Source organism: Psychrobacter sp. 78a-MNA-CIBAN-0178 (genome assembly GCF_040309625.1).
Taxonomy (GTDB): Bacteria; Pseudomonadota; Gammaproteobacteria; order Pseudomonadales; family Moraxellaceae; genus Psychrobacter; species Psychrobacter okhotskensis.
Genome location: NZ_JBEOOZ010000020.1, coordinates 1 through 57671 on the forward strand (window position 1 = coordinate 1; position 57671 = coordinate 57671).

At 43.2% G+C, this 57671-nt stretch carries 48 protein-coding genes and 2 tRNA genes (1 of these 50 running past the window's edge); 19 read left to right on the plus strand and 31 right to left on the minus strand.

Translation table 11 applies throughout. The annotated features are described in order from the left end of the window. Window position 1: 1 nt before the first annotated feature. A tRNA-Gln gene (locus AAEY80_RS10800) sits at window positions 2–77 on the minus strand. A 165-nt stretch (window positions 78–242) separates the two neighbouring features. Next, window positions 243–318, minus strand: a tRNA-Gln gene (locus AAEY80_RS10805). 301 nt (window positions 319–619) lie between these two features. Between AAEY80_RS10805 and AAEY80_RS10810 the strand changes: the two genes are divergently transcribed. After that, on the plus strand, window positions 620–1525 hold the full coding sequence (locus AAEY80_RS10810; RefSeq protein ID WP_025651872.1) for a hypothetical protein: 906 nt from the start codon (window positions 620–622) through the stop codon (window positions 1523–1525). 11 nt (window positions 1526–1536) lie between these two features. Here AAEY80_RS10810 and ispE read toward each other — a convergent pair whose 3' ends face one another. The 3 genes from ispE to AAEY80_RS10825 form a co-directional block, all read right to left on the minus strand. Continuing rightward, the gene (gene ispE, locus AAEY80_RS10815; RefSeq protein ID WP_227689017.1) at window positions 1537–2481 is read right to left on the minus strand and encodes a 4-(cytidine 5'-diphospho)-2-C-methyl-D-erythritol kinase; all 945 of its coding nucleotides are present in this window, start codon (window positions 2479–2481) and stop codon (window positions 1537–1539) included. Between the two features lie 50 nt (window positions 2482–2531). Continuing rightward, window positions 2532–3176 (minus strand): lipoprotein insertase outer membrane protein LolB, encoded by a 645-nt coding sequence (gene lolB, locus AAEY80_RS10820; RefSeq protein ID WP_201634139.1) that lies wholly within the window; start codon window positions 3174–3176, stop codon window positions 2532–2534. Window positions 3177–3355: 179 nt separating this feature from the next. Further along, window positions 3356–5197 (minus strand): tetratricopeptide repeat protein, encoded by a 1842-nt coding sequence (locus tag AAEY80_RS10825; protein ID WP_227689019.1) that lies wholly within the window; start codon window positions 5195–5197, stop codon window positions 3356–3358. Window positions 5198–5730: 533 nt separating this feature from the next. On the opposite strand from AAEY80_RS10825, the gene hemA reads away from it, so the two are divergent. From hemA to AAEY80_RS10845, 4 genes are all read left to right on the plus strand, one after another. Continuing rightward, window positions 5731–7128 carry a glutamyl-tRNA reductase gene (gene hemA / locus AAEY80_RS10830; RefSeq protein ID WP_025651876.1) on the plus strand — a complete coding sequence of 466 codons (1398 nt, stop codon included), beginning with the start codon at window positions 5731–5733 and terminating at the stop codon, window positions 7126–7128. Window positions 7129–7458: 330 nt separating this feature from the next. Then, entirely contained in the window at window positions 7459–8595 is a 1137-nt protein-coding gene (locus AAEY80_RS10835) for an aminotransferase class V-fold PLP-dependent enzyme (RefSeq protein WP_201634145.1), read from the plus strand. Between the two features lie 242 nt (window positions 8596–8837). Continuing rightward, entirely contained in the window at window positions 8838–9275 is a 438-nt protein-coding gene (locus tag AAEY80_RS10840) for a YeeE/YedE family protein (RefSeq protein ID WP_201582473.1), read from the plus strand. A 99-nt stretch (window positions 9276–9374) separates the two neighbouring features. Continuing rightward, a complete protein-coding gene (locus AAEY80_RS10845; RefSeq protein ID WP_025651879.1) occupies window positions 9375–9794 on the plus strand; it encodes a DUF6691 family protein in 420 nt (139 codons plus the stop codon). Window positions 9795–10052: 258 nt separating this feature from the next. Here AAEY80_RS10845 and AAEY80_RS10850 read toward each other — a convergent pair whose 3' ends face one another. After that, window positions 10053–11717: an AMP-binding protein gene (locus tag AAEY80_RS10850; protein WP_201582472.1), complete on the minus strand. Its 1665-nt coding sequence runs from the start codon at window positions 11715–11717 to the stop codon at window positions 10053–10055. A 336-nt stretch (window positions 11718–12053) separates the two neighbouring features. Between AAEY80_RS10850 and AAEY80_RS10855 the strand changes: the two genes are divergently transcribed. From AAEY80_RS10855 to AAEY80_RS10870, 4 genes are all read left to right on the plus strand, one after another. Then, a complete protein-coding gene (locus AAEY80_RS10855; RefSeq protein WP_350588291.1) occupies window positions 12054–14189 on the plus strand; it encodes an FAD-dependent oxidoreductase in 2136 nt (711 codons plus the stop codon). Window positions 14190–14366: 177 nt separating this feature from the next. Beyond that, on the plus strand, window positions 14367–15944 hold the full coding sequence (locus tag AAEY80_RS10860) for an ATP-dependent nuclease (RefSeq protein ID WP_350588293.1): 1578 nt from the start codon (window positions 14367–14369) through the stop codon (window positions 15942–15944). Beyond that, the gene (locus tag AAEY80_RS10865; RefSeq protein ID WP_350588295.1) at window positions 15929–16981 is read left to right on the plus strand and encodes a DEAD/DEAH box helicase; all 1053 of its coding nucleotides are present in this window, start codon (window positions 15929–15931) and stop codon (window positions 16979–16981) included. The genes AAEY80_RS10860 and AAEY80_RS10865 overlap by 16 nt, the downstream gene beginning before the upstream one ends. A 305-nt stretch (window positions 16982–17286) precedes the next feature. Then, window positions 17287–18489 carry a serine hydrolase domain-containing protein gene (locus AAEY80_RS10870; RefSeq protein ID WP_101211663.1) on the plus strand — a complete coding sequence of 401 codons (1203 nt, stop codon included), beginning with the start codon at window positions 17287–17289 and terminating at the stop codon, window positions 18487–18489. Window positions 18490–18561: 72 nt separating this feature from the next. On the opposite strand, the gene AAEY80_RS10875 is transcribed toward AAEY80_RS10870, so the two are convergent. The 7 genes from AAEY80_RS10875 to lplA form a co-directional block, all read right to left on the minus strand. Continuing rightward, the gene (locus AAEY80_RS10875) at window positions 18562–19230 is read right to left on the minus strand and encodes a tetratricopeptide repeat protein (protein WP_350588313.1); all 669 of its coding nucleotides are present in this window, start codon (window positions 19228–19230) and stop codon (window positions 18562–18564) included. 160 nt (window positions 19231–19390) lie between these two features. Continuing rightward, the gene (locus AAEY80_RS10880) at window positions 19391–19960 is read right to left on the minus strand and encodes a peptidase associated/transthyretin-like domain-containing protein (protein ID WP_201567566.1); all 570 of its coding nucleotides are present in this window, start codon (window positions 19958–19960) and stop codon (window positions 19391–19393) included. Then, entirely contained in the window at window positions 19947–20477 is a 531-nt protein-coding gene (locus tag AAEY80_RS10885; RefSeq protein ID WP_101211660.1) for a peptidase associated/transthyretin-like domain-containing protein, read from the minus strand. Before AAEY80_RS10885 ends, AAEY80_RS10880 begins: the two co-directional genes overlap by 14 nt. Window positions 20478–20648: 171 nt before the next feature. After that, on the minus strand, window positions 20649–21194 hold the full coding sequence (locus tag AAEY80_RS10890; protein WP_025651888.1) for a peptidase associated/transthyretin-like domain-containing protein: 546 nt from the start codon (window positions 21192–21194) through the stop codon (window positions 20649–20651). 11 nt (window positions 21195–21205) lie between these two features. Beyond that, window positions 21206–21676: a hypothetical protein gene (locus AAEY80_RS10895; protein WP_025651889.1), complete on the minus strand. Its 471-nt coding sequence runs from the start codon at window positions 21674–21676 to the stop codon at window positions 21206–21208. Further along, window positions 21657–22805, minus strand: a complete 1149-nt coding sequence (locus AAEY80_RS10900) for a PAAR domain-containing protein (protein WP_101211659.1) — start codon at window positions 22803–22805, stop codon at window positions 21657–21659. The genes AAEY80_RS10895 and AAEY80_RS10900 overlap by 20 nt, the downstream gene beginning before the upstream one ends. Window positions 22806–23033: 228 nt before the next feature. Continuing rightward, window positions 23034–24053 carry a lipoate--protein ligase gene (gene lplA / locus AAEY80_RS10905; protein WP_350588296.1) on the minus strand — a complete coding sequence of 340 codons (1020 nt, stop codon included), beginning with the start codon at window positions 24051–24053 and terminating at the stop codon, window positions 23034–23036. 249 nt (window positions 24054–24302) lie between these two features. On the opposite strand from lplA, the gene AAEY80_RS10910 reads away from it, so the two are divergent. After that, window positions 24303–25109, plus strand: a complete 807-nt coding sequence (locus AAEY80_RS10910) for a DUF3592 domain-containing protein (protein WP_350588297.1) — start codon at window positions 24303–24305, stop codon at window positions 25107–25109. Window positions 25110–25249: 140 nt separating this feature from the next. Here AAEY80_RS10910 and AAEY80_RS10915 read toward each other — a convergent pair whose 3' ends face one another. Beyond that, the gene (locus AAEY80_RS10915) at window positions 25250–26293 is read right to left on the minus strand and encodes a hypothetical protein (RefSeq protein WP_350588298.1); all 1044 of its coding nucleotides are present in this window, start codon (window positions 26291–26293) and stop codon (window positions 25250–25252) included. Between the two features lie 508 nt (window positions 26294–26801). Here AAEY80_RS10915 and AAEY80_RS10920 point away from each other — a divergent pair. Next, window positions 26802–27905, plus strand: coding sequence for an alkene reductase (locus tag AAEY80_RS10920; protein ID WP_025651894.1), 1104 nt, complete (start codon window positions 26802–26804; stop codon window positions 27903–27905). Window positions 27906–28030: 125 nt separating this feature from the next. Here AAEY80_RS10920 and AAEY80_RS10925 read toward each other — a convergent pair whose 3' ends face one another. Together AAEY80_RS10925 and AAEY80_RS10930 are read right to left on the minus strand one after the other, a co-directional pair. Beyond that, entirely contained in the window at window positions 28031–29092 is a 1062-nt protein-coding gene (locus AAEY80_RS10925) for a pirin family protein (RefSeq protein ID WP_350588299.1), read from the minus strand. Between the two features lie 176 nt (window positions 29093–29268). Beyond that, window positions 29269–30585: a BaiN/RdsA family NAD(P)/FAD-dependent oxidoreductase gene (locus AAEY80_RS10930; protein WP_350588300.1), complete on the minus strand. Its 1317-nt coding sequence runs from the start codon at window positions 30583–30585 to the stop codon at window positions 29269–29271. A gap of 438 nt (window positions 30586–31023) precedes the next feature. On the opposite strand from AAEY80_RS10930, the gene acs reads away from it, so the two are divergent. The 5 genes from acs to AAEY80_RS10955 all read left to right on the plus strand — a co-directional run bounded on the left by acs (window position 31024) and on the right by AAEY80_RS10955 (window position 37522). Further along, a complete protein-coding gene (gene acs, locus AAEY80_RS10935; protein WP_101211653.1) occupies window positions 31024–32985 on the plus strand; it encodes an acetate--CoA ligase in 1962 nt (653 codons plus the stop codon). 232 nt (window positions 32986–33217) lie between these two features. Next, window positions 33218–34378, plus strand: a complete 1161-nt coding sequence (locus tag AAEY80_RS10940) for an NAD(P)/FAD-dependent oxidoreductase (protein ID WP_201567562.1) — start codon at window positions 33218–33220, stop codon at window positions 34376–34378. Between the two features lie 293 nt (window positions 34379–34671). After that, complete coding sequence (locus AAEY80_RS10945) at window positions 34672–35097, plus strand: MgtC/SapB family protein (protein ID WP_201567560.1); 426 nt, start codon at window positions 34672–34674, stop codon at window positions 35095–35097. 665 nt (window positions 35098–35762) lie between these two features. Next, window positions 35763–36443 carry a CDP-diacylglycerol--glycerol-3-phosphate 3-phosphatidyltransferase gene (pgsA, locus tag AAEY80_RS10950; RefSeq protein WP_025651901.1) on the plus strand — a complete coding sequence of 227 codons (681 nt, stop codon included), beginning with the start codon at window positions 35763–35765 and terminating at the stop codon, window positions 36441–36443. Between the two features lie 284 nt (window positions 36444–36727). After that, window positions 36728–37522, plus strand: coding sequence for a hypothetical protein (locus AAEY80_RS10955; RefSeq protein WP_227675075.1), 795 nt, complete (start codon window positions 36728–36730; stop codon window positions 37520–37522). Window positions 37523–37621: 99 nt separating this feature from the next. Here AAEY80_RS10955 and AAEY80_RS10960 read toward each other — a convergent pair whose 3' ends face one another. Both AAEY80_RS10960 and AAEY80_RS10965 read right to left on the minus strand, forming a co-directional pair. Beyond that, on the minus strand, window positions 37622–38116 hold the full coding sequence (locus tag AAEY80_RS10960; RefSeq protein WP_101211649.1) for a pyridoxamine 5'-phosphate oxidase family protein: 495 nt from the start codon (window positions 38114–38116) through the stop codon (window positions 37622–37624). Window positions 38117–38502: 386 nt separating this feature from the next. Continuing rightward, window positions 38503–38997, minus strand: coding sequence for a pyridoxamine 5'-phosphate oxidase family protein (locus AAEY80_RS10965; RefSeq protein ID WP_350588301.1), 495 nt, complete (start codon window positions 38995–38997; stop codon window positions 38503–38505). Between the two features lie 377 nt (window positions 38998–39374). Here AAEY80_RS10965 and purL point away from each other — a divergent pair, with 377 nt between their 5' ends. After that, entirely contained in the window at window positions 39375–43418 is a 4044-nt protein-coding gene (gene purL, locus AAEY80_RS10970) for a phosphoribosylformylglycinamidine synthase (RefSeq protein ID WP_350588302.1), read from the plus strand. 362 nt (window positions 43419–43780) lie between these two features. On the opposite strand, the gene AAEY80_RS10975 is transcribed toward purL, so the two are convergent. From AAEY80_RS10975 to AAEY80_RS11035, 13 genes are all read right to left on the minus strand, one after another. After that, window positions 43781–44182, minus strand: coding sequence for a hypothetical protein (locus AAEY80_RS10975; RefSeq protein WP_350588303.1), 402 nt, complete (start codon window positions 44180–44182; stop codon window positions 43781–43783). 184 nt (window positions 44183–44366) lie between these two features. Then, window positions 44367–44771, minus strand: coding sequence for a hypothetical protein (locus tag AAEY80_RS10980; RefSeq protein ID WP_350588304.1), 405 nt, complete (start codon window positions 44769–44771; stop codon window positions 44367–44369). Between the two features lie 293 nt (window positions 44772–45064). Beyond that, a complete protein-coding gene (locus tag AAEY80_RS10985; RefSeq protein ID WP_350588314.1) occupies window positions 45065–45226 on the minus strand; it encodes a hypothetical protein in 162 nt (53 codons plus the stop codon). Between the two features lie 357 nt (window positions 45227–45583). Further along, complete coding sequence (locus tag AAEY80_RS10990) at window positions 45584–46138, minus strand: DinB family protein (protein WP_350588305.1); 555 nt, start codon at window positions 46136–46138, stop codon at window positions 45584–45586. An 89-nt stretch (window positions 46139–46227) separates the two neighbouring features. Next, window positions 46228–46413: a hypothetical protein gene (locus AAEY80_RS10995; RefSeq protein WP_350588306.1), complete on the minus strand. Its 186-nt coding sequence runs from the start codon at window positions 46411–46413 to the stop codon at window positions 46228–46230. 21 nt (window positions 46414–46434) lie between these two features. After that, window positions 46435–47181: a pyridoxine 5'-phosphate synthase gene (locus AAEY80_RS11000; protein WP_350588307.1), complete on the minus strand. Its 747-nt coding sequence runs from the start codon at window positions 47179–47181 to the stop codon at window positions 46435–46437. A 199-nt stretch (window positions 47182–47380) separates the two neighbouring features. Further along, window positions 47381–48262: an N-acetylmuramoyl-L-alanine amidase gene (locus AAEY80_RS11005; protein WP_201577452.1), complete on the minus strand. Its 882-nt coding sequence runs from the start codon at window positions 48260–48262 to the stop codon at window positions 47381–47383. A gap of 54 nt (window positions 48263–48316) precedes the next feature. Continuing rightward, window positions 48317–49678, minus strand: a complete 1362-nt coding sequence (locus AAEY80_RS11010) for an APC family permease (RefSeq protein ID WP_350588308.1) — start codon at window positions 49676–49678, stop codon at window positions 48317–48319. Between the two features lie 156 nt (window positions 49679–49834). After that, window positions 49835–50596, minus strand: a complete 762-nt coding sequence (locus tag AAEY80_RS11015) for an MOSC domain-containing protein (RefSeq protein ID WP_101211642.1) — start codon at window positions 50594–50596, stop codon at window positions 49835–49837. A gap of 231 nt (window positions 50597–50827) precedes the next feature. Further along, window positions 50828–51241: a ribosome silencing factor gene (gene rsfS / locus AAEY80_RS11020; protein WP_037025541.1), complete on the minus strand. Its 414-nt coding sequence runs from the start codon at window positions 51239–51241 to the stop codon at window positions 50828–50830. Window positions 51242–51372: 131 nt separating this feature from the next. Next, window positions 51373–52254 (minus strand): nicotinate (nicotinamide) nucleotide adenylyltransferase, encoded by an 882-nt coding sequence (nadD, locus tag AAEY80_RS11025; RefSeq protein WP_350588309.1) that lies wholly within the window; start codon window positions 52252–52254, stop codon window positions 51373–51375. 260 nt (window positions 52255–52514) lie between these two features. Continuing rightward, window positions 52515–54662: a phosphate acetyltransferase gene (gene pta / locus AAEY80_RS11030; protein WP_025651914.1), complete on the minus strand. Its 2148-nt coding sequence runs from the start codon at window positions 54660–54662 to the stop codon at window positions 52515–52517. A gap of 90 nt (window positions 54663–54752) precedes the next feature. Then, window positions 54753–55985 carry an acetate/propionate family kinase gene (locus tag AAEY80_RS11035; RefSeq protein ID WP_025651915.1) on the minus strand — a complete coding sequence of 411 codons (1233 nt, stop codon included), beginning with the start codon at window positions 55983–55985 and terminating at the stop codon, window positions 54753–54755. 812 nt (window positions 55986–56797) lie between these two features. On the opposite strand from AAEY80_RS11035, the gene lptM reads away from it, so the two are divergent. Together lptM and lysA are read left to right on the plus strand one after the other, a co-directional pair. Next, the gene (gene lptM, locus AAEY80_RS11040) at window positions 56798–57112 is read left to right on the plus strand and encodes an LPS translocon maturation chaperone LptM (protein ID WP_025651916.1); all 315 of its coding nucleotides are present in this window, start codon (window positions 56798–56800) and stop codon (window positions 57110–57112) included. 65 nt (window positions 57113–57177) lie between these two features. Beyond that, window positions 57178–57671, plus strand: partial view of a diaminopimelate decarboxylase gene (gene lysA, locus AAEY80_RS11045; protein ID WP_350588310.1) — the 5' portion only. The gene runs 883 nt beyond the window's last position; the window shows 494 of its 1377 coding nt (coding positions 1–494); it begins with the start codon at window positions 57178–57180; the stop codon falls past the right edge of the window.

Here is a 57671-nt window from a genome sequence, read left to right on the forward strand (position 1 = left end):
ATGGCAGGGGTAGCTGGACTCGAACCAACGGATGTCAGGATCAAAACCTGATGCCTTACCAACTTGGCTATACCCCTGTAATGTACTAGGCAGTACGAGCGCTGAATACTAATAAAAAATTAGACTAGCGTCGTTACCTATTAACCGTCTAAGACGGCGTTCCCTAACGGTGTTCATTGCGAACTATACCGAAATAGGAAAGGTGTTGTCAATTGCTATAAAACAGCAATCCGAACTAAAAATGGCAGGGGTAGCTGGACTCGAACCAACGGATGTCAGGATCAAAACCTGATGCCTTACCAACTTGGCTATACCCCTATTGAGGCGACCTATTATAAGTAGATTTTCAGATTTTGCAAGTCATTTGCGGCTTTTTATGGCTTTTATTCGTAATGGGATGGTTTTGATAGGTGAATGGCAGAAATCGACCATAAGAATTGACGAGTTAATGACATTTTATTGTAGGATTGCATAGGTGAGCTTAGATAGGGTTTGTCTAGAGCAACATTTTTTAAAATATAAAAAAATTCTTTATACTTAATGTCTACAGTTCTTTAAATTACATACAATAGAAGTCAAATAATTATATTTATATAAATAGCCAATAAGGGATAGTTTCTTGGGTATAAAACAGTGGTTCGTTAAACCAACGCCTAAGCAGTTTTTTTATACAAGTTTAGTTTACGCGATAGTATTTCCAGTGATAGGTGTTTTTATCGCTGACTCTATGGTTTCAGCCTATATGCTTTTCTTTTTAATTTTATCTGCTCTAGTAACGCGAACCTACCTTAAGCCTGTTATTTCGAGTAATGGGTATAATGTTATTACCGGTATCATACCATTTATTATAATTATTACATTTCTCTTTAACTCAAGTATATCTTTTACAAAAATTGCTGAAGATAAAACTAAGCTAGAACAAGTGAGTGGGGTTATTCCAGATGAGCCATTTAACCGTCGAGTAGGTAAGAACACGTCATCATCATTACTAATTAGGGATACAAGGCTACATTGTAAATATTATGACCGTGATAGTTGTAGTCAAGCCTATGGTTATTCTGGACAAACCGCGAATATTCTCTATCAGCCAGGTACCTGGATTGGTAATGTCGTATATGAAATCAGTGTTGATGGCAAGAAGCTATACAGATACGAAGATCAGCTTGCTTATTTTAGGGCAGAGCAGCGTACAGATCGTCGTCAATGGTTTTTAACGTTCCTACTATTTGGTTTTCCTAGTTACTGGTTCTACAAACATGATAAGCGGCTTAGAAAAGCCACGCCTAAAAGGTCTATTGAAGAAGAGCAAACGCTAAAGAAATCTCAAGAATTAGCCGCTAATGAAGCGGGTTGCGCTGGTGCAATTGGAATTATTCTATTTTTGACGGTAGCCATTTGTGCTGCTTTGGCTGGCATAATTCACTTTGCCATTCATAAATTTGGTCTATCAGTGCTATATCTTGGTTTAGCTGGAATATGTTGGTATGTACTGGTTATATTATCGAAACCAAGCTCTGAATTGTAAAAAATGACTAGCTACAAACTCCTAACTACATACCCTTCACAAGGCGCACATTTAATCCACTTTGCCAAGAGTGCCTTATCACTAGCAACATTCACATCTAACGGCAAAAATACCGCACTACCAGAGCCAGTCATTCGTGCTGTTCCTAGTGCTTGCTCTTCTAAACGTTGCAAATACTGAAGCGCTTCATCGACAGCAGGGGCAAGGCTGATAACCACGGGCGTAAAGACATTTTGGTAAGGCGCATTTAAATGTTGATCATAGTCATTAGACTGATTTTTAATCGTCTCAATTGACAGTGGCGTAATATCGCGCTGTAATTCAGGATGGGCGAACAGTTTGGCGGTATTCACATGCGCGTTTGGTGTTAGCACTAAATACTGCTGCTCAGGCAAATCAATCGCTGTCAGCTCCTCGCCAATACCCATCGCAATCGCATCTTGCCCAAAGATAAATATGGGTACGTCCGCACCCACTTTTGCACCGATTTCTATAAGCTCCTCACACGTTAAATTCAGCTGCCAAATCTCATTTAATGTTAGTAGAGTTGTCGCGGCATTGGACGAACCACCACCCAAGCCTGCACCCATCGGCAAATGCTTATCTAGAGTAATTTGCACTGACGCTAGTTGCTTAGGTAGTTTGGTTGATTCTATGGCAAACGCTAGCAATGCGCGTGCGGCTTTAAAAATGAGATTGTCTTCAATGCTGACCGTTATTGCGTCTGCGCCAGTCAATATCAGTAGCTGATGACAAAGCTTATCCGCATCTAGCGTATTGTCTACCGTAAAAATCGTCGTCTTATTCATGACTGAGAAATGGAGATAATCGCCCCAATCGAGCAAGCGAAAAACGGTTTGTAAATTATGATAGCCATCAGTACGCTTACCAGTAATGTGCAAAAACAGATTGATTTTTGCTGGGGATAAGCGAGTGATGGTCGTTTTAGCGCTCATATTATTTTGCATCGCCATTTGATTTATGAATGTCTCAATATTTCAATGCTTTAACGATTCTGATGGTCAATCGTCATGACGACTTTATTGCCTTGTGATTGTACGGCGCTGATTTTGTTTGGCAGTTTATCATTGCCTTTATACGTAAAGCTGGCTTGCCATTCACCGTTCACTGAACTGATTAAACGATTTTGATTGTCAAGAGTGGGTGCGCTGTCTGAAGGCGCTGGGCGACCAGATATCCAGTAGGGCATTTGGGATATCGGCGCTTGCCAGCCCGTGGCTTTTTTGAGCAAGGTTTCAGGATCAGCAGCAGTTAAGGTTCCGGTCTTTTCACTGACTAAGGTCGCTGATTGACCATTATATTCGATGTTGGTTTTGCCAATGCCTAGCGCGCCAATCAACTCAATCGCAAAGCGGTCGCTTTGTTGTCCCCACGCGTAAAAAGCACTGCCGCCTTGGGCACCGTTAGCATCATTAGCAGGTGTCGTAACGCCAATTTTACCAGTGATATTGAAGCTCTCAAGTTTTTGTGGCTGCTGGACGCTTTGTCCCTGTACGGTACTACTAGGCTGGTTTGTGCCACTGTTAGCTTTTAACGATTGACAGCCAGTCGTCACCAAAATGGCTGCTGTCAAAGCCGTCAATAGACCCAGTTTATTGGCTTGAAAAGGGATTGTTTGTAATACTGACATGATACTTCCTCAAAATTAACAAAGATAATAGCTTAAGCTGAATTTGTTACCCATTTATACGCCGCTGTTAGCTTCTTATAAGTGCCTTGTAGCTTTGATAACTTGTGCTTGAATGACTGGCGTAATGGTATAACTGATTATTTATACAAAATATTGATTGAAGATAATCCAAACCGCTGTTAATACAGCTGTATGCGGTCATTAACATTGTGTTGCCCAAACGAGAAGCGCTGCTGTAGGTCGGTGAGTAAGGCGTCGACTTTGTCATTATCGCCCAGACCTTGATAAGCACGCAGCAACAGCGTTCCTGAGCGTAGAGTCGGTAAGACGTCGTAAGGGGTTTGTAGATAGTCAATCACTTGGCGATAGTCTTCATTGGCCAAGGCATTACTTGCTAGTACGTTGAGCGCTTGCAGATGCAGCTCGTTATCGTAACGCGGATCATCGTAGCGGATTTGGATAATCGCTGTCGCTAGCGCCAAGCCTTGCGCAGAGCTACGCTCGTTGGCCAGCAATAGCTGAGCGTAACTGAGCTGATAAGAGAGGTTGTTAGGATCGAGCGCTTGCAAGTGATTGAGCAAGGTGCGTTTGACCACGTAGTCGTCTTTATCATCTAACAGCTGAGCACGGGCAAACAGTAGCATCTCACTATTAGGATATTTGCGCGCCGCTCGCGTCAACAAACGCAGCGCTTCATCTGGCTCATTCTGCTGCCACAAAATATCGGCTTGCAGCACATAAGTATCAGGGGCAAAGACGCTGAATTCTTTGCGTAGTTTTTCTAAGGTGGCGATGGCGGCGTCTACGTCATCGTTAAGCAATTCAAAACCCACGACTTTTTTACGCGCCTCTAGCACCAAGTCTTCTTGCATGACGCCATTCAGATAGTACTTGGCTTGCTCAAAGCGTTGTTGGCGCTCGGCACTGATACCAAGGTAATAATAAGCTTGGTCAAGGTAAGCGGGGCTTTTTGCTAACATATTGAGTAGCCGATCGGCACTAGAATATTCTTCGATGTCTAAGCTGACCAATGCGGCCAATAAGGTAATCTCAGCATCATCACTAAAGCGATTGTGCGCCGCTAGTAATAGCTGCCACGCTTGCTCGCTTTGTTTCAGATCCAATAAGTAGCGAATCTCATATAGGTATAAGTTTTTGCTGTCGGGGTTACGCAGGCGCGCTTGGCTGACATAGTTAATCACCGTCTCTGGCGCTTCTATTTTGCGCAATATATCGGCTTTTAGGGTAATAAAAGGCACATAGTCAGGCTGACGCTCCAGCGCGCGATTGATATGGACGATGGCGATCTCAGGTTCGTTGAATTGGTAAAGCAAGCCTGCTTTTAACACCGACAACGAGGCATTTTGTTCACTATCCAGTGGCTGTAGGGCGGCGAGTAATTCACGCTTGTCATCATCAGTGTTGGGATAAATGCCGATAAGAATTTCGCTTAAGTCTGCCCTAGGGTCATAACGCAAGATACGATTTAAGGTCTCACCCGCCAACAGATAGTCGTGCGCACGCAAGGCCAAATGCGCCACGTAAAACCATGCTGGTACATGATCGGGGTTTTGGTCTTGCCACGTTTTGGCAAACTGCAAGGAGTCCTCGATACCTTCATTACGCAAAGATAAGCTAAGCGCGCGCTCAAACACTGCGGTCGCATCTTCTTTAAAGGATTGCTGCTTATAAATCGTCACAGCACGGCGTGTATCGTTGCGATCAGCAGCAAATTCTGCGTCCAAAAGCGCATATAAGCTTGGTTCTGTCAGCGTCGGTTGTGCGGCAATCGTCGGTGCTAAGCTATTTACATTTGCTACGCTGGTTACGGTCGTTGTTGACTCATTCTGTGTTGGCTCATTGGCAAATGTATTATCGACATCATAATCCTTGATAGACCATTCGCGATTAGCCGCATCTGTATTCATCATTGCGGCTGAAGGCTGGTTTACTGAGGATTGACTGTTATGAATATCAGATGGGTCGAGCGGATTGGCCTGAGTGGGTGAGGCTAGGCACAAACAAATGGCCAACGATAATGTTAGCTTATAACGTTGGCATAGACGTTCAATAATGACGTGTAATAAAGCGCGAAGGCTAGATTGATCGTTATGCACAAGTTGTGATCGAAATGATGACTCAAAAAAAATCATAAATAGCCGTATACACCTATTGTTTACCCATTCATAAGGCAATTTTATCGTGTTGATTTTAAAACAGACATCGGTAGCCAGTACCCATGACCAACATTATAAGATTAGATTGAGGGGATAAACAATAGCGCCCGTGTTACTCAAATAATCGTCTTAAAAGTTTATGAGGTAGTTGATTTGTTACTCATGCGCCCAGATACAGTCAACCAGATACAAGCAAATAGTCATCACAGGTGGGCGAGTATTAAATAAAGCTGGCAATAATGATATAATAAGCGATTTTAGGTTTTCCTTTAAGCGCTGTCTGCTAAAAACTGCCTTTTAACTTACAAAAACTGCTTCTGGCAAACGATACGCATGCTTGACTGGCAGGTGAACGTTATATTTATGGTCTATCAATAATGAGATTAGTGGTCATTGGGGTCAATCACAAAACCGCACCAGTCGCTCTACGAGAGCGCTTGGCGCTCGTGGGCGAAGACGTGACTATTGCCCTTGAGCAATTAGAGGCCTTTACTGATGGCAGCGTGATCGTCTCCACCTGCAACCGCACTGAGATTTATGCCATCGTGCCGCAGACCTTGTTTGTGCCAGCACAGCCAAATGTCGATGATGCCAAGTTATCCTCTTCTGGCAGTGACTCTAGTGGTAAGCCTAACAATATGGCGCTCAACAATACTGTCTCCTCAGCGGCCGTCAGCGCCCATATCATGAAGATTAAAACTTGGCTGGCTAACTTTAAGCAATTGTCGCTTGCAGAGATTGACCCTTATCTTTATGTGCACCGTGATACTCATGCGCTGACTCATTGGCTGCGCGTCGCTGCCGGGCTGGACTCTATGATATTGGGCGAACCGCAGATACTCGGTCAAATTAAGCGCTCTGTACATCTGGCGCAAGATCAAAAAGCCTTGAGCAATCAGCTAGGCTGGATTGTCGATCAGGTGTTTGCTGCTGCCAAACGGGTACGTAATGAGACCAAGGTTGGCGCTCAAGCAGTATCGCTTAGCTTCGCTGCTGCCAAGCTGGTCACGCAGATTTTTGATGACTTGCCCAATCGTACTCTGTTGGTGGTCGCCGCTGGTGAAATGAATCGTCTAGTCGCCACTCATATTGCCGGACTTGGGGTAGGGCGGGTGATTATTTGTAACCGCAATCCTGAGCGTGCTGAGGCTCTAGCGGCTGAACTGCGCAAGCCTGGACGACGTGTGGAAGTCAGAGCTTTACAAGAGTTGCCGCAAGTGTTGGCGGAAGCCGATATTGTGAGTAGTTGTAGTGGTAGTATGGATTTATTGATTGATAAAACCATGACGTTGCAAGCGCTGAAACGTCGCCGTTATCAGCCAATGCTGATGATAGACTTGGCGGTGCCACGTGATATCGATTCGACCGTGAGCCGTATCGATGATGTGTATCTGTATTCTGTCGATGACTTGCAACATGTCATCGCGGGCAATATTGAACAGCGTCGGCAAGCAGCAGTAGATGCGGAGCTGCTCGTTAGTCAATTGGTCGTTGAAATGGATCGACGCTTTCAAGTGCGCCAAGTCGGCAAAGACATTCAGCAGTATCGCGAGCGTACCCACGACCAAGTGGATAAATTGCTCAATGAATCCATTGCTAAGCTGAACGCTGAAGGTGCTAGCCCTGAAGATATCATCACCGAGCTGTCGAGACGCTTAACTCAAACCTTGACCCATGCGCCATCCAAGCTGATGCGCAAAGCGGCGCGCGAAGGGGACAGTGAATTGTTAGATTTCGTTGTCTCAGGGCTAAAAGATACCAATCGTCGACGTTGATGAGCGCCGCATTTACCAATAAACAGTCAACAGTGCAAGTCATATCATTGCCTAGACGTATCGTTGTCAACCCTCGGTATCAGTGCTAATATCAAGCTCTCATTAATTAAATGGTTTGGATTAAGATACCGTACTGGTGTTCGCTAAGCGTGTGGCTATGAATATATTGGCTTAGTGTTTATAGGCTTTATCAATATTCATTTTTAGCCTATTTAGTCGCTTTCTGGTTTCTTATCCGGTATTAATACCTAGGCTTTATCCATATTTGGATATGGCTGTACTGAGACTTAAGCGCCATCAAATTATCTAACCATAAACTAGGAGCGTTCCATGACTGCATTACGTCAAGATATTGATCCAAATGGCCTATTAGAATATTCAGTGGTTTACACTGACCGCGCCCTTAACCATATGTCCAAGGTCTTTCAACAAGTAATGAACGACTTATCTAGTGAGCTAAAGTCAGTCTATAACGCCGATGCCGTTGCTATCGTGCCGGGTTCTGGCACTTATGGGATGGAAGCTGTCGCGCGTCAATTGGCAAAGGATGAAGATTGTCTGATTATCCGTAATGGCTGGTTTAGCTATCGTTGGACGCAAATCTTAGAAAAAGGCAACATTGCTAAGTCATCGAAGGTATTAACCGCTGATCGTACGGAAGATACGGAAGCGCCAAAGCCATTTGCACCAGTCGATATCGACGTCGCTGTAGCAAAAATCAAAGAACAAAAACCCGCCATCGTCTTTGCTCCGCACGTCGAAACCTCAGCTGGCATCATTTTACCAGATGACTATATCAAAGCATTGGGCGAAGCCGTCCATAGCGTTGGTGGCTTATTGGTCATCGATTGCATCGCATCAGGTTGTGTATGGCTCGATATGAAAGCCTTGGGCATTGACGTGCTTATCAGCGCGCCACAAAAAGGCTGGAGCAGCACCCCTTGTGCCGGTCTTGTCATGCTTAGCGACGCTGCCGTCAAAAAAGTCGAGAGCACAGAATCTGATAGCTTTAGTCTCGATCTTAAGCAATGGTTAAACATCATGCGCGCCTATGAAAATGGTGGTCATGCTTACCATGCAACGATGCCAACCGATGGCCTGCGTCAGTTCCGCGATACTATTAATGAGGCCAAAGAAGTTGGCTTCGACAAACTGTCTGAGGCGCAGTGGGAGCTTGGCAACCGTATTCGTAAAGTACTAGAAGACAAAGGCGTCGAAAGCGTTGCGGCAAAAGGTTTTGAAGCGCCAGGCGTTGTGGTAGCTTACACTGAGCGTGATGACATGCATAAAGGTAGTGCCTTTGCTGAGGCGGGCTTGCAAATCGCTGCTGGCGTACCGCTAAAAGTTGGCGAGCCAGAAAATTTTAAAACCTTCCGTTTGGGTCTATTCGGTTTAGATAAATTGACAGACGTTGATGGTGCGGTACAACGCTTTGAAAGCGCGCTTGATAAAGTATTGGCGAAATAGTACCTATCCAAAAAATATGATTAGCTGCGTAAAACTTACTTAGCCTACTTGGTGTAGTGCTTACGCTTGTTTTACTTACTACTCAAATTTTTGCAAAAGGTATGTTCAACTTAAAAATACTGAGCCTTTATAACAATAGGTTCAGTATTTTTTTTACCTTTTTATTATATTTTATAATATAATGTTTTTTTATAAAATGATTTTAAAGTTATTTTGGATGAAAATAAGCTTAGGTAAATATTATGAGCATACAAGTAGACTGGCAAGCATTTACACCGATATCTTCAGTAGGTGGCTTAATGTTGGGAGTGGCGACTGTCATCCTGCTGTTAGGCATTGGCCGTATTGCCGGCATCAGTGGTATTTTTTCAAGCCTCTTAAAGCCCAAGCGCGTCGAGATGTGGCAAGTGCTTTTTATATTTGGTCTCATCGTCTCACCATTGCTATATCAGCTGGCAAGACCACTACCTGATGTCGAAATCAGCACCTCTTTACCCTTATTAATCGGCGCAGGATTGCTGGTCGGCTTCGGTACGCGTTTGGGCTCAGGCTGTACCAGCGGTCATGGAATCTGCGGTAATGCACGCCTGTCACCACGCTCGATGGTAGCAACAGTAACCTTTATGCTCTTTGGTGTTATGACGGTTTATCTTGGTCGTCATATTTTGGGCATGATTTAAGTAGCGATATAGGCGGCACGTTGCTCAGGCGGCGTTAATACTATTTATAAAAGCTGCTTATAACAGCTTGGATTAACATATTAAGTGCGAGACACAATAATGCTAAAAAATATAATTGGATTACTGGCTGGGCTATTATTTGGCTTGGGGCTGCTGATATCAGGCATGACTGATCCTGTGAAAGTCCAAGGATTCTTGGACGTTTTTGGTGCATGGGATATTTCTCTAGCACTGGTGATGGGTGGCGGATTGATAGTGGCAATGGTCGGCGTGCAATTGGCTAAGCGCCAAAAGAATAGCTGGATTGGCACCTTAATCGAGATGCCAACTAAAACTGATATTAATAAGAAGTTGCTAGTCGGGGCGATGCTCTTTGGTATCGGCTGGGGCTTGGTGGGTATTTGCCCAGGACCGGGTATCGTGCTACTTGGGACAGGACAATGGCAGGCCTATGTCTTTATCCCAGCGATGATCGTCGGCATGCTAGTTTATCAATGGCTTGAACCTAAGCTTGATTAGTCGTTTGGTTATAGTCAGTCCTAAATAAAATCAGTACCAGTATTATAACGCGCTACTGATATTAATTTTCCTTGCTTGCTGTGCCTATGCAGACAGAGGCTGCGCAAAATTAATACCAGTAGCTCTGTGTTCATGTTATGGCGGACCGCCTATAATAATAAGTTTTATGTTTTTAATTAAAGAAAAGAGGGTCAGCCTAATGATTAGACTGACCCTTTTTTATGCACGTTGCTCAAAGCGCAAGTTTCTCAAAAGCTATTATTTAGTACTGGCCGTGACTTTAGGCGTTTCATGTGCCAATGATTTGGCGGCTTGACGCAGCTCAAACTTCTGTACTTTACCCGTGCTGGTTTTTGGAATTTCTGCAAACACGATATATTTAGGGACTTTAAAACCCGCCAAATGCTGTTTGCAATGCTCCATGACGGTATCGCGCTGTAAGGTGCTGCCTTCATGAATTTCGATAAAGGCGACGGGTACTTCGCCCCATTTATCATGCGGCGCGGCGACGACGGCACAGCTTTGGATTTCAGGCATTTTATATAAAACGTTTTCGACTTCGATGCTAGAGATGTTCTCACCGCCTGAGATAATGATATCTTTAAGCCTGTCCATGATTTTGATGTAGCCATCAGGATATTTGATGCCCAAATCACCGGTGCGGAACCAACCGTCGGCAAGGGCTTCTTCGGTGGCTTTACGACTTTTTAGATAACCTTTCATCACCATATTACCGCGCAGTGCCAGCTCGCCCATCTCTTCGCCATCAGCAGCAACGGATTCAGTGGTGCCTTGTTTAAAGACCTCAAATCCAGTCATCAAATGTGACGTGACCCCTTGACGTGATTTCTTTTGCGCACGGGCCGCGACATCAAGCGTATCCCATTCTTCTTGTTCTGCACAGACGGTGACCGGCCCATAAACCTCAGTAAGACCATAAACATGGGAGATATGAAAGCCCATTGCTTCCATAGCGGCAAGCATAGTTTCAGACGGCGGCGCACCAGCGACCCAGCCATGCACTTCATGGTTAATCGCTTCTTTATATTCAGGTTTGCCGCCAGCAATCATATTATGTACCACAGGCGCTGAACAATAATGGCTGACTTTATGCTTAGCAATTAGCTGCAAAATTAAATCAGCTTCAATCTTACGCAAGCAGACATTGACCCCAGCACGCTCAGCGATCGTCCATGGGAAACACCAGCCATTACAATGAAATAACGGCAACGTCCATAAATAAATAGGATGCTTGGGCATATCCCAATCTAAGATATTGGAGAGGGCATTCAGTGTCGCACCACGATGATGGTAAACCACACCTTTGGGTTTGCCAGTTGTGCCAGAGGTATAATTGAGGGCAATGGCATCCCATTCGTCTAATGGTTTTTCCCAATTGTCTAAACTGTCGGAGCTGGCAAGTAGCTCGTCATAAGTCATTTGCCCAAAATGCTCGGTATCGACAGCAGCATCGGTTGCATGAATGATGATGAGGTTGGGAAACGCTTCATCAATAATTTCAGCGTGCTCAGCAAATTCGCTGTCCAAAATCAGCACTTTGGCTTCTGAGTGTTGCAGACAAAAGGTAAGCGCATTGATATCGAGACGGGTGTTTAAGGTACAAAGTACGCCGCCTGACATGGGTACACCAAATGCACATTCGACCATCGCTGGGGTGTTCGGCATCATGACTGCGACGGTATCGTTTTTATCAATACCGAGTTTACGCAGGCCGTCAGCCAGTTGCCGACAACGATCGTAAGTCTGTTGCCATGTCTGCGTGAGGTCATTGTGCTCTAGGTCATCATAGATAATCGCAGTTTTGTCAGGATAAACCTGCGCGCTGCGAATAATAAAATCTATAGGAGTAAGCGGTTGGTAGTTGGCAGCATTTTTGCCCAGACCCGTATGAAAGTCAGTCATGTTGATAATCCTTTATCGTCGTTCTAGTATGCAGTGAGGCAATATGTATTGAAACTACTGTAGCAGTAACTGTTAAGTATAGACAGTCACAAGCAAAAATTTAGCGGGTTTTGTGGCGTTTTTTTAACCATTTACCAGCAAGATCCTTTCTAAAAGAAGTCACTTATTTCTAAAAGATGTCACTTAGCGCTGTTATTAGCTTAGTGTTCACTGATCAGTCGTTTGTCTGCATAGCTGATAATAATGGCGGTGTGTTACGATAGCGGTAACGCTAAATCCCATAGCATCACTATTCTCACGAAACACTCCCAGCAAATTATTCATAAGGAAAATGATATGACCGCCAGCCGCACTGCCAATACGATTGACACCGCCAGCACCAACGAACACTATCCGCATTTATTTGAGCCGTTAGATTTGGGCTTTACCACGCTTAAAAACCGCATGGTTATGGGCTCGATGCACACAGGGCTTGAAGACCGTTTTTATAATTACGGTAAGCTGGCAGCATACTTCGCAGAGCGTGCCAAAGGCGGCGTGGCGATGATGATTACGGGTGGTATTGCGCCCAATCGCGAAGGCTGGTTGTCGCCTGTTGGTGGCACGATGAACAGTAAAGCTGACGTGATTAATCATCAGCGTGTCACTCGTGCAGCGCATAAACATGACAGCAAAATCATTATGCAAATCTTGCACAGTGGTCGTTATGGCTATCAGCCATTTGTGGTGTCATCAAGCCCGATTAAGTCACCAATCTCGCCATTTAAACCCCGTAAGATGAGCATCAAAAACATCGAGCAAACGGTCGAAGACTATGCTCGCTCTGCAAAATTGGCTAAGCAGGCGGGTTATGATGGTGTTGAAATCATGGGCTCAGAAGGATATTTGCTGAATCAGTTTTTATCGCGTCATGTCAATAAACGAACGGACGAGTATGGCGGTGACATTCAAAATCGTATGAAATTCGCTGTTGATATCGTCAAAGCAGTACGCGCGGCGACTGGTGAAGATTTTATTATCCTGTTTCGTTTGTCAGTCATTGATTTGGTCAAAGACGGCAACGTCATGGATGAAGTTATCATCGTTGCCAAGGCGCTAGAAGAAGCGGGTGTAACCATCATGAATACGGGTATCGGCTGGCATGAAGCCCGTGTACCGACTATCGTAACCAGCGTACCGCGTGCCGCTTTTGTGGACTTTACCGCTGAAATTAAAAAGCATATCACTATTCCGATGATGGCGGCCAACCGTATTAACATGCCCGATACGGCTGAAGAGATTGTCGCCAGTGGTCAGGCGGACATGATTCAAATGGCGCGTCCATTTTTAGCCGATGCCCATTGGGTCAACAAAGCCAAAAATGGTCAATCCGATCGCATTAATACTTGTATCGCTTGTAACCAAGCTTGCCTCGACCATACTTTTGCCAATAAACGCTCGACGTGTCTGGTCAACCCCCAAGCCTGCTACGAGACTGAATTGGTCTATAAGAAAACTAAAAAACCTAAAAAGGTCGCCGTCATCGGTGGCGGTGTCGCGGGCATGTCAGCGGCGCACGTTGCCGCTTTGCGCGGTCATGATGTGACTTTGTTTGAAGCAAAAGACATCTTAGGCGGGCAATTTAACTACGCCAAAGTCATCCCTGGTAAAGAAGAGTTCTTTGAAACCATTCGCTACTATATCAATGAGCTTGAGCACTTAGGCGTGGAGATTAAGCTCAATACCAAAGTCGATAAAGCCATGTTAGAAAAAGCCAAGTTTCATCATGTCATCGTTGCCACTGGTGTTGTTCCTAGAAGCTTAGCAGGTAAACTCGAAGGAGCAGACCTACCGCAAGTGATGAGCTATGCTGAATTGCTCTCTGGCGAGAAATCAGTTGGTGATACCGTTGCCGTCATCGGTGCGGGTGGTATTGGTTTTGATGTTAGTGAATATCTGACCGCTAAGCATGGTCAGCCGCTTGATGAGCTAGGTCCTGAGCTGCTAAAAGACCCAAGCTATCGTCCAAAAGCACAATCGATTAGCGAATGGCGTGAAGAATGGGGCGTAACTTCTGATACCGATTACCAAACTGAGGGTGGTCTGATTAAGCCTGAAGCCATCAAGCCTATTCGCCAAGTCTATCTGATGCAGCGCACCAAAGGCCGCTTAGGCGCAGGTCTCAATAAAACCTCAGGCTGGGTACATCGCGCACACGTTAAATCACACGGTGTCATCCAAGTATCAGGTGCGCAGTATGACAAAATCACCAATGAAGGTGTTTGGATTACCAATAACCAAGGTCAAACTCAGTTGCTCCGTGTCGATAGCGTCGTGGTCTGTGCCGGTCAAGAGTCTGTCGTTGAGTTAATGCCAAATGTCGGTGATGCACCGGACGCACAATATCATCTTATCGGTGGTGCCAAGCTTGCTGCTGAACTGGATGCCAAACGCGCGATTCGTGATGGTGCTGAGGTTGCGGCAGCGATTTAAGGTTTTAACAGTTTAGGTTAGATATAAAAGCGGTAAGGTGGATTATCTTGCCGTTTTTTTTGGCTTGGAATTTTACTATTAGTATGTAAAGTAATTTTGAGGTAGCGTAACCAATCAAATGTCTGTAAAGTTAATAGTTTTATTAGATTAATATGAATAACTATAAGGGGGTTAAATTTGCAGTATATTAAGAAAATAAAGCTTGAAAATTTTAAAAGATTCAAATCGTTAGAAGTAAACTTTGATCAAGGTATCAATACTATTATTGGTGATAATGAATCAGGGAAAAGCTCAATAATCCAAGCAATTGATTTAGTTGCAAAAGGAAGTCGTAGTAGAGTTGAGACAATTGGTATTGAGTCTTTATTTACAAAAGAAGTCTGTACTGACTTTATACAGCTTGCTCAAAAATCTATCAGTGATTTACCTGAAATACATGTTGAAATTTTTCTCAATGAAGACTCGAAGTCTGAATTAACAGGCAAACATAACTCTGATAATATAAATACAGCAGGGCTTCACTTAGTTATAAAACCCAGTGATGATTTGTCTAAAGAGATAACACAGTTATTAGTACAAAATCCTTCTTGTTTTCCTTTCGAATTCTATATAGTTAGTTTTTTTACTTTCAGTGGTGAGTCTTATTCAGGTTACAGCCGTTTTCTCTCAACACTAACGATTGATAATTCACAGATTAGCAGTGAATATGCCAACAAAGAGTACACAAAGACTGTTTATTATTCAACTGTCAACGATGTTCAGCGTGTTCAATTAAAAAATGAGTATAGACAGCATAAAGAAAGTTTTTCAGCAAATCATTTAACAAGTATAAATAGCACTATGGTTGGCAGCTACGACTTTGCTATACGTTCAAGTTCCAAATCAAACTTAGAGACGGATATAGGTTTAATGGAAGATAGCATCCCAATTGATGAAAGAGGTAAGGGTCAGCAATGCTTTATCAAAACTGAGTTCGTTTTATCACAAAGTTCGAATAGGAATATAGATGTACTACTGCTTGAAGAACCTGAAAATCATTTAAGCCATACTAATATGAAGCGATTAGTATCAAGAATTTCGGATTCTGAACAAAATCAGATTATCATCGCTACTCATAATAGTCTAATTAGTAGTAGGTTGAATTTAAGAAACTCAATTCTATTAAATAGTACAGGTATAAGTATTGCTACACTTAAAAACCTTTCGATTGATACCGCTAAGTTTTTCATGAAAGCACCTGACAATAATATTTTAGAGTTCATTTTGTCTACTAAAGTTATTTTAGTAGAAGGTGATGCAGAGTATATGCTATTTGATAATTTATATCATAATCAAAGTCGCAACCTTGAAGATGATGCTATTCATATTATCTCAGTAGACGGATTGAGTTTTAAAAGGTACTTGGATTTAGCAAAAATATTAAATATAAGGGTTGCTGTTATTCGTGATAATGATGGAGATGCTCAAAAAAATTGTATCGATAATTATTCGGAATATCCTCAAAGTAATATAAAAGTGTTTTACGATTCAGACGATACATCACGTACGACTTTTGAAATATGTGTTTATAAGGATAATAAAATTTTTTGTGACAATCTATTTAATAACGGCAGTATTCAGAAACTACCGTTGGATTACATGTTAGATAATAAAGCTGAAGCTGCCTATAGAATTTCTGAAAAATGTGATTCTGATCAAGTCTTTTTAAAAGTGCCTGACTATATAGAGAGGGCAATAGTATGGATAAACGAGTAATTCTAGCCGTTGCAGGTTCAGGAAAGTCCAGTACCATTATAGATAAGCTCGACGAAAATATAAGAGCTTTAATTGTCACGTATACAGATCTGAATACTAAACAGCTTAAACAGCGAATTATAAATAAGTTTGGCTATATACCAAATGGTATTAAAGTTTACTCATACTTCTCATTTATATATGTTTTTTGTTTTAGACCTATTTGTGGTTACGAGCTAAAAACCAAAGGTTTAGTATTCCTGAATTCTCTTCCACAACACATACAGCGTAGTCAAAAAAAAAGTCGTTTACATTGGATGAATGGTCATAATCGCCTCTATTCGAATAGAGTAGCTAAGCTTTTAATTGAGGCTGGTGCAATCGATGAAGTTATTGCAAGAATAGATAAATATTTTGACCTAATCTGCTTTGATGAAGTACAAGACTTTGCTTCAAACGATTTCAATTTTATTTGTAAGCTAGTCAATTCAACAAAGGAAATACTATTAGTCGGTGATTTTTATCAACATACCTTCGATACAAGTCGAGATGGACAAACTAGAAAAAGCTTACACGATGACTATCAAAAATATTGCAAGGAACTAATCAAAGCAGGTTTTGAGATTGATGAAAGTGCGCTTTCTAAAAGTTATAGATGTAGCCCAACTATTTGTAACTTTATATACCAAAAATTAGGAATTTCATTTGATTCACATAGAACTGATGAAGTTGATGTAGAGTTTATAGATGATAGGGTTGACATTGATAAAATTGCTACTGATAACTCAATAGTTAAACTATTTTATCAAAGTAGTAATAAGTACATTGGAAATACTGCTAATTGGGGTGCAGTAAAAGGTGCAGATCAGTACAACGACGTATGTGTTATCTTAAATACTAAGACATGTAAAGCATATCATAATAATGAATTACATAAGTTAAATGCCCAAACGCTAAATAAATTATATGTTGCATGCTCAAGACCGAGAGGGAATTTATACTTTATTGATGAGAAGCAACTAAAAGCATTTAAGTATTTAAGTATTTATAAATATTAACTTTTGTCCAACTCTTTATGGTTTTTATCTAATAGTAGTCGCCTTACGATGCGGTTTAGCCCTGACTGTAGTGGTTATCCTGCTCGTTTGGGCGAGTTGCGATGGCTAGGTTTTGATGTGGTGTCGAGGCAACAGTAACGACTCAAACCGTGCCAACGCCTCGCCCAGATGAGTAGATATGAGCGGAGGGCAGGGAGTAGCTCCAAACTCAAAAAACCACCTCCCAAAACTCCCTATTCATGCTAAATTAAACCCTATCAACGATAGTCGTACCTATCAACCACGCCATAAAAAAGGATTTTATAATGGTAGTGTTAAAGACCCTGTTTAAATGGATCGTTTTGCCTATTGTAGCGCTACTCATTATTATCAGCTTGGGCTTAGTAGTGACCGGTAATGCTTATATCTTCCGTGGCTTACAGCTCACTTATCTGAAAGGTGAAAATACCGCCAATATCGATGATTATATCGATTTTGATAACCGTACTATCCGCGCAAAAGATACTATTGAATGGGACAAAGATGCTAACTTTGGGCAAGTCAAACTTACGCCTACCTTGAAAAATGCTTTGGATACTGACGAAACCGTTGCCTTTGCCATTATCAAAGATGGCAAGCTGCTGTACGAAAATTATTGGCAAGGTTACAGTGCCGACTCGCATACCAACAGCTTCTCGATGGCAAAAACCGTCACCACCATGCTGTATCTCAAAGCCGTGGAAGATGGCTATATATCAAGCGTTGATGAGCCAATTACCAAGTGGCTACCTGAATATGCGGATAACAAGTATGCGCAAAATTGTACCCTCGCAGATTTCTCAGCGATGACTTCGGGCTATGATTGGACGGAAGATTATTACTTTCCTATCAATCCTACAGCCGAATCGTATTATGGTCATGATTTAGTTAAGCAAATGGTCAATCGTGACTTTGTTGAGCCTTGTGTTGACCAGTTTGAATACTCGTCCGGCGATACGCAAATGCTTGGCATAGCTTTGTCGCGTGCTTTAGAGCCGCATGGCTATACCATCTCTAGTTATCTAGAAGAGAAGTTTTGGCAACCACTCGGTATGCAAGGCGACGCTTATTGGTCGCTTGATGGCTCAGAGAGCATCGAAAAAGTATATTGCTGTCTCAATGCCAGCGCTTTAGATTTTGCCAAATTTGGGCAGCTATTATTAAACGGTGGCGAGTGGCAAGGCGAGCAGCTACTCAGTAAAGAACATGTTAAGTTTATGATTACGCCCAATGCCGCAGCATTTGCAGACGGGCAAGCGCAAGTTTACGGTCATTCGGTGTGGACGGATATGGACAGTCCGATTCCGTTTTATGCCATGCTGGGTCATTTAGGTCAGAGAGTATTAGTGCTGCCCGAAGAGAACGTGATTATCGTCAGACTTGGCAAGCAGAAAGGTTTGCCCACACCAATAGAGGGATTTCATTTGGAGCCAGATTTGGGTCAATATGTTACTGAGGTTAAAGTGATTTTAGATGGTTTGGCGGAGTGATGGGGTTGTTGGATGTTTCATCAATTAGTGGTTGTATGAGCTAACAACAACTGGCTCATACAGCCGTCATTATCATTGGCTCATTTTTTCAATATCACCTAATGTGAGACCAGTTTCTTGGGTGCTATAAATAACGATACTTTCATCGTCGATTTTACCATTCATAACCAACCTACCGATACGATTACTGGCTTCTTGATTGCCTTGATCCGCGGCTTTTTTGTACCATTCAAATGCTTCATCATAGTCTTGTGGAACGCCGTAACCATTCTCGTAGAGACCACCAACATTAAGCTGTGCCATATCTGAATCTTGAGCGGCAGCTTTTCTGTACCAACCCAATGCTTTGGTGTAGCTTTGCGGCACGCCTCTACCAAAATAGTACATCGTACCAATATTTCCTTGAGCATCGACAGAAGCACTACTAGGATCTATATTATTAGCTGATAACAAATACCACTTCATGGCCTTTTTATAGTTTTGATCAATACCTTTTCCACTTTCGTACATAATAGCTAGGTCGGTTTGAGCGTGAGAATATCCTTGTATAGCAGCTCGCTGAACCCACTCAAATGCTTTGTGATAATCTTGATCTACACCAATACCTTCGTGATACATAATGCCTATATGATGTTGAGCAGGTGCATAGCCTTGAGTAGCAGCTTCTTGAAACAGTTTAAAAGCTTTGTCATCATCTTCAGGAACTGAGTCGCCCTCGTAGTAGGCTAGCCAAGTTTGTATATCTCGGTAGGGGTGCTTTGATTAGATAATACAGATATGCTTGATGATTCCGCTGAGCAAGCAGAAGCTAACAAACCACTGAATAGTATTGTAGCCAGTAATAAAGGCTGAATTAAAGGCGTGATTTTCCTTTGATACATTAAAACCTCGTTAGAAAATGCTATTGAACAGGCTGATTTGGACTCACCTGCTCATACTTTTTACCTTCTGTTACAGGTATGCAGTCGACCTCTCTTTGAGATTGAGTCGGCTTGCAGTATGGCATGCTATCTATATATTCAAATACGGTTCCGTAGCGATGTATACCAGCAGGTAAGGGTTTTAAATAAATGTCTCCCAGATCAATTGTCACGGGAGTCTTTGAGTCATTACCCTTAAATTGTGCCATACCATCAATTGCAAACAGACGTCGTTGATAGCCTTGCGTATCAATCATGACACTGGCATCTTTAGCTATAGCTTTAAAATAATCTGCGCCCATCTCATCTGTATCTATCTTTTGCATAGTAGGCAGCTCAAAGCGACCTGTGTCATCAGAGGTGCTTTGAATGTTGTCTGTTAAGTAAACCTTAACATTACTAATGGGCTGGTCAGTTTGCCTGTCAATGAGCTTACCCTTTATAGAAGGCGTCACATAAAGCACTTCAGGCTCTTGTGCAGTACAAGAAGTAGTTACCAAAGCTGTCAGACAAACGATACTAAATAAGCTGACTTTATTAAGCATCTTCATGGTTTACTCCATCTGGTATTGGAATGCAATTTACCTCTTTTTGCGACTCATTAGATTGGCAGTAAGGCATGTCTTCTATGTACTGTTCATATTTATAACTGCTTTCTATTCCTACATTGTTCGGTAACGGTTCTAGATACAATTCACCCATATGAATATATTCAGGCACTTCAGAAATGCTTACTATCTTTACTCTTTGAATACCGAAGTTCGAGTAGGTTTTGCCCTCATAGTTTTTCTTGTTAATCGAAATATCCATCTCACTCAATTCTGCGCTATCAGAGACATCATCACTAGTTGTAATTGCAGGAAGCCTGAAATAACCGTTTTCATCGGTTTGCGTGTAAGTGTTACCTGTATATAAAACATTAGCTTTAGTAATAGGTTGATTAGTATATTTATCTAGTACTTGGCCAGTAATAATAGGCGTTAGATAGTGCGTAGTAGTAGGTTCTGCCTGACAAGAAGTTAATGAAGCTGATAATAAACATAGTCCAGATAATAATTGTATTTTCATACCTAACCTCTACTTACTAATGGGACAACTTTAATCATTGATAACCATAAATCAATGATTCCGCTGAACAAGCAGAAGCTAACAAACCACTGAATAGTATTTTAGCCAGTAATAAAGGCTGAATTAAAGGCGTGATTTTCCTTTGATACATTAAAACCTCGTTAGAAAATGCTATTGAACAGGCTGATTTGGACTCACCTGCTCATACGTTTTACCTTCTGTTACAGGTATGCAGTCGACTTCTCTTTGAGATTGAGTAGGCTTACAATAACCTACAGTCAAGTATTCAGTTTTATACTCAGCTTCTTTACCAGCTGGTACTGGCATCAGGTAAATTTTTCCCATATTGACATATCTTTTTTGACCATCGGCGCTAGTCGTGAAAGCTAATCCTCCATTCGTATATGACTTATATTCATAGCCTTCTTTAAATATTGCAAGACTCGCACCTCGCCTAGACCTACTCTCCTGATAACTTGGTTCGTTGAAAGTATATTCAACTGTAGTAAATGGAACAGTAAATCGACCTTGTTTATCAGTGTAGTCAAGAGCTTGACGATTGATCACAGTTTTGACACCTTCAATAGGCTGATTGGTTTGCTTATCAATGACCTGACCCGTGATCTGCGGAGCAACGTAGACTAGTTTTTTCTGACAACCCAACGTACTGATTGTTAAAAAAAGTAATATTGAGAGATATGAGGTTTTAATATACAAGTGAAGCCTGCTTATCTTATAGGATATTCAAATCTTTCAATAAATCTTAATCTATATCTTTCCTTATCATCCATTCCACCTATTACTACTGTGTATTTGTCGTTAGTCAAATTTGCATATTCGCTTTTTTTCAATCCTAGTAAATCATCATTCATACAGATACTTTCGCCCTCTTCTAATTTATAGTATTTTTGAGAGTTTGGCGATGCTTGCCAAATTTTTTTATTAGATAATGGGTCGTTTCCAAGTACTACATCCACATAAGATAAGTTTATAAACTTTAAATCATCATATTTCTTGGTTGATGTTAAGTATGCGGTTTCAAATTTTGGTAAAAAACACAGGCCTTTTTCATCGGTATTTACTAAACCAATAGCTCCACCAATCGGTGGTCTATGAGAAGGGTTACTTTCGCAGGCAACTAAAGAAAATAGCGCCGCTATAAGGGTTAATGACTGAATTTTACGGTAGTAAATTTGCATTTGAAGAGTCCTTTATGAAATTTGAGAGTATGCTTTTATAAATATCTTGATTTGTTCTATAAAGCATACCTGATTGACTCACAATTCTATCGATATCAGTATCATGAAAGTAAGAATAATAATCCGCAATAATATCGCCTTGCTGTTCCATATTATAATCGCTCAATGTCTTAGAATTTTCTAACACGTAGTTATAAGGATCACACCCATTCAATTTACACCACGGGTGTAATAGAGCGCCTTTTATCATCACAGAATAGCCCAACTGATGCTGCCAGACATGTACCATCTCATGTATGAATAGATGTCTTAAGCCTGCATCTTGAGGTACTAAATTTGAAAAATCATCTCTATACAAGCCTTTAGGAAAATAAATCTCGCCATTTGGCGTCATTACCGTATCGTCGTTCTGTAATCCAAAAGGTAAGAATTCATCGTTATGAATATAGACATCAGTATAATCAATTGAATTAGCAAAAACTAAACTTGCCATACTGATTTCGCCTGATGTTAAAGCTCGCTTAGTTTGTATTCCAAACTGCTTAGCCGTGTTATCAGGTATAGGCGTTAGAGTATGTGCAAAAATTTTAAAGTCCGACGTACTATTACCTATACTGGGTATTTTTATTTTTATTTGTTCAGCTTGTGACAACTCAATTTTTTCAGTATTTCCATTTTCATCTGTTTTGCCACTTATTGATCCTTGAGCATGCTCAATAATATATTCTAGTGATTTTAGTGGCTGTTTCGTTAATTCATCAATAAGCTGAATAACATCATTATATGTGTCATTACCCATTATCTTATCGAAATACTCTTTAGCCTCTCGCCTTATTACCTCAGCCTGCTCAACTCCCATCACATCAAATCCTGACTCTGCAAATGACTGCTGACTAGCAATCAGTTTAGCGCCGCAGCTGGTGACATCGCCGCCACGTGCGATGGGTGCGCCATCGACGATAAAAGAAGCATCGCCACTAAGAATAGTGGTCACCTTTTTGCATTTCTTGCAGATGACTTTATCGCCTTTACGCGAGACTGGGATACCGTTATGAGTAGTATGCGGTGAGCCGGAGATGACCGTCCCACCATGAGAGGTCTTTGCGCCAACGGTGATATAGGCTGCCATAGTGCTACCTTGCTTAAATGCCCAAAGTTTAGATTCTCATTGAATCTATTATTTGCCTGACATTATAGAGGGCTACAGCGTTAAATATCAAACTTAAGTTTAACTAAAGGTAGGATTTATATAGTGAGATTAGCCTGCGCAAATTATAAAAGCGTTAGAATGATTGACGGTAGCAACAAATTGAGAGTCTTTATTTGTTAATCTAAGGTATTAATAACAAGCAAAAATCTAACCTTCTATCTCATTAGTTAGCCACTTAGAAACATCCTCAATCTGCGCAGCTAACTCAGTATGCGCTCTACCTAATTCACCAAGCTTTGTTTTGATATCGACTTTATTGTATTTAGCGTCAGTCAGCGTGTTTTTTAATAGATCAATCAATTCCACGTTTAGCGCGTCAGAGAAGATAACCACCTCGCGTATCACTGCTTGCTTGACATCAAGGTGCAAGTCAATAATGCCCCAATCAAAGCGCGTCTCAATGTGATGGGTAAATTCAGGCGTTTTACCAAAACGCCAATCCCAATCTGCCATTTGCTGATAGTATTTGTTCAGGTTAGGTTGCTTGGCGAGACTGGCTTCATCCAATTCTTCTACTGGCGCAGTGTCGCCATAATCAGTGTCACGATAGTATTCGCAAAACGCCTCGATAATCGCCTCGGATAAAGTCTCGTGATTGATGTCTTCATTAAACTCAACCAAGTTAGCGACGCGCGCACGCACGGACTTGATGCCTTTGGCTTTGAGCTTAAGGGGATGCGGATTGAGATAATCGCCCAGCTTTTGCATATTGGCATTGACCAGTAATGTGCCATGATGAAAGCTGCGATCGGCGGCGTGTTTGAAGGCGCTGCCTGATATTTTTCGATCGCCCACTTGCATGTCGTTACGACCAGATAAATCCGCGTCTATGCCCAGTTTCTTTAACGCATTGATAATGATGGTAAAGTTCGCTTCTTGGTCGTAGTCGGCTTTGGGCGATAAAAAGGTAAAGTTGGTATTGCCCAAATCATGAAATACCGCGCCGCCGCCACTTTGACGCCGCGCCAGAAACACATCGTCGGCTTCCATCTTATCGATTTTGCATTCTACCCATGGGTTTTGCGAGCGCCCAATGACCACGGTCTCGCTATTGCGCCATAAAAATAGCGTGTGTGAGTCGGGATTGAGGGTATTAAATATCCAATCCTCGGTGGCAAGGTTAAACCAAGGGTTGGTGACGGCAGACTTTAAGATGCGCAGTTTCATTTATCTGTCCTTTTTTAAGGTATGAGTTTAAGAGTTTTAAAATTAACAACTATTTTATACGGGTTAAAATAAAAAAAAGTTGGCAAAAAAATCTATAACTTTTACTGACTTTATGGAGTGACTAGGTATAATGCTACCTAACATAAGTTTGAGCGATTTTATATTGGATTAATGCCTACTAAAATGGTTTTTTATAACGTAGTAGAATCGCCCATAAAACACTCATTATTAAAATAGTGACACTCAAAAATGAATAGTACACCAAGGAAAGTCAAGTTCTCTACTATCATGAGCCTTCTAAAAAAGAAGCCAATTGCACTGTTTTTTGGATTACTATTTTCTTTTTTTGCCTTGCTGATGTTCGTTATTTTTACCCTGATATTCTCTTTTACGGGTAATGACAGTCCAAAAATAGACTATGAGTTAATCGACTCTCAAGGTATAGAAACGAGCGCTGAAGTCACTGATATTCAGGTCGAAAGCAACGTAACCATAAACGATGTTCATCCGACAATCATCTCATACCAGTACCTCAAAAATAATGAGGCAGTTAGGTCTAAATACAAAGTTCTGGAAGGTGAAAGAATCGAAGCGCTCCAAGTTGGCGATAATCTCGCTATTAAAGAACTAAATGGTCAATCAATCATACAGAATTTAAAGCCTTACCGCTTTCCAGTGGCGTTACTTTTTCTGATACCTATACCGTTCCTGCTATTTGGCCTGCCATTTTTAATTTATTTATTTATTAGCACCAGAAAAGAGCTAAAGCTCTACAAGTACGGGCAAGTTGCTACGGCACGTATCGTTTCTATGATGCCAAAATACGCCATTCCTATTATCAATTTAGGACAAGGCGTCATCGTGCATTATGAATATGAAACGAGAAGTGGCAATAAAGTGATAGGGGAATCGTTAACCACAGATTTCTCAATTATAAGTGATAAAAGAACAGGGGACGATATTCCGATCTTTGTAGCGGCGAACAATGAATATCAATCATGCGTCATTCCCAAGCTAGAATCGCTTCGCAATAACTGGGGTATTCATTTTGAATAAGAGTGTTCTTCATAAACCTCTCCTTTATTATGCAAAATATTCCTGAAGAATAGCCGCCATATTACGCTCAGCAAGTCCCGTGATAAAAACATACGGATTGACGGATTGACGCCAGCGCTACTAGGGATTAATGTGCCATCTCACTCAACCTTATAATCGACACAAATCACGCCAGTTAAACAGTCTCTATTATCATCCATTTTCCATGGCGAAGGTTTTTGCAATACTTCTGTTAATTGATAGCGGGGAATTTCCCAATCGTCTATCTTATTGCCATTATCATCCTTGTTTGGCACGGGATACTTTTTCTTACGCTTACTATCGGACAACGCCATAAAATCAAGAAAAGTGTGCGCGTCTTGAGCCAAGATACTACTCGGACGCTTGGCTAACTGCTGTATGGCTTGCTTGTACTTGGGATTAATAAACTCATGTATAGAGTCATCTGTCCATTGGGTATTGTTGGATCCGTAAAACAGTATATAACGGTACGTCGCAAATAAATTTTTGGCATCTTCAATAAAGTAGCTGTCTGGGTATGTTTTAACATAGTTCTCCCAAAACACAGCGCGGGCCATCACCTCGTCAAAAGACACCGCCACCGCACCATCATTCCAAAAAATATCCTGATTGTCTTTTGCCATACGCTGAATAAACATGGCTTGATCTGCAGGTAGATAAGGAGCAAATAGGTCTGCTATCGCCTTTAGATTATGATGAAATTTGAAGATGCCTTCGCCTAAATACAGCACGCTAACGTCAGCGTTACTCTGCACCAATTCACTAAGATATCGTTTACGTGGGCTCAGTGCTTTTAGTTGTTCAACGGATAATTGTTTGCCTTGATTTATAGTCTCTGCTACATCGTGAAAGCTTGCATAGTCCATAGAATCATTAGAACCCAAAAAACGTCCGTACAGTGCTTGATATTCTGTTAGCCATTGCAGGATTTCGACGTTCGCAGTCATTGGCAAGCAAGCATTTAATTGTCGTTGGATACCACGAATATCTTCAATTTTACTTTTGTCATCAATGTCCTTCATAGAAGCACTGAGCTTAGTGCACACCAGCTTATTTGTTAACTGTTTTTCAGACAATGCGACCAATGCATTAGTGAGTGCTCTTGGCGTTTTTGCTTCTATTAATGGCTGCGTGCTTGGCTGTTTTGCCGTTTGCGTGGACATTGATGACTTATTTAATGTATCTGAGTTATCTGAGTTGTCTGAGTTTTTTTCATATCAGATGGAGGTTGGCAAGCGCTCATAGCAAATAATAGGCTTACTCCCATCATGAGTGACAATGTGGTCTTTTGCATATGCGGTATCCTTTGAGTACGTCCTAAAAATGGTAGCCATCATAACCATTGTCGACTAAATAGTGTCAGTATACAGCGGCTATGTCAGCTGATGACATAATCAGCCAATATTATTAAAGTCATTTGCTTAATATCATCATAAGAGGACTTGAATAATGAGTATTATCAATACCGATATCATGCCATATCGGTGTTTTTGTTTGTAAAGTTGCCTTGGAATAGCCGAATGTGCCCCCTATAAAGAACACGGATTATCAATACACTGCTTAGTCATTAAGTGAGTAATCTGAATTAGGTTAGCGCTAAGAACTGAGCACTATTGCTCCATTATAAATCAAACTACTATTCTATTTTTATAACGAAAAACGAGGCATACCATGGCACACGATATTTTATTTGAGCCTGTAAAAATGGGCACACAAACGCTAAAAAACCGCATTATGATGGCCCCACTGACACGTCTGCGTGCCGTTGAGCCAGGCGATGTCCCTATCACATGGGCAGCAGAGTACTACTCGCAGCGTGCAGGGGCGGGCCTTGTCATCACTGAAGCGACGCAAGTATCGTTTCAAGCAAAAGGCTATGCAGGCGCACCAGGGCTACATACTCAAGATCAAGTCACTGCATGGAAAGCCATCGTTGACAATGTCCACGCTAAAGGTGGCAAGATCGTCGTCCAGCTATGGCACACAGGACTTGTCTCACATGAAAGCGTACAACCTGAACGCCGTGCACCAATTTCAGCCTCAGATGTCGATGTAGGTATCCGTACCTCATTGCGTGATAGTGACAACCAAGCCATTCGCGCGGATGCCACGCCGCCGCGCCCAGCCAGTCTTGATGAGATTCAGCAAGTGGTTACTGACTTTGCACATGCAACCAAGTGCGCGCAGGAAGCGGGGTTTGATGGTATTGAGATTCATGGCGCGCATGGTTATTTGCTGCATCAGTTTTGGGCCGAGCATACCAATCAGCGTGACGATGAGTACGGTGGCAGCCGCGAAAACCGCGCGCGTCTAACCTTGGACGTGATTGATGCTTGCGTAGAGGCATGGGATGCTGATCACGTGGGTATTCGTATTTCACCACTTGGCACGTTCAACAATGTTGAGGGAGGCTACGAAGAAGACGATAACATTTGGCTGATTGAGCAAATCAACAAGCGTGGTCTAATGTATTTGCATCTGTCAGAGCCAGACTGGGCAGGGGGTACGCCTTATAACGATGAGTTCCGCCAAAACGTACGTAATGCTTTTGGTCAACTGATTATTGCCGCTGGTGGCTATGATGCGGACAAAGCTGAGAAGAACATCAAAGCAGGCTATATCGATGCGGTAGCATTCGGTCGTGATTATATTGCCAACCCTGATCTCGCTGAACGTATTCAAGAGGGCGCACCGCTCAACGAGCAGCATCCAGAGAGCTTCTATGGTGGCAGCACGGTTGGCTACACTGATTATCCGTTCCTGAACCAAGCGTAAAGTCGCATCGATCAGCCTTAATGCTGAAAAGATGAGTAATAGCGTTATAGACAATAAAAAGCCACCTTACTATCATTAGTAGGGTGGCTTTTTTATGCTTATTTTTTGAGTATTTAGTGTTTTAACTATTTACCAAAATTACCGGTTTGATAATCGCGAAACGTTTGTTTTAATTCTGCTTGAGTATTCATGACAAAGGGGCCATAACCGGCGATAGGTTCGCCGATAGGTTCCCCGCTCAGCAGCAATAATTTAACGGGTGCTACTGCTTTTTCCGCATCAGCCGTTGCTGGATAAGCCAATTCAATAGTGTCCGTAGTATCCGTATTGACTGCCGCATCGGTCGTGATTATAGAGGTATTTTCATTTTGTAAGTCTGTGCGGGTTTTGCTAGGCGCTACAAACTGAATCAGTTGACCAGCTACGACGTGCGTACCATTGACCAACAGCTCGCCTTCTTGCACCAATAACAAAACATTATGAAGGTTCGGTATCTGTAGCGTCGTCGATCCTGCTGCCTGTAACTCGATATCCCATAAGTTAATAGGGCTAAAGGTGCTGGCAGCGCCGGTTGTCCCTTGCCAATCACCTGCGATAATAGCCGCTTTGCCAATCACGCTTTGGTTGATAGAATCTCTTTGATTGGTAGCATCTTTTTGACTGGTCACTTCTTTTTGGACGCCAGCATTGCTATCAGCCAGCAACTCGACAACCGGCATATCTGCACGCCTGATGGTTTGATACTTCGGGTTAGTCAGTTTGTGAGCACTGGGGAGGTTCACCCACATTTGCACCATACTAAAGACGCCACCGCGCTGACCAAAATCCTGCGAATGAAACTCTTCATGCAAGATGCCGCGCCCTGCGGTCATCCATTGCACATCACCTTCGAAGATAACACCATTGCCACCCGTTGAGTCCACATGACTGATTTCACCAGAGTAAGCAATGGTGACAGTCTCAAAGCCTTTGTGCGGATGCTGTCCGATACCATGAGGCTGTACGTGATAATCGGGGTTGGGCGCAAATTTCGTCGGCTCGCCATAATCAAACAATAAAAAAGGGTCGGTATGGCTATAATTAAAATTGGGATCATTCTCAAGATGGTTGATCAAGGTTTTTACATAAAAACCATCACCTACCCAATGCGGCGCTTTATCTCCATGAATATGTTTAATTGCACGCATTGTTCACCTCGCAAGCCCAAGCTTATTTTTAAAGTTGTTTAAATGGCTAATATATTTTTTATTATGAACATATAGTTTATTATGAATATATAGTGATTGTTCTTTTATTTTCAAAGTTATCAAGCTTCTTATGCTAAAAAAGGTCACTTAACGACAGTATTAAGTATCCTGTTTTATCAAACCATTTCACCGCACACAAAGCCACTGGCCCACGCCCATTGGAAGTTGTAGCCACCGAGCCAACCTGTGACATCCAATACTTCACCGATGAAATATAGCCCGTCCTGAAAGTTGCTTTGCATGGTTTTTGACGAGACTTCATCTGTATTGACGCCGCCACGGGTGACTTCAGCCGTCCGATAGCCTTCAGTGCCGGATGGTTTTAACTGCCAGCCGTTGAGCGTCACCCCCAGTTCGGTCAGACGTTCGTCTTTAATATTGGCAAGCTCGGTATCTTTTATATCGTCCCACAGGTGCGTCTGTAGGGCCGCCAGTAGCTTTTTGGGTAAGGCACTATCGGTATAGTCGGCCAAAACGGTACGGATGAGCTGCCTTGGATGCGACTTTTTATGAGCGAGGAAAAGCGCCGTCACATCGATATCTGGCAGCAAATTAATACGGATGCTTTCGCCAGTCTGCCAATAATTTGACAACTGCAACATGGCAGGGCCAGAGAGCCCGCGATGGGTAAACAGTATTGGCAACTTAAAGGAGATACGCTCATTACTGGCAATCACCGGCAGACTGATACCCGCCAAAGCACGGATAAGATCGCCGGTTTTATCCGTAAAAGTAAAGGGTACGAGGCTGGCATCAGTGGAGATGAGCTGATGGCCAAACTGCTGCGCCAATTCATAGCCCAAGCCGCTAGCACCCATGGTTGGGATAGACAGTCCGCCTGTCGCCACTACTAACGATTCGCAGCGGTAGCCTGTTTGCGGCAGCTTAGCTTGATTGCCTGATTCTTTTCTCTCTTGCTTGTCTTTTTTGCTGAGTTGCTTGGTTGTCAGTAATTCAAATCGGGCATTTTTATCATTTTTAACCGCTTGAACGCTTTCAACCTGCGCATTTAGCTTTACTTGCACGCCTACCGCGCTACATTCGTCAAGTAGCATGGTCAAAATATCTTGTGCAGAGTCATCACAGAACAGCTGCCCGTGCTCGCGCTCGTGATAGCGAATTTTGTGCGCTTCCACCATACCGATGAACTCCCAGCTGGGATAACGACTCAGTGCTGACTTACAAAAATGCTGATTGGCACCGATAAAGTGCTCAGGCTCGACGAAGTAATTGGTAAAGTTACAGCGTCCACCACCTGACATCAGGATTTTTTTACCCGCTTTATTGGCATGATCTAGGACCAATACGCGGCGACCACGGCGACCGGCCGTGAGCGCGCAATACAACCCTGACGCACCAGCGCCAATGATGATGACATCATAATAGGTATGAGAGTGTCCTGTACGCTGATTGTCCATTGCGATTGGTTCCATAAAGCGATAAGTTTAAAAAGGTAAAAATAATATGCCCAGCTTACTTTTATAGCTTAGGGTTTTGCCTATATTAGCCAAACATAATCTTTAGAGTGGCTATTGTCCATATTTAACCAGAGGTTACAAGGATTAAATCTCAAGGTCGTTAAAAGTCGCGATAAACAGGTTGTTAGAAACAGCAAGAAAAATTGATATCAGCCGTGCGTGATCTATCGATATGACTTTTTACTGACTATAGATTTTATAGCGAGTCACTAATGATAAGTTGTGCAGCGGAATTGTTATGATTGAGCGTTGATGCCTTGCAACCGTTGCGCTAATTTGTCAAACTATCATTGAGTGTCACACATTATGGAAGATGACCCTTATTGCCTCTATAGCTACTCGTTATTGACGATCCGTTATACAGGTCATAATAATTAGAAGAGGACGATGACTATGACTCAAAAATCATTTCCCGTTGCAGCTGAGTTTGCCGCTGCTGCCAATACGACAGCTGAGCAATACGCTGCAGACTATAAAAGGTCTATCGAGTCGCATGAAGCGAACGACGCTTTTTGGGCTGAGCGCGCTGAGCTGATTGATTGGATCAAAAAACCCACCAAGATCAGCGACGTTAATTATGATTTAGATGATTTTCGTATCAAGTGGTTTGAAGATGGCGAGCTGAATATCTCAGTCAATTGCCTCGATCGACATCTAAAAAACAACCCTTACAAACCCGCTATTATTTGGGAAGGTGATCATCCCTCCCTACACAAAATTATCTCCTTCAAAGAATTGCATGCGGCGGTATGTCGCCTAGGCAACGCGATGCGTAAGCTTGGCGTCAAAAAAGGCGATCGTGTGACCTTGTATATGCCCATGATACCAGAGGCGATGATCGCTATGCTGGCATGTGCACGTATCGGTGCTATCCATTCTGTAGTATTTGGCGGCTTCTCTGCTGAGAGCTTGGGCAATCGCTTGATTGATAGCCAGTCCAAAATTGTCATTACAGCTGATGAGGGGCTGCGCGGTAATAAGCATACGCCGCTCAAAGCCAATGTCGATCGTGCCTTGGATATGGATGGCACAGACAGTGTAGAAAGAGTCGTTGTTGTGCATCGTACGGGTAACTCTGTACCGATGAGTGGTCGCCGTGATATTTGGTATCATAATTTGGTCGACGGTGAGTCAGAGCAGTGCGAACCTGAGGTGATGAATGCCGAGGATCCGTTGTTTTTATTATACACTTCTGGCTCGACAGGTAAGCCCAAAGGCGTGCTGCATACCACTGGGGGCTATATTACTTATGTGCTATCGACCTTTCGAGACGTCTTCGATGTCAAAGAAGACGATGTCTTTTGGTGTACAGCCGATGTCGGTTGGGTGACTGGTCATACTTATGCGACCTATGCACCGCTTGCCAATGGCACGACGACTCTGATGTTCGAAGGAGTGCCAGAGTATCCAACTTGGGCGCGTATTGGTCATATTATCGACAAGCATGATGTGACTATTTTATACACCGCACCGACGGCTATTAGAGCAATGATGAAAGAGGGGGATACCTTCGTTCGGGAGTCGGATCGCTCAAGCTTGCGCTTGCTTGGGTCAGTTGGGGAGCCGATCAACCCCGAAGCGTGGGATTGGTATTATCACGTTGTTGGTGATGGCAAATGTCCGATTGTCGATACGTGGTGGCAGACCGAGACGGGCGGTATTCTCATGGCACCAATACCGGGCACGGTCAATATGAAGCCGGGCGCTGCGATGAATCCGTTGTATGGCATCAGACCAGAAATCGTCGATAGTGACGGCGTGGCACTCGAAGGCTCTGCTGAAGGCAACTTGGCTATTAATAGTAGCTGGCCGGGACAGATGCGTACCATCTATAATGATCATAAGCGCTTTTTGCAGACTTACTTTACAGAGTATCCGGGTTATTATTTTACCGGTGATGGCGCGCAGCGTGACGAAGATGGACACTATTGGATTACCGGCCGTGTCGATGACGTGCTCAATGTCTCTGGACATCGATTGGGTACGGCAGAAATCGAAAGCGCCGTAGTGGCTCATCCTGCGACTGCGGAGGCCGCTATTGTCGGTATGCCGCATGATATCCGCGGTATGGGGATATGTGCCTTTGTCATTCTCAAGTCGGGTGAAGCTTCAAGCGAGTCGCTAAAGGCGGAGCTAAACCGTCATGTGCGTGCAGAGATTGGGCCGATTGCCAACTTGGATGCTATCTATATCGTCGATGCGCTGCCAAAGACCCGCTCGGGCAAAATTATGCGCCGCATCTTACGCAATCTTGCCGCTGGGCAATATGTTGGACTGGGGGATTTGTCTACCCTTGCAGACAGCTCAGTCATCAATCAACTGGTCGAGGTGGTCAAAGCCGAACGTGCGGCATAGTGGTCATGAGCACTTGATAAATAAAATAACATCTACTTTATAAATGTTCACATAAGCCATGCTATTAAAGGTAGCATGGCTTTTTTACGCAGAGGTTATTGATATTAGGGCCTATTAAAGGTTCAATATTATCTAAAAACCAGCCAATCAAAAGTAATATGCTATGCTTATAGATGCTACTTTCTGACGACTTATATTGAATCAACGATATTGTAAAAGGCCTACTGTCATTATGACTGATCATTCTGCACCCTCTGCGCATACCTCAGTACCAAAAATCGCCATTATAGGTGGCGGTTTGACGGGATTGTTTACGGCCACTTTGCTTGAGCGGGAATTGGCTAAGCGTCAAGAGTCAAAGGTACAAATAACTATCTTTGAAAAATCCCGTAGCGTGGGGCGTCTGGCGACTCGCTACCGTACCGATGAAAAGACGGGCAACAACTGGCAATGGGGCTTTGGCGCGCAGTGCTTTACAGTCAAAACAGACCGTTTTAAACAATTTATCCGTCCTTGGCTTGATAGTCGCCTATTGCAGCCGTGGCTTGCGCAAGTGGTTCATTTGACTCTTGCTAATGAAGATGAACAGACACCTCAAATCGAGCCAAAAGAGCAGTGGGATACAAAGCATGCACGTTATATCAGCACCCCAAAAATGACCAGCTGGGGGCGTGCATTGGCCGATGAGTTGCAGCATACCCGCATAGCATTTAAAACCCGTGTCGCGCCATTACATAAAGCGCATTTCGTAGAAGAAAATAGTGCTGATAGCAAAACGGAGCTGTTCGATGAAGAGGGCAACAGTCTTGGCGGCTTTGATTGGGTGATTTGTACCGCGCCAAATGCTCAGGTGCTAGAGTTGATGGCAGATAGCGGCTTTGCGAGACAAGCTGATATTACTAAGCCAAAAATGCAGGCGTGTTATACATTGATGCTAGGCTGGGATGAGGTGCCACAGTTACCTGCGATCTTTACGAGTCAGGCATCAGTAAGATGGGATGTAGCTTACGTCAATAATTCGCCATTAGATAGAATATTCATTGAGCATCAAAAGCCTGCTCATAGTGCACTACTGCCAAGCGTGACTATCCATGCGCGTAATGACTGGTCAGAAACCCATGTCGATGAGGATATAGAGACCATAAAAGCGCAATTACTAACAGCGGCCAAACAAGCGCTGAATTGGAGTGCTCAAACCGCACCTACCCAGATCGATTGTCATCGTTGGCGTTATGCAGCAACGATTGTCGATGATAACAAAAGTCTGGGTATTTTGGTCGATCAGCGGCATCAATGGATCGTGAGTGGCGATTGGTGTGGACACGGCAATATCGAAAGTTGCTACAAAATAGCAGCAGAGACGGTTAGGGCAATCACTGAAGGGATGCAATAAGGGATGTAATGATGCGTGGGGTTTGGTTAATCTTACCCTTATTTTTAGCCTGTTAAGATAACCATCATTAGAATTGAGGACACGCCCAGCCCTATAGAAGTTTCTTAAGGCATCAAGTTCTCTGATATTACTTATTTAGAGTTCTTTTACTCGCTTTCTTTTTGTTTATATTCAAAGTATCTTGAACTGACCATCAAGAGGTTTTGTCCAGCTTGGCAACTCTCTGATACGTTGATTAAGCCGTATGAACAGCCACGTCACAAAGCTAAAAAGGCAAGGGAGGGCAGTAAACAATGTTTAAGTTTGATTTGAACTTGGGCTTAATGGCGTACCACTTTTTCCAATTGGGTATCGCTTTCATTCTATCACTGCCTATCGCCCTAAACCGTGAAATGAAGGACAACGGCGCTGGGCTTAGAACCTTTCCCTTGGTGACTATTGCCTCCTGTGCCTTTATGCTCGTAGGCATGGATATCTATGACGCCACTGGGGAGGCGAGAATCATGTATGCCATCATTACTGGTATGGGCTTTATCGGTGGTGGTGCCATTTTTAAAAACGAAGAAGGCTCGAAAGGCACAGCGACAGCGGCAAGTTTGTGGAACACGGGCGCTATTGGTATCTCGGTTGCTTACGGTCGTTATGAAATCGCCATCATATTATCGATTGTGGGTTTTTTAATCTTACAATTCTCAGAGCCGTTTAAAGTCAAAAAGTAAATGGTGACAGCCTATTAGTAACGACAACGAGCGCCGAGAAATCAACCACTACTTCCTAAATTATTTAACAATATCAAGGATTTATAGGCAAAAAAGAGCCCACAGAGGAGGTGCTGTGGGCTGAGGAAAACTGATCGTGTAGATGGACTACAGGGCAGTGATAGTAACTTGTTATTATTGGTTTTCTTGTTATTGGTTTTCTTGTTATTGGTTTTCTTGTTATTGGTTTTCTTTGCTATTGTTCAACTGAGATTAGGGTAATCATTGATAATTCAATGCGTATATATATCCGCTTACAATTCTAAGTGTACAACTGTTTTATTAGCCTCGCTATCATAGCGTAAATAATTCTTATTTGACTCTTTTGGTTACATGACATTACGTTTTTAGGTGATCTCATACATTGTCATGTTTTGAAAAACTTTTATTCAATGAATAGTCTCACTTACTCAATGACAAGTATTTATGGCGTACCAAGGTTAGGTGCAGTACATGGCGCTATAAGCATCTCAGCTTTTGTTAGTCAACAATTGGTGTTCTAAAACAAAGGTAATTGACGTTTTTGAGTATGAAAAAAAACAATACATAAAGAGATGGCATGACGACCTGCTGGAAAAATGCTAAGCTATCCGCCATTATTATGTCTCTACTAAACTGGGTTTGCCATGACTGACCATACGCAAGTGCATACGCAGGAACCGTCAAGTGCACAAAATACCAAAAGTATTTTTAACTTGCCCAATAATCTGACGATTGCGCGTATCTTAATGATTCCGCTATTTGTGGCGATTGCCTACTGGCCACCAGCCATGGGTATCGGGATGCCAGCCATATCGGATAACGTCATCGCCCGGGTTGGTATGAGTGAGTTCAGCGACAGCTTATTACGTCACTTGCTATTGACTGGCGTATTTATCTTAGCAGCGATTACTGATTGGCTAGATGGTTACTTTGCACGTAAGCTGAATGTGGTCTCCGCGTTTGGCCGCTTTTTGGATCCCGTCGCTGATAAACTCATGGTCGCAGCCGCCCTGATTATATTGGTACAGTGGCATCCCAATATCATTATGGCGATTGCTGCGATTGTGATTATCTCACGTGAGATTGCGGTGTCGGCATTACGCGAATGGATGGCGGAGCTGGGTAAAAGTACCAGTGTGGCAGTGTCTTATGTGGGTAAGCTAAAAACCACTTTTCAGATGATTGCTATCACGGTATTGCTACTCAACTGGGAATCGCTCGAAATGATCGGCTATGTATTGATGGTCGCGGCAGTGATTTTAACCTTGTGGTCGATGTTTATTTATCTAAAAGCGGCGTGGCCTTATTTAAAGCAAAGCGGTTAGCTTTTTTTGATTTAACAGTCATTTGAGTCTGCACAAAAAACGCCAGTCGCATCGAGCCACTGGCGTTTTTTATTGTTTAAGTTTTAATATAGTGAGCGAAAAGTCATATCGATATATCAGCAATACCGTGGCGTTTTTAGGATATTTTGACCCTATGTGTAATATCGCCAATTTATTTTAAACTTTGCTTGAATGTATTGTTAAGCTATACTCAAAATAGTAAACAAAATACAAGAGAACTGGATAAAGGTACGATGAAACGTCATCAGAATAAGGAAATAGACATGGCAATATACAAAAAACAGTCGGTCGCTGCCCTTTTATTGCTTGGGTTATTAAGCGGTTGTTCTTCATCGCCAAGCATGCAACAAGAAACAGCCGATGCAGCACAAAGTACACAAGCAGAAGCCTCGCAAGACATGGCTGCAAATCGACAGGCAGAAGCATCGGTACAAGACGCTACGGAGTCAGAGCGCTTGGGCACTCAGTGGGGTGATGATGTGGACTCGGCTGTGACCACTGTTGACCTACGTCGTACCAGTGACGAACCTATCGAGCAGATGCAAGTTGCTTATGCTGACAAAAATTATCAAGGTCGTGCCCTAAATAGTCGATCGTTAGTAGCGGGTAAAGTTGATTTTTCAGTGGCGACGGATATGGGTACTTTGCCTTTATATCGTGACGCTGGTAACTATTATCTGCAAGGAAAAGCAGGCGAAGCCTACCGTCTGGTGTATCGCAATAATAGTGCCAATACTTATGAAATCGTCGCTAGTGTCGATGGCTTAAATGTCCTCGATGGTAGCACTGCCAGCCGTTATGACAGCGGTTATGTGTTAGAGCCTAACGACGATTTAGTCATTGAAGGCTTCCGTAAGAGTCAAAGCGCTGTCGCTTCTTTTATTTTCAGCAAGCCATATAACGCCTATGCCGCCAATACGGATAGTGGTTCTATAGAAAATACTGGGGTGATTGGCACGGTCATTTATGAGCTTTATGATCCTAAGCAATCGAGACCAAAATCAAAACAGCCACAAGCTTTCCCAGCAGACGATGGCTACGCGAAACCACCGCAATAGTGACGAATACAAGTAATAAAAACGCCAGTCGCATCAAGCCACTGGCGTTTTTATTACTTGTATCTCCAATTATTTTGCTTCTACTTAATCATGAAAATACTACAGCTCGATCGAAAAATTCTCACCTAAGCTTTTTTCGATCGCGGTATCAGTAACTGCCGCCGCCGTCATTTTGACCGCGCTGGTGATCGCATTGCCATTTGCCCAGTATTCCGCTCCATGTGGCGTGACTTTTATGAGCTGAACTCTTGGGTCTTCTTTGCCTTGTTCAAAATAAGCGTTATACATAACCGACCATAGCTCATCGAGTTTTTCTTTATCTTCGACCAATTCAGCGGTACCAGAAATAGACAAATACTTATCATCGCCTTTCGTGGTATATGATAAATTTACTTCTGCATTTTGCTTAATGTTATCGACAGTTTCAGACGGCTTATGGCCGATAAACCAAATCTCTTTGGCACCAATACTGGTTTCAGTGGTATTCATCGGGCAAGAATGCAGATGGTTCTCGCCATTGCGTGTGGTCATCATGGTGTATTTAATGTCTTTTACCATCGCTTGAATGGTGTCCATTTGCGCTTGTTTATTCATAATAGTTATCCTTTACTATTTAAGATTTTAGGGTTCGAAAGTTATTAAAAAGTAACTAAAAAAGCGATGCCGATATAAATCGAAACGTTATAAAAATTACTTGTCTTTAACGACATTTCTTATAAATCTATAACCAGTTATCAATATAGCTAAATCAGCTAATAGAACTATACAGGTGGTCTGTAATGGGCTGTGAAGGTTTGTAAGTTTATAACGATAGACTTTTTAAGCACACATGATAATCAAAATTGACCCATAAAAAACGCCAGCAGGCAAAACCCTACTGACGATCAAAGTGCTCATGTTTTTTTATATTAATAAAAGTCGTGCTAAGTAAGTTTCACGCTAAATAAAAATATCACAAGGCTATAAAATATTATAAAAGGTTATAGAGAGACGGAAAATTGCTCACCGATACCTTCAGCGGTTTTGCCATCTTGTAAAGCAGCCGCAGCCATTTTGAACATATTGACAGTAGTGCTACCGCTTAACCAGCACTCAGCACCATGAGGAACGACCTTGATCAGTTGTACCTCTGGATCTTCTTTACCATGCTCAAAGAATGCATTGTAGACTGGTGACCATAGCTCATCCAATTTGGCTTTGTCGGTCGATAATTCAGCGTTACCACTGATAGAAACGTAATTTTTATCATCTTGGGTGGCATAAGATAGACCGACTTTTGGATTATCTTGAATGTCTTTTACCACGTCTGATGACTTATCACCGATGAACCAAATCTCTTTGCTACCAAGACTGGTCTCGCTGGTGGTCATTGGCCAAGCGTGCAAGTCGCCTTTGCTATTGATGGTGCTCATCATGGCAAATTTTACGTCTTTAATGACCGCTTGGATTTTGTCGATACTCTCTTGCTTACTCATGGTACATCCTTATATTTTTAAAATTATGATGGTTTTAAATTGAGGGTCTGCTTTTTATTTTGAATGACCAGTTATTCCGAATGATCGGCTGTTTCGAATCACCCGTTATTTTGAATACCAATCGCTATTAATTATTATCATTATTAGCTCGTTGTAGAATACCGATAGCACGCCACGCATTTATATAGGTTGCCCGTAATGCGATGTGAGTGTTTGTAAAATATACAATGATTGAGTAAAAAGCTGTCTGAGCCGTTAGCGCATTTTGTTGGCAATTTATCCTGCTTTTACCTGCTTATTACAGGGCTTCTTGTTATAATACGCAGACCATTTACTTTGCATGGCAGAGATGCCTTGATCTTACGGATTATGCCTTTATGATGACCATCGCCGGACAACCGTTTCTTACCGATTTTCAGACGCAGCAACTCATCAGTCAGTTCCAGCAAAAAACCGAGCTAAATGTCAGCCACATCCATACTCAGCAAGTTTATGTGCTATCACGGACGCTTGAAGGTGATGAGCAGAAAAAAGCGCTGGACCTGTTTGGCATTAAGCAAGATATCCAACTTGCCGCGCCGCAAGATAACCAATTACAAGTTATCGTTGCACCGCGTTTTGGCACCATATCGCCGTGGGCCAGTAAAGCGACCGATATCTTTAATAACTGTGATATTGAGATTAACCGTGTCGAGCGCGTCATCGTTTATACCCTAACGATTGATGCAAAAACAGACGGTGAGGTAGGTGCAACCAATAACACGTTACCTAAAGCCGCTGAGCAATTATTGTTTGACCGTATGACGCAGAGCTTGGTTTATGATTTAAATGAGGTGAATAAGCTGTTTGATGATGAGCAGCCAGCATCGCTTAATCATATCGATGTGATTGGACAAGGTCGTACGGCACTAGAAGCAGCCAATACAGAATTTGGCTTTGCGCTATCGAGCGAAGATATTGATTACTTGATGAATGCGTACGTCAATGAGCTAAAGCGCAATCCAACCGACGTTGAGCTGATGATGTTTGCACAGGCGAACTCAGAGCATTGCCGTCATAAAATCTTTAACGCTGAATGGACAGTCGATGGTGCAGTACAGCCGAAATCACTGTTCCAAATGATTAAGAATACTTATCAGTCGAATCCACAAGGTATTTTGTCAGCTTATAAAGATAACGCGGCGGTGATGGCTGGGGCAGAAGGGATGCGTTTTTACCCGATTCCTACCGATCCTCAAGATCCTAATTCAGCGCATCCGTATGGCTTCCATCAAGAAGCTATCGATATTTTAATGAAGGTCGAAACCCATAACCATCCAACAGCGATTGCCCCTTATTCTGGTGCGGCAACAGGTGCGGGCGGTGAGATTCGTGACGAAGGCGCAACGGGTCGTGGCGGTAAACCAAAAGCGGGTCTGACAGGTTTTCACGTGTCACACTTACACATTCCAGAGCTTGCAGAAAAATGGGAGCAGTCAGGTCAGGTCAGCACCAAGGATTATGGCACGCCGGATCGTATGGCAACCAGCCTTGAGATTATGACCGAAGCGCCATTAGGCTCAGCCAATTTCTCTAACGAGTTTGGGCGTCCAAACTTATGCGGTTATTTCCGTAGTTTCCAATTGGACACTTCAGCGGCAAAAGACGGCAGCGAGATGCGCGGCTATCATAAGCCCATCATGCTGGCAGGGGGTTACGGCAATATCAAACGCAACCTGATTGAGAAAAATCCCATTCGCCAGGGTGATTTATTGATCGTCCTTGGTGGCCCTGCGATGCAAATCGGTCTTGGCGGCGGTGCGGCTTCTTCTGTCGATAGTGGTTCACTTGATGAAGGCTTAGACTTTGCCTCCGTGCAGCGTGATAACGCTGAGATGGAGCGTCGTTGCCAAGAAGTACTTGACCGCTGCTGGGCACTAACGGGCGATGATGTCGATGTAAGTAATAACAGTAAAGACGGCAACCCAATTGTCTCACTACATGATGTAGGGGCAGGTGGTCTGTCTAATGCGATGCCAGAATTGGTTAATGACCATGAAATGGGCGCGCATCTGAACTTGCGTAAGATTCCATCGTTAGAAGCTGGCATGTCGCCAATGGCCATTTGGTCAAACGAAGCACAAGAGCGTTATGTCCTCGCGATTCGCCCAGAGAGCAAAGATCAGTTTGACGCTATCTGTCAGCGTGAGCGTTGCCCGTATGCGATTTTGGGTACAGCGACCGAAATCCGTCAGCTTAATGTCGCCGATGAATTGCTAGACGATCAGCCTGTCGATATGCCGATGCAAGTATTGCTCGGTGGTACGCCGCAGATGCAGCGTAGTTTTAATCGTCAAGAGAATGAGTTACCTCCGCTAGAGCTCAATGATTTTAATTTAGCTGTATCAATCAAAGACGTGCTACGTCATCCAACCGTTGCTAGTAAATCATTTCTCATTAGCATTGGTGATCGTTCTATTACTGGTATGGTCGTACGCGATCAATATGTCGGCCGTTATCAAGTGCCTGTATCAGATTGTGCAGTGACGGCTTCTGGCTTAGTGGCATTAGATGGTCAGCCAATGACTGGCGAAGCAATGAGTGTCGGCGAGCGTACGCCTGTTGCACTTATCAGTCCAAAAGCCTCGGCACAACTCGCAGTCGGTGAAGCGATTACTAACATCGCTGGTGCGCGCATTGCACAGCTATCTGACATCACCATGTCAGCGAACTGGATGGCAGCCTGTGGTGAAGACGTTGAAGATGCGGCATTATTCGACGCTGTATATACCGTCGGTGAAGAGCTGTGCCCAGCATTGGGTATCGCCATTCCAGTCGGTAAAGATTCGCTATCGATGCGTGCTAACTGGACGGATGAAGACGACAATAATTCTAAGCAGGGCAGCACGGATAAATCAGTCGTTTCGCCAATGAGCTTGGTCATTACCGCTTTTGCGCCTGTTATTGACGTGGCAAAAACCTTAACCCCTGAATTGATTAATGGTGATAGCGCCTTCTACCGTATTGATTTATCCAAAGGTAAATTACGCCTTGGTGGCTCAATCCTTGCGCAAACGCTTAGCCAATTGGGTAACGATTGCCCAGATTTAGCACAGCCAAGCGACTTAGTTGACTTCTTTAACTTTGTTCAAGCGGGCAATGCGCAAGGCGTCATCAGTGCCTATCACGATATTGGTGACGGCGGTCTATTAGCGACTATCGCTGAAATGCAATTCACCAGCCGTCAAGGTATCAAGCTGTCATTGACGGATGATAACTTACTCGGTCAGCTGTTCAGTGAAGAGCTGGGTGCGGTCATCCAAGTCTTGCCTGAAAACGTCGCCGCATTAATGCAATTGGCAGAAGAATTTAACGTTAGCGATATGCTCAGCCTAGTTGGTCAAAGCTCGGAAGAAGACAGCTTAATTATCCAAACGCCTTTGCACATGGGTAATGAAACTCTAAGCTTTAGCCGTAGCGAATTACAACAAGAATGGAGTCAGGTCAGCTATCAAATCGCGCGTCGTCGTGACAATCCAGCTTGCGTACAGCAAGAATATGACTTGATTAGCGATGCTAGCCACCAAGGTCTTATCGCAGCGCCAAACTTTGACCTCAATCAAAAAGTCGAAGCACCCTACTTAAACAGCCGTGCTGATTCTGATAACAGCAAACCAAGAGTTGCTATCCTACGTGAGCAAGGCGTCAACGGTCAGACAGAAATGGCAGCAGGCTTTACTCAAGCAGGCTTTGAAGCGGTAGACGTACATATGAGCGACCTGCTAGAAGGTCGTATTAATCTACGTGACTTCGACGGTCTGGTCGCTTGTGGTGGCTTTAGTTATGGTGATGTCCTCGGCGCAGGCTCTGGTTGGGCAAATTCTATCTTGTTCCATGACGAGTTGCGCATGCAGTTTGTGCGATTCTTTGCCCGTCCGGATACCTTCTCACTCGGTGTCTGTAACGGCTGTCAGATGATGGCGCAATTGAAAGATCTCATCCCAGGTGCGGAAAACTTCCCACGCTTTATCGCCAATAAGTCCGCGCGATTTGAGGCGCGTACGGTCAACGTCAAAGTCGAGCGCACCAAGTCTATCCTGTTTAAAGGTATGCAAGACAGCATCTTGCCGATTGCGGTGGCGCACGGTGAAGGCTATGCCACGCTAAATACCACCGAGATTGACGGTATGGCAAAACACGGTCAGCTCGCCATGCGTTATGTCGATAGCCAAGGTCATCCAACTGAGACGTATCCGCTCAATCCAAACGGTTCGCTCGGCGGTGTCACGGGGCTGTGTAGCACTGACGGTCGCGTCACGCTTATGATGCCGCATCCTGAGCGTAACTTAAAATCCTATAACCATAGCTGGAAACCAGAAGCGTGGGATGAGGACGGTGCGTGGATGCGTATGTTCCGTAACGCTCGTGCTTGGTTGCGTTAATATTTGCCAAGACAGTTTGAGTTGTTTTAGATAATAAAAAAGGTGGGCTCAAAGCTCACCTTTTTTGTGTTTGGGATTTGGATATTTCTAAGAGTAGGGGAGCTATTTCCCGCCTTCCACTTGTATCTGCCAGTCTGGGCGAGGCGGTGACACGAGTTGAGATGTTGCTGTTACCTCGACACCACCTCAAACTCTAGCCACCGCAACTCGCCCAAACCAGCAGGATACCGCTACAGTCGGGGCTAAAAAGAGCCTCCGAATAACCGTTTTTTGATAAATTAGTTTTTTTAGTACGCTGCGCAAACCTTACGTACTGTCCTGTTATAGAAGGTTTTATTATGTTACCACTAAACTAATACGGGTTACTTTTCCGAATCTTTTGCTATTTCTATAGCATGAAATTTTTTATCTAAGTCTTTTGAAATACTGAGCATTTCGTATTGGATAAAATCACTCAAATGATCAAGAGGAGTGTATTTATTTAGGACTAAACTACTTTTTTTAAATTCAGGCAGATTTGATATGATTGAGAGGTATTCTTTGAGCCGCTCTGGGTTTGTTGTAGTACGTTGTAACTGCTTCACGAAAGCAAAGCAAAAAGCTTCGATATTCTTTTCATTATCATCATCGTTTAATTCTAGATAAATTTTTTCAGCAAGTTCTTTTTGAGACCAACCAAGTCGTTCGCAAACTCTCTTAATCTCTGAGATTAATTGCTTGCTCTCTTCCAATTTTTCTATCCTATTTTCGATTGTTGTCCTCATTTGTCTTTTTCCATTAGTTAATATGGTTTTGTCCTCAAGGACATCTACTTAATTTAAAGGAATAATAACTATGTTGAAATTTACTAATGTACGAGCAGCAAACAATACGCCACCAAACGGCCCAAGCACTACAGGCAATCCTTCTGGTGGTGGTCGTGGTAACAATTCACCGCGTGGCAAATAGTTAGTAGCAAGCAGCAATATTTTCCCTAAAACGAGAAACAAATTGTTTCTCGTTTCCTCCAATGTCACTTTGACTGATATCAGCCATTGTTTTTTCTAATGCACATATGCACAGAGCAGTCTTTTCTTTAACAGAATCGCGAGATAATGCATGGAGTCGACCAGAAGAGCAGGCATTGATTAATTCATATTCTGTTGCCACTGGATATCGATCATCTGATATAAATTTTCCAACTTCATACCCTCCAAATGCAGATAAAGAGACAATGAACGAAGTTAATATAAGCGGCTTTTTAAAATGTTTATAAAAATATCCTTCTAGTGTTTTTTTACAACTTGCACATTCTATGTCATTTTCATATTCTATTTTATTAACCTCTTTACAGGTAGGACACTCGATCTGCATGTTTTTCCTTGCACTAGTTTGATATCTAAAAAATAGACTTTAGACAAAATGAATTGTGACATATTTTCGGTAATTTATGCCGCTCTCAATTTTTTTTGAATAATTGATTTCAATATTATTATAAATAAGCGATTTAGTCTAAACTGAGAGTAGCATCAAAATAGCCTATCTATACCAAATAGACTATTTTGATGCTATTACAAGAAAGATTAACGGATACCCAGCTTAGCATGCTATAAACCCTAGATGAATTTAGAATTATACAGAGTTTGAATAACGTACCAACCAAAACCCTAACTACAAATTACCAAACACTGACGCGGCACGTTATCCGTGCCTTGCTCCAATGACCTGATATTAAATGCATGACCAATTGACACCTCAGAAATATCACTAAGAGCGTTCAGATCGGCTAAACCATCCAAATTTAAATCATAGTCAGTATTGACGCTAATGCCGTTTAGAGTATCTCTGAATTAATTTTAAGTACTAAATTATGCTTTACAGATTAGTGTTAGAACTCACTAACCTACTTCATTATTGAATAATATAATTTGAGGCTAAATAAACTTTAGAAACATATTTTTCCCAGTTACTTATCCCTTTTAGGCTCCTGAGCCTCAGCAATCAACACCTTAACCCTATCACTCTCTTTTAGCACACAAGCATCATAGGCAGAGAGTGGCTCAGGCTCTTGTTCTTTCTCTTGGTTGGGTCTTTCTTCTATTACATGGATTGAGCTTGCGACACCCAACGATTTTGGGTCAATAATTTAAACGAATAATATGTTGGTCTAGTGCCTAGACACCAACCTACAAATTTTCATAATCTACATTTGGAATCAACATCAGTAGATCTGTCTCCCCTATATCAATATCTATCTGAAAGAGTAAAGTAGTTACTTGCCCACGATGATGAGTTTGGTGATTAAAAAAATGTTGTAGCAACAAAGAAAAGGGCTTATTAAAGGTATCGTTATTAGTATTTCGATAACTCAAGTTTTTTGAATAATCGCTTTCATCTGATCCTTCAACGAATCTAATAATTATCTGATCTAAAGCCTGCCTATTTCTACTGAAATCCTGTTTGTCATCATATAAAATCTGAGTAAGTTTAGTAGGTAATGGAAAATCTTTTAACAATTCTAGAGCTTTAAACCCTGTTGGATAGCTAGGATGGTGGTTTAAGCGATTGAGCCAAATTAAGTCGCCTACCATTAGGTGATTCAATGTGCCTAATATAGAACCAAAAAATGCCTTTTTATTTTCCCATAAAATATTCTCAGAGGTAGTTGAAATACTGTCACATATTCTTTTGTTCATTAGAGCATTGTATGATGCCATGACTTCGAAGTTAGGTTTTATCATAGTACTCGCGCTATAGGTCGTTTTCAGTTTTAAGATATTTGCATAATGCAATAGTATTTCGAACTTTGTGTCGCTAGCTAACGCTCAAATCATTTCTTACCTTCTTTCTGTGCCTCAGCAATCAACTCATGAATCTTAGCACTTTCCTTTAGCACACAAGCATCATAAGCAGAGAGCGGCTCAGACTCTTGTTCTTTTTCCTGATCTTGCTTGGCTTTTTCTTCCAAGTATTTCTCAAGATCGTCTTGTTGCTCTTCACGTTTTGATTCACTCATATTTATTCCTCCTAATTCTCTTTAATCACAAATCGCCAAATACTGACCAACGACGTTATCCATCCCTTGCTCAAGCGACTCGATAGTGAAAGCGTGACCAATCGATACTTCCGCGACGTCACCAAGACTGAGCAAATCGGCTAAATTGTCTAAGTTCAGATCATGACCCGCATTGACGCGGATGCCGTTTTGATTGGCTAGATTAATACAGTCGCTAAAGCGTTGCTTGACCTCATCGAAATCAAACTTGTCATCGCTCTTACCATTACTGTAGGCGCGTGCCCATTCTTCGGTATACATCTCTATCGTCTGTACCTCACTCTCGATGACCGCTTTGATTTGTTCGATATCAGGGTCGATAAATACTGCGCAGCGTGTACCAAAGGCTTGTAGCTCTTTGCTTAACGTTGATAAAAACTCATGGTGAGTGATGATATCAAAGCCATGATCAGAGGTCAGCTGATCGTCGCTGTCTGGCACGAGCGTACATTGATGCGGCTTTACCTCACGGATAATCTTTAAGAACTGCTCGTTTGGATTCCCTTCGATATTGAACTCAATCTCTGGATAGTCCTTTAAGAATGCACTGATATCATAGACATCTTGGTATCTGATATGTCGCTCATCGGGTCTCGGGTGTACGGTAAAGCCTTTGACACCTAGGTCAATCAGCTTTTTCACAAAGGTCAACAGGTTAGGGTAGTCAGTACCGCGAGAGTTACGGATTAAAGCCAATTTATTCAAATTTACGCTAAACAATGTGCTCATAGTATTTCCTTTTTCATTATGTTTATCTAGTCAGTTCAATATAAGAACCATACAGTGTGACTGGAATAAATGTTTCGCAGCCTCTGACAGCGTAGGCACAGCAAGCCAGAAAAATTATTTCAGTCACGCGTTCTAATACGAACTATCTATTTTATTTAGTATCTACTATCAATTAATTATTAAGGCCTAATACCTAATTTTAGTAGAAGTCATCCCGACCAGCATACTTCTTATTCAGGGCTTTTAGGATAGCATAGGTCTCCACATCCATCTTGCCCGTTGGCTGCTGTGGTCGAAAGTGCAACTGAAACGCATAAATCACATCACGGCTTGCTTTATCCCATTCATTAGTATCATTGATTTGATAACCATAACGGCGAAAGGCTTGCTTGATCTCAGGTATCGTTGCCGCTGCAAACGCGTCTTGATTCATAAAGAACTGTTTATCAAAGGCATCGTACCAAGCGCCGATACCATATTGCTCATATAGCAGTTGCCAAGGGAACTTCGCACCCGGATCAATCTTGCGCGAGGGTGCCATATCGGCATGACCGATGATGTTCTTCGGTGAGATGTCATAGCGCGTGGCAATATCCTGTACCAATTGCGCGACCTTTTTAATCTGCAATTCATCAAACGCCACATAATGCTCGTAAGGATGATAGTCGAGGTCGTCGCTCTTTAGCGCATTTCTATACTGAGGCTGAATGCCAGCGTTGACGATTTCGATACCGATAGAGGTGTCATTGAGAATGGTTCTACCCGAAAAGCCGCCATCGCCCGCGTGCCAAGCGCGCTCGCTCTCAGGTACTAAATTGTAAATCTTGTCATCGTCATTGGCCAAAACCAGATAGTGAGCGCTGACGTCACCCGTGGTCAACGTTTTTATAGATCGGTCATTGTCTGAGACCGTGTAGTGCAGGATGATGGTTTTGATGCGCTGGCTTTTACCGGTAGCTTGATAGGTATCGCTGTCGATCGTATAACGCGGCGCTGTCGTTGCCACGCAGCCGATGAGTGGCAGGGTCATAAACAGTGTTAATACTGACGCTAACGCAATCGAGGTAATATTTTTTGCCATGAAATGCTCTGTGTTAAAGGTAAAAGGGTGCTTTGTTTCAGCTTATTTAGCGCATTATTGAAGGCTATTTCCCTCATTCACTGGAATGATTCTCTTATAACCAATTGCGCCCAAAATAATAAAGAAGCCTAACAGTATATAAGCATTCAGCGATAACGCCGCGGGTGAAAAGGGCAGCAGTAATAATGAGATAAAGATGATACTAATCAATACCGAAAGATAATTTAGCAGACCTGCTTGCTTCTTTTTGCGCTCATTGATGAGGTCGGCAGTCGTAACATAAGCAAAACCAACGGTAATGCCTAAGGAAGCCATACTAACGATATCGAGCAAATAGTTTCTGCCAAGCCAAGGTGAGAACAGACATACCAAAGCGATCAGCATCACCGTTTTCGTCTTACTAAATCGATGATTTTTATCAGTAAAAATACTGGGTAATAAAGACGAGTCTCCCATCGATTCTAGCAGCTTGACTGACGATAGTATAAAGCCATTGATACCGCTCAGTATCGAGCCAATCATGGCAATGGATAGCAGCCAAATACCAATGCTACCGATACGATTGTCTATGCCTTCACCTGTCGCCCAATTGCTGTCTTTAATCGCTTGATAATCAAAGTTCATATTGAGGGCGGTAAAGTAATTGATCACAAAATAGAACAAAACACCAGCGACTAGCGAGATTAAGATGATACTTTTGGTTTTGGTTTTTGAGTCGCTAATCGCTTTGGATATCTGCGGCGTGGTCTCAAAGCCGACGTACGCCCACGGCATCACCGCCAGAATAGGCAACCATGCCAAACTGGTGATAGAGCTGCTTTGCATATCCGTGGGCAAAAATGCTTGTGTCGTTGGCGTCGCCCAAAGCGAGGCAAAAAACAGCGCGCTGACCGACAGAATCATAAATAGGGCGATATACAATTGGATTTTCGCCCCGACGCGCACACCCTTTAAGTTGATATAGCTGAATAAAATGATAGCGGCACTACATAGGAACACCTCGCTGGCGTAGACCTCCCAACCAGCAATCGTGTACAAATAGCCTATTTGTAAGCTGCTCGGTAGCAGATATCTTAACAGCAAGGCGACGGCTGATATATTGAGCGCGACGATGGAGATATAGCCTATTGCCACGCCCCAGCCATAAACATAGGCGTGTTTTCTATTAAGATACTTCTCAATCCAATAGATACCGCCCGATTCGTTCTCTGGCGTTTGGGTCAGTAAATTAATATAAGCGCGCGCCACCATATAAATGGCCAACGTACCAATGATAATGGCAACAGAAGAGCCTAACAGCTGCGACTGCGGCAAAAATAAATCGCCCGGCATGACATAAGCACCCCAGCCGATAATCGCGCCGACGCTAATCGCAATCGCTTGCAGGTAGCTGATACTTTCAGTCTTGTCGCTCATATAATCCTCCTTGATTATTAGAAAATGAGAGCGAAATACCGCTGATTATAAAATGAGTTTGGGACATGAAAAACCTTGCTGTCATTATGAGGGCGTAAGAATTATCGATTCTAAATAAGAAAGTCATCATAACGGTTTTTTCTGAGCAATGCTTTCTCAATCCTTTTGAATTTTTTTAGCCAAAACGGTTTTCCAGCTATCTTCCAAGTACTCAATCGCAAGCCATGGCTCAATGACATCTGCGTCAAACTTTTCTTTTGAGTTCGACAGTTGCCACAGTGCTTCAAGGGTGGCAAACGGATAAGGACGTTCGATGAGATAGACAGGCAAGTCAGCGTCAATCAGCCCATCACGTACCACTTGAAAGTACCAGCCAGCGATACCTTGCTTAGTCACCCATGCAGCGATATTGGGTACTTTGGTGAACTGTCCGATTTGGTCATTGATTTTGTAGCAAGGTCGTCGTGGTTGGACGATGCGTAACTGCACGCTTTCTTCACTGTCTTTTTTGTCTTGATCATATTGCCCATACTGATAGACGTCTCCAATACAAACAGTCGATTCATCCATCTCTGGCAAACCATTCACCGCTTCGGTCGTCAGATTTTCCCCTAAAGTACCGATACGCACCTTTAAGCCAAACTCAGCGTTAATCTTGTCATAAGTAGCGATGGGTAATTGATGCACGGCTTTTAGCGGACCACCATGATGGCGTCGGTCAGCTTGTTCATCGGTGCTTAAGCCCATAAAGTTGACGGTAACGGGCGCTTTGATTGGCGCTTTGTCGATAGCGCTCATCTGTTCACGGGCGAATGGCATGGCTTTGCCAGCACGGACGCAGGTGAGGTTGGCAATATGCAGTGGTAGAGGCTGGTTAAAATCAGAGGTATTTTTTTGGCTAAAGGATTGTATGCTCATGAATTTTCCTAATCTATAGGGGTTTACTAGAGGTATGGCGATGTCATTGTTGGGAGTCATGACGAGTATTATCTTAGCCTAATCATTTGTCTGATTATACGGTTTTAGTATTTTAAAATTTATCAGTGCTTTAGAGTTTATCAACAATCTAAAATTTAAATAAAAAAAGACCAGAATAAGTATCTGGTCTTTTTGGTTTTGCATTTTCTATTGATTAGGTAATAAACACTATCATTTGTTTTTATTGCGGCGACCGGCTGTTTTCTTTTCACGCGGCGTGGCGACAAGCTCAGCCAATTGCTCAGGCGATGACCATAGACCTTCTAAGTCATAGAATTCACGCGCTTGCGGGGTCATCATATGCACGACCACAGCGCCCAAATCAATCAAGGTCCAGTCAGAGTCGATGCCGCCTTCGCGACCAAGTGGCATAAAGCCCGCTTGCTTGGCTTCAGCGCCGACACTGTCAGCCATCGCGCGCACATGGCGCTTAGACGTACCGTCAGCGATGACGATGCGCTCCATTACGTCAGTTAAGCTCTCGACATCCATTACGGTAATGTTTTTCGCTTTCATATCATCTAGAGCGCTTTGGACAAGGGTTAAACACTCTTGCAAGCGTTCGTCATTCATGGTGTTGATCATAAAATGTAATCTCTTAAATCGTAAATATTAAAAATAAAGGGGTCAATCGTCAATTTGTCATCTCGCACTGAACCGATATAGGCAGTGATGTATGGAGATAGGATAGACAAAAAAACAAAGATAAGGCGATTTTAACGGAATTGAGCAGCAGAATATAGCTGATGGGCAATAATATATTGATAAACAGCAGGATTTAGCCATTTAGCGAATGGATTGAATTCAGTATTGCTAATGATATCATTTATTGGCGGTATAGATGTGATTTGCGTTTCGGCAGCGGGCAATATATTTACTTGATGGGCAGCCCGCTGTAGCTGCTGGCGTAACTGTGTACTCGATATGGCTAAGACAGGACGCATGTCTAGATAGATGCGACCTTGATGACTGCTTTTCAAGATAGGACTGTCTGTTAAATGTCGAGTAGGCGGTATCACAAGCTCTGTAACTGAATCAACAATTAAGGATGGCAGCGGCATAGGAAGTTGCGATTTTAATGGGGTTGGTAACGTGGTCTCAGGGAGATTTTTATAAAACTCAGCATTTTCCTCGCGATTAAAAATCCAGAGATTGACATCCTCTGTCAGCCTAAGTCCATCTTTCCATTTATCTAAGCTGCGCGCGCTGTCCATGCCCATGATAAATATCAAGCTGTCGTTTGGGTAGCGTCGTCTTAACGTGCGCACACTATCGATTGTATAGACGGGCGGCGTCTGCCACAGCTCAAGCTCACTAATCTGTAGTGGCGACTCTTGCGTCGCTCGCTTTAGCATCGCTAGGCGGTGCTCCGGATTGGTGCTTTTATCCTTAAAGGGCGAGCGGGCATTGGGCAATAATGACACCTGCAGCGCGCGCTGTTGTTGCTTGGCTATCGGGAATAAGTGCTGATAGACGTACATCGCCATTTGCAAATGACCGTTATGTACAGGATCAAATGAGCCACCCAAATAGGCACGAATGGCGGGTGCAGTCGTGTTTTGATTTTCTTTTTTCTGCTGAAAGACTATATCTGACATAGGATTATTAAAATTAAATGGATTGTTAAAAATAATAGGATGGCTAAAAATAAATAGTTAAGAAGAAAATAAGCGACGCAAATGAGCCAGTCTTGCATTGTAGAGGGCAGGCGTGCCGTTGTCATTAGCTGATAATAACTTGCTAAGAAACCAATGATTAAGAATAATTGTGACTAGGGTTTATTCCTATTAAAAAAGCCGACTATCATAGTGATAATCGGCTCAATTGCCTCATGATTTTAAGCCAAAGCATGCAATGATTAAATAAGATCGCTATGCGCTTGGATGGCGGTTAGGGCGATGGTATAGACGATATCATCGACTAAGGCACCACGTGACAGATCGTTCACGGGTTTATTCAAACCTTGTAGCATCGGCCCAACACTGACGACATTGGCGCTACGTTGTACCGCTTTATAAGTGGTGTTACCCGTATTGAGGTCTGGGAAGATAAAGACATTGGCCTGTCCAGCAACAGGCGAATCTGGCGCTTTTTGCTTGCCCACACTCATGACCGATGCCGCATCATACTGTAACGGCCCATCGACTTTTAGATTCGGTGCGCGCTCGCGGACGATTTGGGTGGCGCGGGTGACTTTTTCGACATCAGCACCGGTTCCAGATGAGCCAGTTGAGTAGCTAATCATCGCGACTTTTGGATCGATGCCAAAGGCTGCTGCAGACTGTGCCGATTGGATGGCAATCTCTGCCAGCTCTTCCGCATTGGGATCTGGGTTGATGGCGCAGTCACCATAGACGACCACTTGCTCAGGCAATAGCATAAAGAACACAGACGATACCAAAGAGTACTGCGGCGCGGTCTTAATCAACTGGAATGCTGGGCGGACGGTGTTGGCAGTGGTATGAATCGCACCCGAAACCAAGCCATCGACTTCGTCCATCTGTAGCATGATGGTACCCAAGTACACGGTATCTTTCAGGTATTCAGCAGCGACGTCTGCGCCAGTTTTGCCTTTACGACGTTCAACGACCGCAGCGATATATTTGCTCATATCGAGGGTGTCAGGGTCGAGAATCTCTAGACCTTCTGGCAGGGTTAAGTCACGGTTTTTAGCCACTTGCTCAACGTCTGCGCGCTTGGCAAGCAGCACGCAATTGGCGATACCACGGCTTTGACAAATACAGGCCGCTTCTACAGTACGAGGCTCAGAGCCTTCTGGTAGCACGATGCGTTTTTTGGCATTTTGGGCTTTTTTAACCACTTGATGGCGGAATGCCGAAGGAGACAAGCGCGGCTCATGATTTTGGCTAAAGTATGCTTTAATCCAGCTCAGATCCAAGTGTGCTGCCACATAACGAGCCACTTCTTCTGCGCGTGCCACATCATCGCTTGGAATCTCAGAGCTCATGTGCATGAGGCTCTGTACCGTCTCAAAGCTGTCGCTTTCGACACTCATGACAGGAATGCCAGTTTTGAGCGCTGATTGCCAAAGCTCAGCCACTGTCGGGCTTGGCACGACGCCACCGGTCAATACCAACCCTGCCAATGGGATACCGTTGATACAGGCTAGCCCTGCAGCCAATAACAAATCATCACGATCACCGGGGACGACGATCAGGGTGCCACGTTTGAAGACTTCGTCGATGCGTGCCACTGAGCGTGCGGTTAAGCTGATACGATTGATACGACGTGTTTTTGCCTCACCGACATTGAGCCAAGTAGCGTCAAGCTCGGTGGCGATATCCCAAGTACGTGGCACGGATAGTGAGTCGCTAAATGGCACCACACCGATTAAGTGAAATTGTTCGGTATTAAAAAACGGTGACAGCCGCTGCACTTCTTGTATGAACGTGCTGTCCAAGCTGATTATCGCTTCACCCGGAGCAACCGGCTGGGTCTCAAAAGTATTGGGTACATCGTGGACGCGCATTAAGATGCAGCCCAAGGTACGACTGCTTGCCATACCGCCAAATTCGCGGGCGTGTACATCTAACTTATCGGCTAAGTAGGCAGGCTTGCCAGTATCAGCGGTGCTGACAAATATAATTTTGGCATCTAACGCATGAGCAATCGCGCGGTTGATTTGTGAGGCATAAGAGGTCTCGGTGGTTGATACCAAGCCTTCGCAGATGACCACATCATAATCATCCCCAAGCGTATGATAATTGCCGACGACCTCTTCCATCAAGTCATCAAGATTGTCATCCCCAATCATGCGCTCGACGTGCTGACGGCTGATAGATTGAGGTGGGTTGAGACCAAAGGCATGCATGGTCAACGCACTTGAGCTGTCCAAGCTGTGTTGTTTGTCCAGCGTGTCATCTTGCAAAAACGGCTTCATAAAGCCGGCTTTGATACCGTTATAGTCAAAGGCGCGAATCAGACCAAGCGCGGCTGACGTCACCCCGATACCGCGACTGATAGGAACAAGTAAAATGGTTTGCATAGTGTATCCTACTGTTTATTATATTTTTAAAGCTCAATCCATCCTTGATGGCATGAGAAAAACGTCTAAATGTTCATAAAGCCATCAGACTTATTTTAAACCCAAAGCATGACAGGTTTCTTGGGCGATACGGAGCTCTTCATCGGTCGGTACAACCCACAGCTCAATGGTGCTACCATCACCGTGGAAACTGCCTTCGCTACCACCAACCAAATGAGCATTCTTATCGGCATCTACTTTGATACCAAAATGCGGCATCATCTCCAAAATGCGCGTGCGCGTGGTGAGAGAGTTTTCACCGATACCGCCAGTAAAGACAATGCCCGTAAAATTAGGTAGGGCACAGCTTAAGCTGGCAAGATATTTAGCGACACGATAGCAGAACATCTCGATAGCGAGCTTGGCATCTGTATGACCTTCGTTAGCCGCTTGCTCAATGGTACGCAAATCATTTGATAAGCCTGAAATACCGAGCAGACCACTGTCGCTATTGAGCATTTTATCAATTTCTTCTAGGCTCATGCCCAGTTGACGCTTCAGGTGGATATGTAAGCTTGGGTCTACATCACCGCTGCGCGTGCCCATCATTAGACCTTCAAGCGGCGTCAGCCCCATGCTGGTATCAAGACTTTTGCCATCATAGACAGCAGTCGCTGAGCAACCATTACCCAAATGCGCGGTGAGCCAACCATGTGGACCTTTCGCGCTCGTAATTTCGCTGGCGCGTTCTGACACATACGCATGAGACGTACCATGGAAGCCATAACGGCGAATTTTATGCTCTTCGTAAAGGGCTTTTGGCAGCGGATAACGAAAGGCCACCGGTGGCATGGTTTGATGGAAGGCGGTATCAAACACGACCACTTGTGGAATATCAGGATAAATAGCTTGTACCGCTTCGATACCCAAGGCATTGGCAGGGTTGTGTAGCGGTGCCAATACTTTTAGACGCTTTACCTCTTCCAGAACATGATCGTCCACGCGTACGGCTTCAGAGTATTCACGGCCACCATGCACCACGCGATGACCAACCGCGATAAAGTGATACTGCTCAAGGAGTTCAAGGATTTTTTGTAGTGCTAGCTTATGACGACCACCGGGAATAGAGATTTCGAGTTTTTCGCCGTTTAAGGTGGTGTGTTTGATGCGGGCAGTATCGAGGCCTAAGTTTTCAGCCAGACCAGTGATACGAGTTGTTTCGTCATCGCTAATAAGCGCGTATTTGATAGAAGAAGAACCGCAGTTAAGTACTAGGGTAGGATTGGTTAGGGTTGATGTGTCAGAATTTTTATCGTCAAAAGTGGTGGTTACGCCGGCGCTCATACTCTATCCTTAGATTATATTTTATAAGTGGTGAATCATTATAGATTAACACGGGTTAAATAAACAAAAACCAGCCGTATTCACGCTGACATAGGTCAAACAAGAATAGTGCTGATTTTGGTCATTCTCGCACTGCCATACTTGATAAGTGTCGATGAGTCGCTGGCGAGCGCCTCGTCACAGCTGCAAGGTTTGACTATAATGTAACATATTTTTGTGCGTATACCACGACCACGATAAGGTTTAAATTCAGTACTGAGGGTGTAATTGATACAACTGTACACCGAGTATCACTGGTGTTTAATAGCGGCTAAAGCACTAAACCCATTCGCAATATAAATTGTAAGAAAGTTTGTCGAAGAACTTTCATCTCGCTATTTGCTAAAAAAATCGGTTATCTGACATTGCTTTTAGAGACACAGTTGCAGCTATAGTTAAAATACCCTAAAAACGCGACAGTATCGATGATATCAATTTTTTGTAGCCTCTGTCTGCGCAGGCACAGCAAGCAAGAAAAATGGATATCAGTAGACCTAATATTTGAATGTTCAACAGCCTCTAATATGACTATCAATTCTTGATGGATTTTCGGGTGATACTAATCGATAGATTTCTGAGCGCTAGTGTCAATGCTAGTATGATTGCTACTACATGGTTTATAGTCACTATGCGCACAGCTTTATAGAATAATGCTATGATTAAACCTTGTTGTGTCGTCCCTGTTTTGGTGATCCAATTTTCATTTGGTTTTTTACTTATACGGCTTATTTTAGCGCCTCCACAGCATTGCAACGTTAAAGGTTCTCTACGCTATGTTTATTAAACACCATTTTTTGAAGCCTAAATCTGCTGACGTATTGGTTAGCGGTAGTCGCCGAGCCTTCTATACTTTTCTCATTGGCAGTAGCGTGATGCTTGGCGTATCAGGCTGCGGGCAAAAAGGCGATTTATATTTAGTAGATTCCAGTAGCCAAACCGTGCAAGAAAGTACCGGTAGACTCAATAGTACCAGCAATCCGCAAGACGCTGCTTTCGCTGGTGTCGATGACGATAACTATCAAAAAGAGCGCTACCTAGAGCAGCAGCAAGTATTGCCTGAGCCGAGTACCGATCCTAACGACTATTAGGACATGTCCTCTATTCAATCGATAACCTTTACCCTTGATAACCTGATGAAATTAGAGAAGTTTATATGAGTCATTCTGAGCAACAAACCGGCATCACCGAGTCTACCCTTGGTGAGTCAGTCACGACCCAAACTGAGCAAGGATTGTATGTCGATCCTCAAGCCTTGACCGCCCATTTACCAGCACTGCACTATCGCGACGACGCTTTATATATGGAGCAGGTGAGTGTTGCAGCATTGGCCAAGCATTATGGTACGCCCTGTTATGTGTATTCAAAGCAGGCGATATTAGATGTCTATCAAGCCTATACCGATAGCTTTGCCAGTCTAACGCATCAGGTTTGTTATGCGGTAAAAGCCAATTCTAATCTTGCCGTTCTTGGCGTATTAGCACAAGCAGGTGCAGGGTTTGATATTGTCTCGCGTGGTGAGCTCATGCGAGTACTGGCGGCAGGTGGACACGCTAGCAAGGTCGTTTTTTCAGGCGTGGGTAAAACCAAAAGTGATATCGAATATGCTCTGACCCAAGGTATTGGCTGCTTTAATGTCGAGTCCATTAG

Coding starts and splice junctions, on each gene's coding strand:
- ispE (WP_227689017.1), bottom strand. CDS start 2,481: ATGAGCGCTAAAACGACCATCACTCGCTTATCCCCAGCAAAAATCAAT.
- lolB (WP_201634139.1), bottom strand. CDS start 3,176: ATGTCAGTATTACAAACAATCCCTTTTCAAGCCAATAAACTGGGTCTA.
- hemA (WP_025651876.1), top strand. CDS start 5,731: ATGAGATTAGTGGTCATTGGGGTCAATCACAAAACCGCACCAGTCGCT.
- AAEY80_RS10835 (WP_201634145.1), top strand. CDS start 7,459: ATGACTGCATTACGTCAAGATATTGATCCAAATGGCCTATTAGAATAT.
- AAEY80_RS10840 (WP_201582473.1), top strand. CDS start 8,838: ATGAGCATACAAGTAGACTGGCAAGCATTTACACCGATATCTTCAGTA.
- AAEY80_RS10845 (WP_025651879.1), top strand. CDS start 9,375: ATGCTAAAAAATATAATTGGATTACTGGCTGGGCTATTATTTGGCTTG.
- AAEY80_RS10850 (WP_201582472.1), bottom strand. CDS start 11,717: ATGACTGACTTTCATACGGGTCTGGGCAAAAATGCTGCCAACTACCAA.
- AAEY80_RS10855 (WP_350588291.1), top strand. CDS start 12,054: ATGACCGCCAGCCGCACTGCCAATACGATTGACACCGCCAGCACCAAC.
- AAEY80_RS10865 (WP_350588295.1), top strand. CDS start 15,929: ATGGATAAACGAGTAATTCTAGCCGTTGCAGGTTCAGGAAAGTCCAGT.
- AAEY80_RS10870 (WP_101211663.1), top strand. CDS start 17,287: ATGGTAGTGTTAAAGACCCTGTTTAAATGGATCGTTTTGCCTATTGTA.
- AAEY80_RS10880 (WP_201567566.1), bottom strand. CDS start 19,960: ATGAAGATGCTTAATAAAGTCAGCTTATTTAGTATCGTTTGTCTGACA.
- AAEY80_RS10885 (WP_101211660.1), bottom strand. CDS start 20,477: ATGAAAATACAATTATTATCTGGACTATGTTTATTATCAGCTTCATTA.
- AAEY80_RS10895 (WP_025651889.1), bottom strand. CDS start 21,676: ATGCAAATTTACTACCGTAAAATTCAGTCATTAACCCTTATAGCGGCG.
- AAEY80_RS10900 (WP_101211659.1), bottom strand. CDS start 22,805: ATGGCAGCCTATATCACCGTTGGCGCAAAGACCTCTCATGGTGGGACG.
- lplA (WP_350588296.1), bottom strand. CDS start 24,053: ATGAAACTGCGCATCTTAAAGTCTGCCGTCACCAACCCTTGGTTTAAC.
- AAEY80_RS10910 (WP_350588297.1), top strand. CDS start 24,303: ATGAATAGTACACCAAGGAAAGTCAAGTTCTCTACTATCATGAGCCTT.
- AAEY80_RS10915 (WP_350588298.1), bottom strand. CDS start 26,293: ATGTCCACGCAAACGGCAAAACAGCCAAGCACGCAGCCATTAATAGAA.
- AAEY80_RS10920 (WP_025651894.1), top strand. CDS start 26,802: ATGGCACACGATATTTTATTTGAGCCTGTAAAAATGGGCACACAAACG.
- AAEY80_RS10925 (WP_350588299.1), bottom strand. CDS start 29,092: ATGCGTGCAATTAAACATATTCATGGAGATAAAGCGCCGCATTGGGTA.
- AAEY80_RS10930 (WP_350588300.1), bottom strand. CDS start 30,585: ATGGAACCAATCGCAATGGACAATCAGCGTACAGGACACTCTCATACC.
- acs (WP_101211653.1), top strand. CDS start 31,024: ATGACTCAAAAATCATTTCCCGTTGCAGCTGAGTTTGCCGCTGCTGCC.
- AAEY80_RS10940 (WP_201567562.1), top strand. CDS start 33,218: ATGACTGATCATTCTGCACCCTCTGCGCATACCTCAGTACCAAAAATC.
- AAEY80_RS10945 (WP_201567560.1), top strand. CDS start 34,672: ATGTTTAAGTTTGATTTGAACTTGGGCTTAATGGCGTACCACTTTTTC.
- pgsA (WP_025651901.1), top strand. CDS start 35,763: ATGACTGACCATACGCAAGTGCATACGCAGGAACCGTCAAGTGCACAA.
- AAEY80_RS10955 (WP_227675075.1), top strand. CDS start 36,728: ATGGCAATATACAAAAAACAGTCGGTCGCTGCCCTTTTATTGCTTGGG.
- AAEY80_RS10960 (WP_101211649.1), bottom strand. CDS start 38,116: ATGAATAAACAAGCGCAAATGGACACCATTCAAGCGATGGTAAAAGAC.
- AAEY80_RS10965 (WP_350588301.1), bottom strand. CDS start 38,997: ATGAGTAAGCAAGAGAGTATCGACAAAATCCAAGCGGTCATTAAAGAC.
- purL (WP_350588302.1), top strand. CDS start 39,375: ATGATGACCATCGCCGGACAACCGTTTCTTACCGATTTTCAGACGCAG.
- AAEY80_RS10975 (WP_350588303.1), bottom strand. CDS start 44,182: ATGAGGACAACAATCGAAAATAGGATAGAAAAATTGGAAGAGAGCAAG.
- AAEY80_RS10980 (WP_350588304.1), bottom strand. CDS start 44,771: ATGCAGATCGAGTGTCCTACCTGTAAAGAGGTTAATAAAATAGAATAT.
- AAEY80_RS10990 (WP_350588305.1), bottom strand. CDS start 46,138: ATGATAAAACCTAACTTCGAAGTCATGGCATCATACAATGCTCTAATG.
- AAEY80_RS10995 (WP_350588306.1), bottom strand. CDS start 46,413: ATGAGTGAATCAAAACGTGAAGAGCAACAAGACGATCTTGAGAAATAC.
- AAEY80_RS11000 (WP_350588307.1), bottom strand. CDS start 47,181: ATGAGCACATTGTTTAGCGTAAATTTGAATAAATTGGCTTTAATCCGT.
- AAEY80_RS11005 (WP_201577452.1), bottom strand. CDS start 48,262: ATGGCAAAAAATATTACCTCGATTGCGTTAGCGTCAGTATTAACACTG.
- AAEY80_RS11010 (WP_350588308.1), bottom strand. CDS start 49,678: ATGAGCGACAAGACTGAAAGTATCAGCTACCTGCAAGCGATTGCGATT.
- AAEY80_RS11015 (WP_101211642.1), bottom strand. CDS start 50,596: ATGAGCATACAATCCTTTAGCCAAAAAAATACCTCTGATTTTAACCAG.
- rsfS (WP_037025541.1), bottom strand. CDS start 51,241: ATGATCAACACCATGAATGACGAACGCTTGCAAGAGTGTTTAACCCTT.
- nadD (WP_350588309.1), bottom strand. CDS start 52,254: ATGTCAGATATAGTCTTTCAGCAGAAAAAAGAAAATCAAAACACGACT.
- pta (WP_025651914.1), bottom strand. CDS start 54,662: ATGCAAACCATTTTACTTGTTCCTATCAGTCGCGGTATCGGGGTGACG.
- AAEY80_RS11035 (WP_025651915.1), bottom strand. CDS start 55,985: ATGAGCGCCGGCGTAACCACCACTTTTGACGATAAAAATTCTGACACA.
- lptM (WP_025651916.1), top strand. CDS start 56,798: ATGTTTATTAAACACCATTTTTTGAAGCCTAAATCTGCTGACGTATTG.